Raw genomic sequence first — 54925 nt, 5'->3', positions numbered from 1 at the left:
CCACACATTTACGGAGCGTTGTATGTTGTCCCTTTTTGCCTACGGGTTGACCTATGGTCAAGCGGAGGCTGTCTCAGAGATCACACGATCAGAGCCATCTAGTTCTCGTACTGCTACACGAACCCCTGAACCTATGAATCAGGAACTCAAGCAAGATCTAGAGTCGAACTCAACCTACCTCAACGAGCAGATTCTAGAACTTCAGCAAAACTACTATTTAGAGCGCCGAGAATTCCTCTAAATCGCTAATGTCCTGCAAAATCGTGTTGTCCGCACTGTAGGCAACACGATTTTTTCTATTTGTCGAACTACTGCGCATGGAAGGGCACCCCACGGCGCAGGGTCCCCTTCCATCCGTAACCCTAATTTTTGAAATCGGTGTAATATTGCTTCTCTTTAAAGCAGCACAACGTGCCATCAATAAATTCGATAACGAATCAGTTGCTTAATCGCATCACGAGGCAGATGTAATTCTTCGATGAGCAAATCTTCTACCTGAGCAAATTCGACAGCTAGGAGATCAAGCTCCAATTCTCTCAGAATCGAGTCAGTGGTTCTAACCGTTACTTCCGTCACGTCCGCTCGCCGATCAATTTCTGCATCGATCGCCACAATCTTCACGGAAAAGGAAAGCTGCACTTCAGGCTGTTCATCCGTTTGAAGCTGAGCTGTCGTTTCATAAGCACCAGAGGTGACCCGGGTTGTCACCCAATCAGTACCCACCCAAAATAGCAACCCGACCAAGATAAAAGGCAGCCAGAGCCACATCTTTGCTCTACCCCAAAGTTTTCGCCAGCGAAATTTAGACATGGCAGGCTCAAAAGTATTTACAGCAAGCTCGGTAGGGTGCAAAAGTCGGAGAACTAACCGACAATACAGCAATCTCAATTGGGTACGCTTCTCACGACCCACCCTGACAACTGATTTAGGACTGCTATATGAGAATTCTACTCGTCGAGGATGATGTCGAACAGCTAGAACCCCTTCGCACCATCCTTGCCAAATCAGGTCATATCGTCGATGGCGTGGAAGATGGCGCTGTGGCTCAGCAGCTCATTCAAGACAAGGAGTATGACCTGCTGATTTTAGATTGGCTGCTACCGAACGTCAGCGGGGTGAGCCTTTGTCAGGAATATCGGCAGGCTGGCAAAATGGCACCCGTTTTGATCCTCACCGCAAAGGACGCAGTTGCCGATAAAGTGACGGGTCTAGATGTAGGGGCAGATGATTATCTGGTTAAACCCGTAAATGCAATGGAACTGCTAGCAAGGGTTCGAGCATTAGGACGGCGATCGCCCCTGTTGCAGGGAGACACCCTGACGCTACAAGATCTCTGTTTGCATCTCACCACGCTAATCCTAGAGCGACAAGACACCAAGGTTTCTCTCTCTGGACGTGAGTTTCATCTGATGGAATATTTGATGCGCCATCCCAAGCAAGTGCTGAGTCGAGATCAGATCGAGCAATCGCTGTGGGAATGGGATGCCTTGCCCGAAAGCAAAGCCGTTGCTACGTTGGTGCATCGAGTGCGGCAGCGTCTCCAGGCAGTAGGCGCAGAGGATTGGTTGCAAACGGTCTATGGTATGGGCTATCGCCTTGCTCCACCAGAGTGACACTTTAGGGAACGATCGCCCAATTCTGTAAACTCTGTGTAACCTTTGTCCTTCAAGTTAGAGATTGATTTAGAAATTCAGTCAGACTTAGGATTGCAATTCTCGTGGGGCGATCGCGCGTCCCGATCGCTGATGCAAAGGGTGCTTTTATAACTCAACGCGCTGATGTTTAACCGTAGCCGTCAAGATCTAGCTCGTTGGTTCACCCTTTCAATGGGAAGCATTCTGGTTCTCTTTGCTGGAATCCTCTATTTCCTGGAAGCAAAAGAACAGATGCGATCGTTTGACCAGAACCTATACGACATTTGCCAGTACATGGCAGCGGCAGTTGAGGATGGCAACTTTCAAAACCGAAGACGCATCGACCTGGAGGATGTGCCAGTCCTGGGAGGAGATGTTTTACCGCTAAATACAAACCTGGTTTTTGTTCGCTGGTACAGCCCTGAAAGAGAATTGATTCAGTTCTTTGGAGATATCCCACCGAGCCAACTCCAAAGTGAATCAGGATTTCAAACTATCGTTGAAAGCAGTTCTACTGCTTCAAGCACAGCCACACCTCCAGAGGAACCGCTTCAATTCGACGGTTTCCTTTCAGAGAGCCGTTCTGCTGAAACTTTGGCTAACGCTGGAACAGTTCGACTGCGGCAGCTCACCCTTCCGGTCTATCAGGACAGTGTATTAATCGGTTATCTCCAGGTTGCTGTGCCTCTTACACCGGTTGATGAGTCACTGGGGCGACTTCGGTGGTTATTGGTATTTGGCGTGCCGATTGCGCTAGGGGCGATCGCCCAAACAGGATGGGTTTTAGGCGGGTTGGCAATGCAACCGATCCGGCAATCTTATGATCAGCTTCAGCGCTTTACCGCCAACGCTTCCCACGAATTGCGTGCGCCGTTAGCCGCAATCATCAATAACGCTCAAGCTGGGCTGATGGACCTGACCGACCCTCAAGAGCAACAGTTGCGGTTAGAAAAAATCATTAGTCGAGCAGAATCAATGGCAGCGCTGGTAAGCCAACTGCTGTTCTTAGCTCGAAATGAAGCACAACTGAAACCCGATTCTTTAAGAACGGTAGACTTAACCCGCTTACTGCGATCGCTTACTGCAGAATACACTCCCCAGGCAGCAGCAAAAGAATTGCAGCTGATTTGTGAACTGCCAGAACAACTGCTGATGTTGAGAGCAGAGTTAGCCTTACTGCGGCAAGCCATCACCAATCTGCTCACCAATGCGTTGCAATACACGCCTGCTGGGGGAACCGTAACGCTCAGCGCCATTCAACAAACTCAGCAAATTGTGATTCGAGTCCAAGATACTGGCGTAGGGATCTCAGCCGAAGATCTGCCCCAAGTTTTTGAACGCTTTTATCGGGTAGATCAGGTGCGATCGCGCCATACAGGTGGCTTTGGGTTAGGGCTGGCGATCGTGCAACAAATCATTCACGCCCATCAAGGAAAAATTACCGCTACCAGCAAAATTGGCGAAGGAACAACCTTCCAAATCGAATTACCCCTAAATCAGACCTCTTGAAAACCTCCTGTAAACTTTGCGTCGCACACTGAAAGATAGCAAGTCTGAATGGTTTCACAACTGACTCAGGGCTGCTATGGAAGCAAACGTTAACAATGGGGTCAAGTCATGAAAGTTACTACTCTTTTAGGTATTGGTTTTGCAGCGATCGCAGCATCTGCTGTTCCTACCTTGGTTTTGGCGCAAACCCAACCTGAACCTGCGCGCCGAGTCAGCAGTACCGACATTGCAGGTGAAATTGTTGCCATTGACGATGGCGATTTCTTGCTCAATACCACTGAAGGTCAAGTCCTGGTAGATGCTGACGATCGCGCAGTCCGGCGAGCTAATTTCACCGTCGGAGAACAGCTCAATGTTACGGGACGCTACGATGACGACTCCTTTGAAGCCTACTCCGTCACCCGCGAAAACGGTGAAGTCGTTTTTGTGTGGGACTAAAGCAAACTACAAAACAGTAGAGTCCAAAACCGGTAACAGCGAGTTGACAACATCTCCCCAGAAGACCTGTTCCCTGCCTAGGTAAGGCAATATATCTAGTAGCCAAAAGCGTTAATGCGTCAGTCAACCCATTAACGCTTTTGACCTCTCCTTAATACCTTGAGTAGAACGCTATGTTTGCCAAATCGTCCTCTCAAACCCGGCATCTAGATCTGAAGGGCGCTGATCTCATTTGCGCCAGCTTAAGTGGAGCTAACCTGAGCAATGCTAACTTCAAGGGCGCTGACCTGAGCGGTGCAAACCTCAATGCAGCTAATTTGAGTGCCGCAGAACTGACAAACACATCCCTGATGGAGACTCGCCTGGCTCAGGCAAACCTAAATAACGCTTCTCTCTGCAACGCCAATCTCAGATTCGCTGATTTAAGGAACGCAAACCTGAGCCACGCTGATTTAAGCAAAGCCCACCTTTGTCACACCAATCTGAAGGGCGCTAATTTGCAAAATGCAAATCTGACTGGCGCTTTTTTACGGGGAGCGAACCTGGAAGGGGTAGATTTGTCTACAGTTTGCCTCTGCAAAACGGTGATGCCCGATGGTCAGATTGAAAACCGAGACTGCACAGAAATAGAAACCCTTTAGGCTTAGAAAATTTCACCGCTTCTGAGCCGTCGCAAGAGCCAGTCAAATCGGGCTTCGGCGATCGCCACATTATCTGAAACCTTCGGTTCCAGACCATTTGCACCACCTTCTACCTGTGACTTATCTCGGTTGTAACCCAACTGCTGAACCGTCCCGCGCAGCCGGTTGGAAAGCAAAATCGCCAGTGCGCGATAAAACCGGGAACCAAACCCTACATCCTGATATAGCTTTTGCGCTAGCTCCGCCCGCGGAATCGATAAAACCAACGCTTCATCAACTGCCTGAACCGTTGCAGAAGGTGGGTTATCGTCGATGAAAGACATTTCACCCACCACATCCCCACTCGATAGCTTAGCGATTTCTTTTCCGCCCAGTGCTTCTGTTGAAACGGCTAAAGTGCCATCCAACAGCACATATAACGCATTAACAGCCTGTCCTTCACGGATGAGTACAGTGCCAGCAGAAATTTCTTCTCTATTGCCTGTTCCTACTAACCAATCAATATCGTCATCACTCAACTCACCCAGAATAAATAGGACTTTCTTCATGATCCGTCTGTATCTCCGAGATTGTGCCATGCAGGATAGGTATTGCAGTCTCCTGAAGCACCCTGATAAGGAGATCTCACTCGTCGCCTAAGCGCAATGCAGTCCTAAGTAGACCGTTTGCCTGATTAAAGAATCTATCTTTTTATACCAATAATATTGACTTACCGTCCGGCTCAAACCGCTGTAATACCAATTCTCTTTAAGGCTCCAAAAGGTGCAGCTTTATAGAGCAACGGTATGAAAACCTTTCACGCTCCCTTCTGCTTAAATCTTTCAGCGTCGATAGACTGCTTCAGAAAAAGAGAATGTGCAACTTACCCAAAGATACAAATTTTGTTTACATTCAGTTTCTATTGTCCTCTCTAAAGATAGACTACATGTTTTGCAAAACTTCGTTACATTTCTAAATAAGACGGCGTTAGAAACTTGGAGATTTAGCAATGCAAGATAATCAAAGCACTCAAAACTACTACGAAGGACAAGCTCAACGGAAGTACGGCGAATTTGCAACAAAATTTCAGTTCGGTTCTAACCCCAGCGCTGAAATCTGGAACGGACGATTGGCGATGATTGGTTTTCTAGCAGCGTTGCTCGTTGAGTTGACCACCGGTCAAAGCTTCCTTCGCTGGCTTGGGTTGATGTAATCCTAAGCTCAAACCTGAAAACGAAATAAAAACAAAATAGTTTGCAAATCTACGTTGGGGCTTGGCAATGCAAAGCCCCAACGTAGATTTGATTTGCTGCAAACTTTGCCTTACCCGTTCTCTTTAAAGAAATCTTGAAAAAGACGCTCAAAAGATTTTCTCCATGCGGCGAAAGTCTCGCTCTATTTCTGACCAGAGAGAACGATTGTGAGGATCAGTGCGCAGCGCTTTTTTTAAGTAAATCCTGGCTTTGTCTAATTCCTTCTGGTCAATCAGGTAACGACCCCAACGCTGATAGGTAATTGCCTGCCACTGACGCACTTCAGGATCTTTAGGAATCCGTTGGGCTAAGCCTTCAACTAGGGCGATCGCTCGGGGAAAGCGATGATATTTCAACAACTGCTGCAACTGCTCATAAGAACTTTGCTTCAGCAATTGCTCTGCCTCAGTCAAGGCCGGATTGCGTTGAATTCTGGGTACCTTGCGAGTAACCTTAACCTCAACGGGCGAAGCAACTGGTGGCACCTCAGTCACGCCTACCTTACCAGCAGCAGGGGCCGGTATAGGGGGTTCACTTGACTCAGTTTCTCTATCAGGTGGAACCTGACTCATCAGAAACTTATAAGCATCAGTGAGTTGAATGAACTTTTCCTTTGCCTGCTGCTGATTACCAGGATTCACATCAGGATGGTATTGTCGCGCCAAACGTCGGTAGGACGCTTTAATTTCATCACAAGATGCGCCAGTTCGCAGTCCTAATAATCGGTAGCAATCTGCAAGGTTCATTGATAAGAAATGGCAGAATTTCAGTCAATTCTGCCACTAAGAAAGGTAAATTAACGGTTTAGATGCAAAATCACGCATGGAATAGCAGGATTTTTGCCTAAGGTGCCCGATCTTCAATTACCCGATCAATTAGCCCGTATTCTTTTGCTTCGTGGGCAGACATAAAGAAGTCTCGATCCATGTCTTTTTCGATCTTCTCTAGGGTCTGTCCGGTATTGCTAGCGTAGATGTCATTCAACTGTCTGCGAATGCGAATGATTTCTCGCGCTTCGATTTCGATGTCAGTTGCTTGCCCTCGCGTTCCACCAGATGGCTGGTGAATCATGATCCGAGAGTGGGGCAATGCTAAGCGCTTGCCTTTAGTTCCAGCGGCAAGTAGGAAAGAACCCATTGAAGCAGCTAGACCCACGCAAATCGTCACGACATCTGACTTGATGTGCTGCATGGTGTCATAGATAGCCATCCCTGCTGTGACCATGCCACCAGGAGAGTTGATGTAGAGAACGATGTCCTTACCTGGGTCTTCAGAGTCCAGGTAAAGCATGACAGCGATAATTTGGTTGGCAATTTCGTCGTCAACATCTTTACCTAAAAAGATAATTCGCTCACGGTAAAGACGATTGTAAATATCGATCCATTGAGTATATTGCTCCCCCGGTAAGCGGTAAGGAACTTTAGGAACACCAATTGGCATAGAAGGCTCCGTGATGAGAAGGGGGTTAAAAGCGGACTTTGATAAAGCTACAGGGGCTCAAATTCATACTCCTGTGCTCCACTAAGAATGCGGCTATTGCTTTAAGCGCCGTCCTAGATCACACCTGCTGGTAAGGGTCTTGGCAAATCAGCAGAAGATTCTAAAACGCGATCAATCAAGCCATACTCTTTAGCGGCTTCGGGCGACAGATAGAAGAGGCGATCCATGTCTTTGCCAATTTTTTCGGCAGTTTGTCCCGTATTGCGCGACAGGATATCGAGCATTGTTGATTTGTTTGCCAAAACTTCCTTAGCCCGAATTTGAATGTCAGTTGCCTGACCTCTGGCGTAGCTCTTGGGCTGATGTAAAACAATCGTGGCATTGGGAAGACTGGCACGGCAGCCTTTTGTACCCGCAGACAGCAGCATGGCTGCCATTCCCATCGCTGAGCCGAGGCAGATGGTGTGAACAGGAGGCTTGATGTAGCTCATCGTGTCGCAAATGGCAAAGGCTTCGGTTTCAAAGCCGACCGGTTCGCCGTTGTAATGAGAAGTGCCAGTCGAGTTGATATAAATCTTAATCGGCTTCTCTGGATCTTCGTACTGCAAATAAAGCAGTTCAGCGATAATCAGCTCAGTTACAGCTGGCACCAAGGGCATCCCCAAGTAAACGATACGTTCCTTGAGCAGAAGGGATGGCAAATCTGGAGGGGGTGTCCGGTAAAAAGCGTCTCCGTAGTAAGGAGATTGGACAGCCTGAATCGGTAAGTTCATAGCCTGCGATCGCCTGAAAAGGTGGCATTGTTTCTAACATAGTAGCGTGACCTGGAAAGCAATAGGGGTAGCCAACCTGTTCAGTCGGATTAGGGATATCCGAAAATTGAATATGAATTAGGATAATGTACCCTTGCTGTTCCGAAACACCTGCCGATTGGATTGAAGTTATTTGATTGTGTTGAAGTTATTCGTTTTGCCCGTACCTAGGAGCTTCGTGTCATGAGAGTTGGTCTGCAAGCTGCGCTGAATGATGCCAATTTGGATGCTGCTCAGTCCAGCAGCCAACGGCAACTGGCGATCTCGATTTCGGCGATCGCTGAGTCGGCAGGTAGAAGTGCCCCGCTAAATCTGTGCTTGGTTCTAGACCACAGCGGTTCTATGCACGGTCGCCCCCTGGAAACGGTGAAGCAAGCCGCTCACCGAATTGTCGATAGCTTGTCACCTGGCGATCGCATTGCGGTAGTAGTGTTTGACCACAAAGCCAAAGTGCTGGTGCCCAATCAGGTAATCGACAACCCAGCCGGGATCAAGGTGGAGATCAACAAACTCAAAGCCAGCGGCGGAACGGCGATCGACGAAGGCATGAGGCTAGGCGTCGAGGAACTGGCAAAAGGTAAGAAAGACACTATCTCTCAAGCATTTTTACTGACTGACGGCGAGAACGAGCACGGCGACAACGATCGCTGCTTGAAACTAGCTCAACTGGCAGCAGGCTACAACCTCACCCTTAGCACATTAGGCTTTGGGGATCACTGGAACCAGGACGTTTTGGAACGGATCGCGGATGCAGGCGGTGGAACGCTATCTTACATTCAGCAACCCGAAGAAGCAGTCAATGAGTTTAGCCGCTTATTTAACCGAATTCAGTCTGTCGGTTTGACCAACGCTCACCTCATGCTGTCACTCACGCCAAACATTCGTTTGGCAGAGCTAAAGCCACTCGCCCAAGTCGTTCCCGACACAATCGAGCTATCGGTCATCCAGGAAGCAAATCAGGCGATCGTGCGTCTTGGCGACCTTATGGTGGATGCTCCTAGAGTCGTGCTGGCGAACCTCTATGCCAGCCAGCTTCCCGAAGGGCGACATCCGATCGCCTATCTGCAAATTCGCTATGACGATCCGGCACAGGGACAGGAAGGGCTATTGTCTGAAAAGATCCCAGTTGAGGCAAATGTTCTCAGCGCCTTCCAGCCAGACCTCAATCCTCAGGTGCAGCAGCATGTGTTAGCTCTGGCGAAATATCGGCAAACCCAAATTGCCGAATCAAAGCTGCTCCAGGGCGATCGCGTTGGAGCAGCCACAATGCTCCAATCTGCTGCCAAAACTGCCCTACAAATGGGCGACCAAAATGCCGCCACTGTTCTACAGGACAATGCAACTCGATTGCAGTCTGGAGAAGAACTGTCAGAGAGCGATCGCAAGAAGACTCGGATTGTTTCTAAGACGGTATTGCAGTAGTGGAAGGAGCTAGGGAGTAGGGGAAGGAGCTAGGGAGTAGGGGCTGGAGGCTAGGGGTGGAAGCCTCGTGCGAGGCTTTGCCTCTTGTACCTCACACAGGGCAGAGTTTCGCTAAGAGCATTTCCAAATCGAACCTGGAGATGGAGGGTGTTCCTCAAACGTAGAGATGAGGTCAAATTTCTAATCCCTAGCCCCCAATCCCCAGCTCCTAGTCCCTTTTCTTCGCTTTCCAGGTGCCACCGTAAGTGTAATAGGGATTGTTGTGGCTGACTGTGGGGAAGCAGCGATCGCAAACAAAAAGCCAGTCTCCAGACTCATCGATCTGCACTCGGTAAAGAACTGGTGCAGGTTGAGTGCAGCGATCGCACGGCTTAATCCGTTGACGCATCAAGCAACTACAGTTGCTTCAGGACGGGCAAAAATCATTCGCCCAGCAGAAGTTTGCAATGCTCCGGTGACAATCACGCAAAGCTCATCTCCTATGTAGGGATTGCCATCTTCCACAACAACCATCGTGCCATCGTTGAGATAACCTACACCTTGAGTAGGCTCCTTGCCCGATTTGACAATCTTGATATCGATCGTGTCACCAGGTAGATAAGCCGGACGAATTGCCTGCGCCAAATCGTTGATATTCAAAACAACAACTTTTTGTAAACTAGCAACCTTGTTCAAGTTGTAGTCGTTGGTCAACAGCGTTCCGTTAATTTCTTGAGCCAGTCGCACCAGCTTTGCATCAACGGTAGGTACATCTTCGTAGTCTGCTGGATGAATCAAAATCCGCTCTGGGAAGTTTTCCTGCATCCGGTTGAGAATGTCTAACCCGCGCCGTCCGCGTACCCGCTTCTGGTCGTTAGACGCATCCGCAACCTGCTGAAGCTCTTGCAGAACAAATTGCGGCACCAGGATTTGACCTTCCAGGAAACCTGTGCCCAGCAGATCTTCAATCCGCCCGTCAATGATGCAGCTTGTGTCCAGCACTTTGGTAGTAGAAGGCTTCAAGGTTCCTTCTGCTAACAGCATGGTCTCTACACTGTGTGGATTAATCAGCCGTAGCAGTGCCCGTCCATGAGTATCGGCAAGACTTATTCCTGAAAAGGCAAACATGACACTGCCCAGTACAGCCGCCAAAGGTTTGATGAAGGCAAACTCAATCGGAATGGGGAGCAAAAAGATTGGTGCCAGCAGCAGGTTTGCAACCAGTAAACCCAGTACCAAGCCGACTGAACGACTGAGCAACACGTCCACAGGCATTTCCCGAACTTGCCGCTCTAAACGGCGGTAGCCCGTTTGAGCAGTTAGCCCAACTGCAAAGCCAATTAAAGCGCCAAAGCCTGCCGTGACTAAACTCAAACCTTCCAGGCTAGTGACCTGTTCGAGTGTGTTGTTTGGCAGCAGTTCAACGCCATAAAAGCCGATCCCCGCCCCTGCTAGTATGAATGAAAAGATAATAATTGCGTCGAGCATAATTCAATCCAATTGAATGAATGGATGGATTGCAGTCTGACCAAGCTCTGATGACATCAGGTGAATCATTAGATTCTGATTACATCAAGTGAATACCAAGCTAAGTTCTAAGCTGATCAAACTTTTTCTGGCAGGGCGCAAGCAGCGCTAGAACTGAGCTTAGTAAGTACTTTTCCAGCCTTCATTATATCCTTCAGCGGGTAATGCAGTTTTTGACACTTCTACCCAGAAAACTGGCTAAATTAGGGCGGTTAAGCCGAACTATAGGCAACAAAGCGACTCAATTTCTGTCGTTTAAGGTTGATTTTGTTAAGGATTAAATTAGAGATGAAAGGCAAGGATTCACTTCAGCAATTCTTTCAATAAGCGTTGAACTTGGTGATTAATCTCGATCGAAATCATTCTTTACAAACACCAGCTTTTGAATATGGACATCCCACAGCCGCTTACGTCCATATTCCTTTTTGCCGTCGCAGATGCTTTTACTGCGACTTTCCCATCTCAGTTGTAGGCGATCGCACTCAAGGCGAAAATTCGGGGGCGATCGCCCAATATATCAACGGCTTGAATCAGGAAATTCTTACTACTCCATCCTTTGGGAAACCGCTGCAAACGGTGTTTTTTGGGGGTGGCACTCCCTCGTTATTGTCAGTTGGGCAACTTGAGCAGATTCTCAAAGTTTTAGACCAGAAATTTGGCATTGCCTCATCGGCTGAAATTTCAATTGAAATTGATCCCGGCACGTTTGATCTAGCTCAGCTCAAGGGCTACCAGGCAGCGGGGATCAATCGGGTAAGTTTAGGAGTACAGGCATTTCAGCCAGAGCTATTGCAGGCGTGTGGGCGATCGCACACTGCCGACGATGTGTACACCGCAGTCGAGCTAATTCATCAAGCAAATGTATCCAACTTCAGCCTGGATTTGATCTCTGGGTTGCCACATCAAACGCTGGAGCAATGGCAAGAATCGTTGCAGCAGGCGATCGCGCTCCATCCAACTCACCTCTCGGTCTATGACCTGATTGTTGAACCCGTCACCGCATTTGGGCGACAGTACAAACCGGGAGCAAAACCTCTACCTTCCGACGAAATGACTGCTCAGATGTATCGGATGGCAGAGCAGGTCTTGAGCACAGCCGGATATGAGCATTACGAAATCTCCAACTATGCTAAACCGGGACATCAGTGTCGTCACAATCGGGTTTATTGGGAAAATCAAGCTTACTACGGCTTTGGCATGGGTGCAGCAAGCTACGTGCAAGGGCAGCGCTTTACCCGACCCCGGACACGACGGGAGTATTTTCAGTGGGTTGAGGAATTGGTGGGAAATGGAGGGGCGATCGCTTGCCCACAAACGCCAATCTCAGAGATGCTTCTAGACACGCTGATGCTGGGGTTGCGTCTTGCCGAAGGGTTGCGCCTTGCTGATTTAGCTCAGCGGTTTGGAGCAGCAGCAGTAGATCAAATTTTGATGACCTTGAAACCTTACTTTCTTCGGGGCTGGGTTGAACTATTTGACATAGAAACCAGCCGCTTAGTCGAACCTAATTTTGGGCTGAATCAATTCTCACCCACCCTATCGCTCCGACTCAACAAGCCAGAAGGTTTTTTGTTTTCTAACACCATCCTCACTTCTCTATTTGAGCAAGACTTTATAACGTTTCTCTAAGAAGAGGCTACAGGTGGAAGGGCACCCCACGAAGCGGGGTGCCCTTCCACCTGTAGCCCTAATTTTTGGACAAGGAGACTCTTTTGTAGAGATGCGATTCATTGCATCTCTACAAAAGAGAAACAACGAACACAAGGCTACAGCTGACTTAGCCAGGGGCTAACGTCTAGGGATAGCTTTTGTCCCAGCAAGAGCAATTGACGAATCTGAGATTGATCCCAGGCTCCTGAAACTTGGGAAGTTTGACCGCCCTTTTGAGTTTCATGCTGATAAATTTGCCACAAAGAGAACTGGGGCAAGATTTCGCTGTGCAAACTCTTCAGGTAAAGCTCTTGTACTCGGTCAAGCGGCAGATTGAGATGCAGTTGATTCCCCAAATCAATCAACCGTTCCAACAGCTGCGTGTCTGTTTCGACAGTTTTGGGGTTGAAGTTGTGCAGCAAATGCCAGAGCGATCGCAGGATGAGGCGCTCCAGAATTTGGCTGATTTCAGGCAGCTTAAGCTGACAGTGTAGGTGATTGGCTTCCGTGGCGATCGCCTCCAGTTCTGACAAATGACTCAGGCAAAACTGGAGGTTACTGCTGGTCAGATCACTCGTTTCCCGCTCTAGCGCCTGCAGGGAAATGACGGCTCGGTGTCCAATGGCAATTTCGGCTGCGACCTGAAGCTCCTGTGGCACTTCCAGGTGATCCCGATGAAATGCCATTAGTACACCGTAGTTATCCCGGTAAACCTGAGTGTAAAGCTGATCCAGGCGGGTTAGGGTTTCCTGACTCAGCAGCCGCATGATCCGATGGCGCTCTTCAGCAAACAGATCTTGCAAACTGAAGGACTGATCCCCAAACAAGCGACTCATCGTCAGAATGGTCTGAGCAGCACTGGCCTGCTTGAGTGCTTCAAATAAGTTTTCCTTAAGCTGGCTGTAGCTGCGCCGCCCTGTAAAGGGTTGAATGCAGCAGTGGAAATCCCAGCCGCCCAGATGTAGAACGGCAAACACAAGATTTGTACTCTCTCGCGTAATCTCAGAGATCATCTGAATTTGCCCTACCGCTAGCGTCAGCGCTCCCATGCGCTGGAGCTGGTAATCGGCTTGATGAACGGTGTAGCAGTAGACTCGCTGATCCTGAGAGTAGGGTGTAAACAGAGAACTAATAGCGTAATGGGCAGCGACTTGAGCCGGAGTAATTTGAGCTGGGGCAACAAGTTGTCTGTAAACCTCAGCACCATTCTGAAATACGTCAACGTTGCTAGGGGCAGCGGTAAGTCGTTTGACAAAGTTCTTCTCTAGCTGAATTCCAGCAACATCTCCTGCCAACTCGATCGCCCGAGCCGCATAGCGCAAGATCTGCACTCCTTCTGGGCGAGACAGTTCTTCAAAGAACCAGCCGCAGCTTGTGTACATCAGCAGGGTATGACGTTGCATCTCTAAGAGGCGCAGCGCATCCACTTTCTCACTAGCGGTAAGTTTGTGCGATTGGTGCTGAGCCAGAAAGCGGTTGATGCTGTTGGGGCTGCGATCGCGTACCACGTCAATGTATTCATCCCGCGCCTGCCAGGGAGCTCGAAACAGCTTTGCACCTGCCTCTTCGTATACTCTGACTAACTGATCCCGCAGCCAATCGAGCGAATCACGCAGCGGTCGTCGCCACTGCTGATTCCACAAGCCACCACCCCCACAGCCGCAGTCTTCCTGCCAGCGACCAACTCCATGAGAGCAACTCCAGGCTGTAACAGGCTTCAGTTCAACTTCCCAAGTGGGCGGATTGAGGCTGAGGAAGTGAGCAAAATTGGTGACTGTCCAACCGCGTTGAGGAAACTCTTCGGTTAGCGCGTAAGCTAACGCTTTCTCAGTACCTCTCTTGTGGTGCCCAAAGGTTTCACCATCGGTTGCGACTGAAATCAACTGGGCAGAGCGATGATCCCCACGCACGGCCTGCCCGATGCGGCCGGCAAAGTGTTGGGAACTGCTCAAAACATCGTTAAAGCCCATATCGCGGGAGATCGGGCCGTCATAAAAGAAAATGTCGATGTAGTCGCGGTTGCGATCGCCATTAGGTAAGAAGCAGCGGTAAGGCTGAATCGGATCAATTTGACCACCGCCAACCTCACGCCAGGGAGAATCTGCCTGATCCCGGTTGGGTAAGGGACGGCAACGCTGCGCTTGGGAAGGAGCCAGGACAATAAAACGAATTCCTTCTGATACCAGAGCTTCTAACGTGGCGTAGTCTACGGCCGTTTCGGCTAGCCACATCCCCTCGGGATCACGCCCAAATCGAGAACGGAAGTCCACCTTGCCCCAGCGAATTTGGGTGTATTTGTCGCGCTTGTTAGCCAGCGGCAAGATCATGTGGTTATATGCCTGGGCGATCGCATTTCCATGCCCATTCAACCGCTCACAGCTTTTACGATCTGCTTCCAGGATGCGCCGGTAAGTTTCTATGTCATAACGCTCCAACCAACTCATCAGTGTTGGGCCAATATTGAAGCTGAGGTATTCGTAGTTGTTGACGATCCCGACTAGTTCACCTCGATCATTCAAAATCCGCGCAAACGCATTGGGACGATAGCATTCGTGGTGAATTCGCTCATTCCAGTCGTGGAACGGTGCCGCGCTGGATTGACGCTCGATCGCATTTAAGTAAGGATTCTCACGAGGTGGCTGATAAAAGTGTCCATGAACCGTGACGTAAACCCCTAGCGCAGTCCGTAGAGGATCATGTTCTGGGCGGGGATCGCCTGTGGGGGGCGCTTGAGTTTGGTTAACTCCGGAAGACAAACGGGGATCAACTCCCAATGTGGCATCCTCTAGAGTTAGCGATCGCGCAAAAGATTCTAAATTGCCAGAAGTCATGAAGCTTTGTCCAAATTGAATTGATTTGAAGTAGAAATATGCAAGCTTAGATTCGGAAAGCTTTATTCACCAAGTGATCCCCAAAGCCATATGTGTTCGAGGGCTACTTTGCTTCTGCAAGCGTCATAGCTTCAAATGGGGATCAAAATCTAAAAATACTGATGGGGATCACCCTGCATTAAGCAGTCGTATTAAATCCAGTAGCAAAGCAGGGTTTAGAGCTAGCCCACTAAAAATTGAACAGATTGGTCAAATGTTGCAGCTATAGGCTTGACCTGGTGCAACCTAGCTGAAATTTGAGTCTGAAAAGCTTAGCTGGAACGCAACTTAGTAGAAATCGGAATCAGTCCTCTGGCTGAATGCAATCGTCCGCTACTGTTGCCGCTCAACTTTAGAAGGCAGGGCTATTGAACACAGCAAAATTTTTCGAAGTATTTTCAAAGCTAAACTGCATAGCGCTCCCGCCTATCGAGTTTTAACAGTTCATAACAAAGTTTCACTATTTTTGAGTATTGAGCGAAAAATCGTTATCAAATTGCCACGAGAGAAGGCATCATCATTTCTAGAAACAGTCCCTACAAATTCTAATTCAGGGATCAAAAGATGTTTCAGGGTCGACTGCTATAGCAATCCTAAATGATTGAAACTATTGGGATTCACAATCTCTAATGTTCGCTGGTTGAATTTATGCTTTGCAAATCATTCTATTTGTGACGATCGATGAACACATTCATTTGTTTCATCTCGACAGATCCAAACAGATTTGCAAACGCTACATCAGCCGCATCACGCCCGATTCCAATGCGAACGACCCCGTCTAGTGGGACTAATCGAGTGGGATCAAACAAGTACCAACCACCTTCCAGGTAAGCTTCTAAGCAGGCGTGGAAGTCGGGCGGATATAGCTTATAGGCATAGCAGGTAACAAACCGAGCCGGGATTCCTAATGCTCGACAGAAGGCGATCGCCAAATGGGCAAAATCCCGACATACTCCGGCTCTTTCAGTCACGGTGTCATAAGCAGAGGTATGAGAATCACTGCTACCAGAAAGGTACGTTACGTTGTCGTAAATCCAATTGCAGATTGCTGTAACTCGTGAATAGCCAGGAACCAAATGGTCAAATTCGGTGTTTACCAAGCGGGTTAACTGATCCGACTGACAGTAGCGACTGGGATAAAGATAGGGCACTACTTCGAGTGGCAAATCAGCGATGTTGACCTCGTTCACATCGCTGGGATCAGGCTTTTCATCGGGCTTTTCGACACTTGCCTGGTAGGAGATTTTGATCTCTCCTACCGAAGCGTTAACCCGCAGAAAACGATTCTTGAGAACGGGATCGCGATACTCCTCAACGGGAGTCGAAGGAGTGATAACTAGATCCTCTTCAATGACGGTCTGATGACCATCAGGCACAGCAATATTGAAAATTAGGGTGCTGGATTCATTGATAGCGTAGCTGAGCTGACAGCCAAGGTTAAACTTCATACGGGTTGAGCAATTTCACTGCCTATCGGGAAATGAGTCCGAAACACTGGTGACATCATAAATTCCCCAGTCTTGAATACCGTGCTTGCTGAGAATAGAAGCAGCTTGGAGGGCTTCTTCGCCTGTGCCGCTCACCATGATCAAGCTGGCACCTGTGCTGAGGCGATCGCCATACACTCTCGCCTGCTCTCCTGGAATACCTAAGCGAGTTAGCGCCGAGGCAAAGTTTCCGCTTTCTGCCAGAGAAGACTTGATCGTTGGGGCAGCTTCGCCGACAACTAAAACTTCTCCCAATCCAGGAATCATAACCGTGTTCAGTCCAGCTAACAGTTCTGTGATCCCGCCTAAAGAACTGGATGCGGTGGGTCTAACCCGACCTTCAGAGTCAATTCTTGACAGCGGATTTATGGGTTGATTGCGGTGAACTGCCTCTTCCTGTCCGCCATCGCGCGACACAATCGAAATTCTGTGCATGGTGAAGTTTGAGTTTCTCAGAGCTTCTAGCGCCTGTTCTAACCCGTGCTGATCATAGAACACGCCCATTGCCCGCTTGGTGTTACCTGCTACTGTCTCATTTACAGGTGTCTCATTTACAGGCGCTGTTGCACCAATCGGGCGAGCAACTGGGCGATCGCTTGAGTAGTCTACAGGTTGCCTAACTCGTGACGGCACAACAGGGGTCTCAGTTCGATGAATGGGTTGTACCTGACCAAGATTGCGATCGCCTGGTTTAACCACCCCTAAATTTCGTGGCGCTTCTAGAGGCGTTTCAGTATAAGCAGTTCGTCCTGGAACTGCCTGCAATGCGCCTATTTTTTCTACCACATTGCTACGATGTCCCGGCGCATCATAAACTCCAAGGTCACGAATACCCTGATGCCGTAACGTATCTTCGGCACGACGAACCTCTGGCTCTGTACCTTTTACCAGAACTAAGTATTCACCCCGCGCCACCCGATCGCTATAGGTCCGCGCCCGATCCTCAGGGATACCTAACCCAATTAGGGCACCGACTAACCCTCCTGCTGCCGCTCCTGCTGCACCCCCAACCAATGTTGTAATCAGTGCGGTTGCGGCTTCTCCAACTAAAAAGATTCCAGTGAGTGCCGGAATGGTCAGAGCACCTAGACCTACCAGCAAGCCTGCGACACCACCCAAAATGCCACCCCCTAAGGCACCTGCTGTGGACCCTTTATTCGCATGGTTCCCCTTCTGATCTCTGATTTCGACCCCAGCGATCGCCTCTTGTCTAGCAGCATTTCGCGCCACAATCGTCACCTGACGCATCGAAAAGCCAGAATCCCGGAGCGCTTGAAGTGCAGATGCCGTTGTAGGGCGATCGGGGAATACCCCAACAGCACGCTTTTGCTTGCCCGAAACCATATTTTCTTCCTCGTAGATGGGATGAATGCAGTTCCCAGTAAGTTCACAGTTATCTGAAGCAGAAAACTTTGACTTAAGAAACTTACTAGCTCCCGCTAGTGGGACAATGTTGGTTTTACTTTCCTCATTCTTTGTACCGATTCTCGGCTATAGAATTCATCGCCCTAGGGATGTAATTTGTCTGTAAGAAATCAGTTAAAGGAAATACATCTTGAAGCTATAAAGCTGCCTTAAATCGGACTGATTGCTCTCAATCATGCTGTCCGACCGACAAAACTCGGTTCAAGAGAAAAGTCGTAAAAAGTTTTCAGTTCTGTAACCAATGATCCTGAATTATTCTGCAAGTTGAACAATATTTATTTAGTGAGTTAAATAAAACTAAGTTACGTCATAGCATGGTTGGCGGATTGATTCAGGATATTGGCCCATTTCGCCAAGAAGCAGTGGCAACCAGTTAAATTTCTCCTCTGTTCATGTTCGGGAACCTTTCCTCTGGTGTAATGCCAGAGGTTTTTTTTGGGGCGATCGCGTTATCCCTTTCTCACCGTTGGGCAAAATCAGCCCATGCATTTCATTGCCTAGTGAATGCCCAACTGTGAGGATTTGTTGTGCGTCTATCATCCTGGTGGATTCGGTTTTGTCTTCTGTTTGTTCTGGGGCTATTGCTGTTTTTGGGTTTTAACCACTGGCGGCAAAGTTCAGCCCTCCAGCCAGCACTGGAGCCGCTACCTCAAGACCGATTCATTCAGGTTTACTTTAACCATTCACAAGCGGCGACCTATACCGAACCCTATCGCTTGCAGGAACGGTTAGGAGACGACTTGGAACAGGTCATCGTGGAGGCGATCGCCACTGCCCAATCATCAATAGATGTAGCTAGCCACGAGTTTCGCCTGCCTCGGATTGCTCAAGCGCTTCAGGAAAAGCAGCGAGTTGGCGTACGGGTGCGCGTCATCATAGAAAACGAATATAGCCGCCCTTGGAGTAGCTTTACAGCCGAAGAAGCAGGTCAACTGGATGAGCGTCAGCAAGGGAAATACCTGGAATTCTTTCAGCTTGCAGACCAAAATCAGGACGGACAGCTTACCCCAGCCGAAATTAATCAGCGTGACGCGCTCGTGATCCTGCAACAAGCCCAGATTCCGGTCATCGACGACACGGCTGATGGCTCCAAAGGCAGTGACCTGATGCATCACAAGTTTCTGGTGATCGATCATCGACTGGTGATTGTCGCTTCGGCTAATCTGACGACCAGTGATGTACATGGGGACTTTCTTGCCCCTCAAAGCAGCGGCAATGCTAACAACCTGGTGAAAATTGACAGCCCAGAACTAGCTCAGCTCTATACCCAAGAATTTGAGTTGATGTGGGGAGATGGTCCAGGTGGTGCCTTAGACAGCAAATTTGGCTTGCAAAAACCACCCCGTCCCGCTCGAACCGTGACACTGGCACCCGGCTCGACCGTCACAGTGCAATTTTCGCCAACCTCAACCTCTTTACCCTGGCAGCAAAGCACGAACGGGCTAATTGGCAGAGCCTTGAACACTGCGACTCAAACAGTTGATACAGCCTTATTTGTATTTTCTGACCAAAATCTCAGCAACGTTTTGGAAACTCGCCATCAGCAAGGCATTCAGGTTCGCACTCTGATTGATTCTGGCTTTATCTATCGGGACTATAGTGAAGCGCTAGACATGATGGGGGTTGCGTTAAAGAATCGGCAGTGTCGCTATGAGGAGGGGAATCGTCCCTGGAGTGGGGCGATCGCCACAGTCGGCACTCCCAGCCTTGCAGAAGGCGATCTGCTGCATCATAAGTTCAGCATGGTAGACGAACATCTCGTCATCACTGGGTCACAAAATTGGAGCGCAGCCGCTAACAATAGCAACGACGAAAACTTACTGGTAATTGATAATCCCACTGTTGCAGCACACTTTCAGCGGGAATTTGCCCGGCTTTACGAAGGAGCAAGTTTGGGCGTGCCTACTTTTTTGCAGCAGCGAATCAAAGAGGAACAAACCCGTTGTCCATAGGTTGCAGTTTTAGCTAATGCGCCTATAGGTTTCATATCTGAAACCCGGATGCTTTTCCTGATTCACGAGCTTAAATTGGCTGCCGATTAAATGCTGATAGTCTGGGAAAAAAGTATCCCCTTCAAAGTTACCTTCTACTAAAGTTAATTCCAGCGTATCTGCCAGGTTTAACGCTTGCGAGTAAATGGAAGCCCCTCCCACAATAAAAGCTTTCTCTTGATTCGCAGTATTCTTTAAAGCGTCTTGAACAGAATTAACAAAAGCCAGTTCAAAAGGGTAATCATGGCAATGCTCTGAGACATCTTCTTGTTCAGGACTGGATGAAACAACAATATTAAACCGCTTTGCTAAGGGACATTTCTCGACATCGAATTCCCAGGTTTTTCGACCCATGATCACGGGATGACCCAGCGTAATGTCCTGAAACCGTTTGGAGTCTTGAGGAATCCTCCAAGGCAGCTTGCCGTTTTTACCAATTACTCGATTAGATTCAGCAACAGCGGCAATGATAATTACTTCAGGTTTTTTCATTGTTTGATAAATTTAGGTAAAAGAAACCAACCATTCTAGTTAAATACCAATCGTTTACATTTCAGATTTAACCTTTGATTGGTATTTAGAAAAGTGTCTCTAGAGAAGGAATATGCGAGCGCCCCTTGCATCTTAAAGTTGATGTCTTCAAGCTAACTTTGTTCTAATTGACTTTGCAATTCAGCAGTTCGTTCTGTGGTGACTCGCTCCAGACAGCCATAGTAAATCGTCGGTTGAATTGAGCCCCCTTCATACTGGCTGCTCTCTGCCTCGCAGGTTTGGTCGCGATACTCAATCCAGGCGAGTTCTGCGTCAATCAGCTCTTCCTGTTCCTGGCTGTTGAGGCTGGACTTAAGTTCCTGATAAACCCGATTTAGCTCTTTGTCGGCTGTTTCATAAGACGCCTGAGCGCACTGGTTGATTTCGGCTTGGGTTTGAGCATTGGCACAGTTTGCTGATGGAGCCGATGCTTGAGCCGATGTAATATCAGGAGCCGAGGAGCTAGCCGCCGGGGCTGTGGGTTCAGGTGCCGCTTGGGGAGGTACTGCTTGGGACGGTTCTGACTCTGACTCTGGTGAAGGGGTAGCAGGTTCGACCGGAGAAGCCGCGGTTGAAGTTTGGGTAGGGCTAGCTGGGCTGGCTGAACTCGCTTGAGGAGAGTCTTCACTGCGAGAAAAGCAGCCAGGAGCGATCGCCAAAAGCAGGATCGCCAGCAATCCAGGTAGGTGTTTGGCTGTAAGCATCAATTTTTCCCTTAAACGGTTTTAGATACAGTAAAAGCAAAATCAATAGACTTGAGCAACCTGCTATAGAGTCAAAAGACTCAAAATTGCAGCATATTCTCCATAAATGGCAGATTCAAGCAGTTTGCTTTAAGGGCAAAGCGGCAAAGCACCTTGTTGATGGTCTGAAAAATGAGTATTTTGACAGGAGACTTCACCGTGAGTCTGTTCTGTCCTGGATCTGTCAATGCCTGAACCCATTCTTTACGTTGCAATTACCAATCACGGCTTTGGTCACGCCACTCGCACAGCAGCAGTAGTGAGCGAAATTAAGCGGCTCTGCCCTGAAATGGTCATTGCGCTGGTGACGACGGCTCCTCGCTGGCTGCTAGATTCTTACATTCAGAGTGATTTTATTCATCGTCCGCGTGGGTTTGATGTGGGTGTGATGCAAAGTGACAGTATCACAATGGACAAACCCGCTACGTTGGAAAAGCTGAAGCAGATTCGGGCACAGGCAAATTCACTGATTGCCTCGGAAGTGACCTTTATTAAGCAGAATCGGGTTGGTCTGGTGCTGGCAGATATTCCACCGTTAGCAACGGCGATCGCCCACGCTGCCCACGTTCCCTGCTGGATGATCAGTAATTTTGGCTGGGATTTTATCTATCGCGCCTGGGGTGGTGAGTTTGTTGAGATGGCAGACTGGATTGTTGAGCACTTTGGGGAATGCGATCGCCTCTTTCGCCTACCATTTCATGAGCCGATGTCTGCCTTTCCTCACATCACTGATGTGGGACTGACCGGCGGTTCACCCCGCTATGCGATCGAGGAATTGCGGACAAAGTTTAATCTGACTAAACCACCAGAACAAACTACCTTGCTGACCTTTGGCGGCTTAGGGCTTGACCAAATTCCCTACCAAAATTTAGAAAATTTCGCTGATTGGCAGTTTATTACCTTTGACCGTCAAGCTCCCGATTTGCCAAATTTGCTCAAGATTACCGACCGTCACTACCGACCCGTAGATTTTATGCCGCTTTGCGGTCGAGTTGTCTCAAAGCCTGGATACAGCACTTTTGCTGAAGCTTGCCGTCTAGGAGTGCCAATCGTTTCTGTTACCCGTGAGGACTTTGCTGAGTCGCCCATTTTGCTGGAAGGCATTCAGGACTACGCCCACCATCGAATTTTGCAGCCTGCTGAGTTCTTTGGCGACTGGCAGTTTTTGCGAGAACCCATGCAGCCACCTCGACAGTCACAGCCTTTAGCAGTTGATGGGAATGAGGCGATCGCTCAGTCCGTCAAAGATTATTTCTATTAACATAGCTTTATTGACATCGCTATTGACATCGCTTTGCTGAACTTCAACCCGCCCAACCCATGACAGCAGCAGTCAACTCGTTTGACCAGATTCTGGTTTCTGAGGAAGCCGAAGAGAAAACTGAAACTTTCACAAACCAACCCATCCCCGACGAATTGGGCATGACAGCTTCAGTAGAAACTCCAACAGAGAGTGTTGCCGTTTCAACGATAGAGCTGGCCGCTAAGGACGTGCGCCTTGTGCTGACCGAGCAGAGAGAGCAAAGTCAAATTCTCACGACAAAGCTCAACATTCTCTTTGTCACGAATGGGGCTTTGCTGACCAGCCTCAACATTTCCCGTTTGATGATGATCCCCAGCCCGTTTAGCATCACTGAAGTGATTGGGTTTTTAATCAGTTTCACGCTACTAGTAAGGGCATTTCTCCCTCGCCAGGTGGCAGTTAGCCCGAATTTAGAAGACCGTAAATTTTTGGAGAAATATCTGGTTTTGTCACCAGACGAATACCAGCTACAGATGCTAGTTAATTTGACCGAGACTTATAATGCAAATAAGCAGCGACTTGATGATGTTTCTCAAACTTTGAGGTACGCCGCTTATGCTACTTGGGTAATTGCTGTGGTGATGTTAATGCATATGGTGGTAGTTTATTTCCTGATATGAATCTGATCGGGGTTCGTGCTTGAGAAATGCCGCTGCAAATTGCTTGAGATAACCGCTAACTTATGGAAGCTAAACCAACTGATAGCTCTGTGCTTGAGAAGCGTATCCGTTTGCCAGAACCCGATATGTCTAACATCACGGTTCTGACGCGCCAGTTGCCAAATGAGCCGATCTTGCCCTGGCACCGTTACGACTCTCCCTGGCTTAACCCAGAATCAGAATCGCTAGATGCGTCAGAGGCTGAAGCAGATCAGGCAGCCAACCAACCGGAAGACGATTCTGCAAGCGTGGAACTGGAAGAACATCAGGCTGTTGAGAGCGAGGGTGATGCTGTACTGCCCGATAGCAGCCTCACTGACACTGCTAGCCCAACTGACACCGCTCAGGCAGAATCCGTTTCATGAGTCATTACCAGCAATTAGTCAAAGTCAAGACCAACGGCAAATCGATTCATAAGATCACATCAGAAATCGAGTCTGCTGTGTCTAAGTCGGGTATTAGCACCGGGCTATGTACGTTATTTTTACGGCACACGTCAGCCAGTTTAATTATTCAAGAGAATGCTGACCCCGATGTGCTGCGAGATCTGGCAAATTTTTTGGCAAAGCTGGTGCCTGAGGGCGATCGCTACATCCACAGCACCGAAGGTCCAGATGATATGCCTGCCCACATTCGTACCGTCTTGACGCACACCTCAGAGCAAATTCCGATCGCCCACGGTCGGCTCATGCTGGGAACCTGGCAGGGCATTTATGTCTGGGAACATCGGCAGCACAGCCACCTGCGCGAGGTGCTGGTGCACATCAGCGGCGATTAGGCTTACACAATTCCTGCACGCAATGCAACGACCGCGGCCTGCACCCGATCGTCTACCGCAAGCTTGTTCATGATTCCGCGAACATGGGTCTTGACGGTGTTGGGGCTGAGGTAAAGGGCAGCGGCAATTTCTGGGTTGCTATAGCCTTCAACCATCAGCTTGAGCACTTCTAGCTCCCGTTGTGAAAGTTGACCGACTGCGCCTACATCAGTTTGCGTCGGAGGCTTCAAATGATCTAAAACTCGGCGGGCAACGTGGGGATCAAGATAGCTGGCTCCTTCTTGAGCAGCGGCGATCGCTGCCAACAACCGATCAACGCTCGTGCCTTTGACGCAATAAGCATCCGCACCGCTAGAGAGCGCCCCAATCACCTCATTCTCCGTAGTGTGAGAGGTGAGCATGACAATGCGTACCTCTTTGAGTGATTGTTTGATTTGCTGGGTTGCAGCAATGCCGTCCAATCGAGGCAACCCAATATCCATCACAATAATGTCGGGCTTCAGCTTGAGGGCTTCTTCAACTGCTAAATAGCCGTCATCCACTCGACCCACAACTTCAATGTTGGGATAAGCTGCCAAAGACTGCTCTAACCCTAGCTGCATCATTGGGTCATCTTCGACAATCAAAACCCGCATGGGTGGCAGTTCGGAGAATGAATTCATAGGGGCACTTCTTTCGGGAAAGATCTGGCTACAGTCCAAGCCACCGACAGACTAACCTAACGAATTCTAGATTACCAGTAAGAATCGGCAAGTTAAGCCCAACTTTAGAGTTTCAACGTTTTCAACAACAGCAGAAACAGCTGGAGTGGCATCGGTGAGAAGTTTACTATGACGTCAGCCGAGCAGCGATCGCATACAGCAACGGACTCAACAGCAAAGCGGGTAAAAAGGAAGCAATTCTGACCTGAGCAACCTCCAGCAAATTTAACCCTAACCCCGTAATCATTAGCCCTCCTACGCCTGTAATCAGCATCACCTGGGGCGCAGTAGCCGGATCAGGCAGTGTTTGGGCAAGCGCCCCTGCCGCCAGAGAAATTCCGCCCTGGTAAATGAGGATAGAAAGGGCAGAAAAGCCAACACCAATGCCAAAGCTGCTGGTGAGGGCGATCGCTGCTAGTCCATCCATCGAAGCCTTTAGCGTTAGCAACGTGTTGTTGCCGACCAAGCCGTTATTTAGACTGCCAATTAACGCCAGCGGACCCACGCAGAACAATAGACTAGCGGCGACAAATCCTTCCGTAAAGCTGCCTTTGCCTTTAAACCGATGCTTCAACCAATTGCCTACCGCTTCTAGGAGAAGCTCTAACTTCCACCATTCACCCAGTAGCCCACCCAGGACAAGCGCCAGCAACCCTAAAATTACTCCATCGACCTGACCTGCCTGTGCCTCTCGCAAACTTCCAGCCATGCTAAAGCCAATGAACAGCGTCACCAAACCTAAGCCCTGAGTGATCACCTTCTGCATCTGTCCAGGTAGCCGCCCCCGCAGAAACAGCCCTAGCGCAGTACCTAAAACAACTGTAATGACATTAATCCAGGTGCCGCTAGTTCTTACCCAAAAATCGAGTACCATAGACGCGCTGCAAATAAGTGATGGAATTTAGCAATTCCGTCACCTATTCAACCATTACGCCTGCACGAAAAAATCCTACTGTTGCGTGAACTCGCATCTTCACTCTATAAGGGCGAAGCATTCAGCAAGCATTTTCTAGCTCACAACAAAGTTTTTTGCCCGAACGCTTCGCCTCTACAGGGATTTGTGGTTTTGCAGTTTGGAGTATGCTTCTATCTAAGCAACTTTATCGCATTGACTCACCCGGAACCCTTCCATGCGTAGATCTTCCTCATCTACATCTGCTTCTCTAGTGGTCACGGCGCTAAAACTCCTGATCCGAGTTCTAGTTCGGCTGCGGGTATTTTGGATTATTCTGATTGCGGCTCTGTTTCTCTCTGGCTGCGTTAAGTATGACGTGGGTGTTCACTACGACAGCCAGAATCATGGAACCCTTGTACAGCATGTGCGGTTGAGCGATCGCCTCACCAGCTTTAGTGATGCTGCCCAGGAATGGCTTCGTAGCGTTGAGCAACGGACTAAGCAGTTGGGCGGGCGGGTCAAGCGCGTCTCGGATCAAGAGTTGCGGGTGACGATTCCGTTTAACAATGGGGCAGATCTGGAGGAGAAGTTTAATCAGTTCTTTCAAAGCCAGGCAGAAGCTTCTGTTGATGATTCCACTGCTGAATTAGGCTTGCCCGAACTCACCTCGCATCTGACGTTAACCGAAAGCAATCTGCTGCTGCTAGAGCGCAATCGCCTTAGCTTTGATCTGGATTTGCGATCGCTTGGTGTTCTCTCCAGCAAGGGCAATTTGTTGGTCAGTCCTGGATCTCTGATCGATCTAGAATTTAGCCTGGATAGTCCCTGGGGTGCCCGTAGCGTCAATTCCTCTAGCGAAGCCGTGCGCCAGGGCAAGCAGCTTGTCTGGATGCTCAAACCGGGAGAAATCAATCACCTCGAAGCTATCTTTTGGATTCCCAGTCCGCTTGGAATCGGCAGTGTGGCGATCGCCCTATTCGTCATTAGCGGCAGTTTCGTAAAATCTCTCCTGGAACCTCAACCCGAAATATCAGCGGTCGAATCAGCACCAGAAATATAGCTCCCTTTCTCACTAACGCCAAAAAGAAAGCGGGCGACGATAGCGAATATCTAAATTATCTGCCAGATTTTCCTCTCCCCAATCCAACGGATGGCTTTCCTCTGTTGGAACAACGCTAACGCCTGGTTCTTCGGATTCAGTTCGAAGGGTAGAGGGTTTCAGGGCAGGTGCAGTAGGGCGGGATTGAGAAATCGCTCCATTTTGAGCCAAGATTCGAGGACTAACGGAGCCACGTTTTGGTTTTCGGGCATTGGGAGGCTGTCTCAAGCGCTGGGAAACCATCAAGGACGCGATCGCACAGCTAAAGGCGATCGCTCCAAATGACCAGAGCGGTAAGGAATCTTTGTCCTCAACGGAAGGGGACACGGAAGGGGACGCTGGTGTGTCAGGTGACTCAATGGCAGCTGGTTCTTGAATTTGTTCGCTCTGAGTTACAAATTCAGGGTTAAGCAAAAAGCTATTGAGCGTAACCTGAACAATAATCAGCAAGATTGTCCACAAACTGCCCCAAAGTAGAAACGGATGGCGGCAGAGTGCCCGCATCAGCAGGGCAAAGTCTGATTTGCTCTGACCAGCAGCAGGAAGAACGAGTTGTCCCACTGCTGGGTTGGCTGTCTGATTGTGAATCTGATCCTTTTCCATCTGCAACCTCAGCAGTACAGAGCCAGACTATCTCTAATACGTCACGCTTGATACTAGCTACGATCTGGTCTGCTGCGCCGAGGAGGCATGAGAGTTTAGGAACCGCGCTCCAGCGCAAGCTGAATTAGTTGATCGACCAGTTCTGGAAAGGCAACCCCACTAGCTGCCCAGAGCCTTGGATACATACTAGTTGCTGTGAATCCAGGCAAGGTATTAATTTCGTTGATGAAGACTTCACCAGTTGCCTCAACGTAGAAGAAGTCTATCCTGGCTAGCCCTGCTGCATCAACTGCGGCAAATGCTTTCAGTGACATTTCTTGGATTTGCTGAGCGATCGCTTCTGGTAAAGGGGCAGGAATCAACAGTCCTGCTAATCCCTCAGTGTATTTAGTTTCGTAATCATAAAAATCGCTCTCATAGGTGATTTCACCGATGACGGATGCTCTAGGTTGGTCATTTCCTAAGACGGCGCATTCTACTTCACGGGCGGTGACTCCGGCTTCGACAACGAGGCGGCGATCATAGCTGGCGGCATTGTCTAAGGCTGCTTCGAGTTCGGGGCGCGATCGCACTTTGGCAATTCCAACTGAGGAACCTAGGTTGGCGGGTTTGACGAAGCAGGGATAGCCCAGCGTTTGTTCGATTTCGTCACATAGTTTTGGAAAAACACAGGGGTTTGACCAGATTTGCGAACGGTTGACGGCTACGTATTTGACTTGAGGGAGCCCAGCCTGAGCAAAGACCATTTTCATGGCGATCTTGTCCATTCCTAAGGCGGAACCGAGAATGCCTGAGCCCACAAAGGGAACTTGCATGAGTTTGAGCAATCCCTGAACGCTGCCATCTTCGCCGTTTGGTCCGTGCAAAATCGGAAACCATACGTCTACATCGGCGACTTGGGCGGGAGACTGCCAGCGCAATTTTTGAGAATCGGTAGCTTGAAGGGTACCTGTAGAATTTTCGGCGGCTTGCTTTTCGTCAGGTAAAGCGGGGTCGGATGCAGAAATTTGTAGGGGGGTGCCGCTTTCGAGTACCTGTTGGGCGATCGCCGCTCCTAGCCAGCGACCATCTTTTTGAATGTAGACGGGGTTGATCTGGTATTTGTCGGTGTTGGCACCGGAGCTTAGGGCTTGGGCGATCGCCTGAGCAGACCGAATTGAAACTTCATGCTCTCCTGAACAGCCGCCAAATAGTAGCCCGACTCGCAATACCATAGCCCTAAACTCCTGCCACTCGTTGTTCTATGTATCAGCAGTAACATCCTGAATGACTGCTGGTCATGAGACTAAATTTAATTACGCAGATAGCGTATCATAGGCAGTTCTGATTCCTCGTCTCAGTTGGGTCTTTTTCTGGGGACTTGCCCCCAGCCCCCCACTGGGGGACGAGGCGCGTCCCCCAGACCCCCTCTGCAATTGGATTGGGGATAGGTGGCATGGCGCGCTTCGCATTGATGGGAGGCAAGTGCTTGGTGGCTCCCTCGGTTTCGCTTTGGATCATTTCAAAATAAAATGACTCAGGGTGCCGAGTATGGATTTTGCAAGAATGCTCATGGCAGTGCTGCGTTGGAGGAGGCAAAGCAAGCTTATGCCTCGCGTTGGCTGTGCCACTACCAATATTTGGGTTGACGATGACACAAAAAATCAAGATTGCTGCTTGGCTGAGTCGGGTTTTGGTGCTAGGTTTGGCGATCGCTTCACCGCAGGTTGCTAAAGCATCGGGCGAAATTCGCGTGACGCAATCAAGTGATGATGTGGTTGCTGAACTGTCTTATAGCGGAGAAGTTTTGGGGGCTGAACCGTCTCAGTTCGCCAACTTTAAGCTGCGAGTCGTCAGAGCGGGTCAGACTTTGATCGATCAGGATCTTGCCACTGCCCGCAGCACCTATGGCAACCCGTCAAATATACAGTCGCCGGGCAATCGTCCTTTCCCAGAATCACTCAAGGTGGTAGACCTGAATCAGGATGGTGAACTCGAGATTTTGTTTGACTTCGGCGATCGCCCTGGAGGTTGCTGCACCTATACCCAAATTTATCGGTATGACCCTGAACAGCAAACTTATTCCTACACGGAGCATTTTTGGGGTTATGCAGGTTATCGGCTACGCGATTTGAATGAAGATGGAGCGCCAGAATTTCTGACAAATGATAATCTGTTCGCTTATCCCTTTGGCTTTCCGTCGGTTGAGATGTCGGAACAGCTTCAGGAAAGCAGCTATTCACCCAGCGTTTTGCCGCTGCGGGTTTTGCAATATCAGGACGGCAGAATGGCTGACGTGACGCGCCAATATCCGCAAGAGTTAGGGAGCCATGCCTACATTCTCTGGTCACACTACTGGCAGCGTCAGAGTAGTGGAGATACCAGGGTCAGAACAGATCCTACGATGAAGGTCGTTTGGGCAGCTTATCTGGCAGATAAACACTTGTTAGGGCAGGCACAGGAAGGTTGGCAGATGGTAGAGCAGGCTTACCAGGGAAGCGATCGCCAACAGTTCTTTAACAGTCTCCGCACTTTCTTGCGTGAAAATGGCTATGCTCAAGAGTCTTAATTTCTTGATTATTGCAATTAACGATTAGCTACCAGCTAACTGTTGTTTGAGATTACAAATGGCAGCGCTGGTGTTGCGTTCGTAAGCAATCTGGACGCAGCGAGCGATCGCCTTCCCCAATCTAAAATGTAAACACCCTACGCTTTTGTCTCATGCTTGCAACTTCACCTTCCCTTATTGAAGTAGTTCATTTATCGGGAATTAGCTGGCAGACCTATGAAACACTGCTGGAAGAATTGAGCGATCGCCGTCTCCGCCTCACTTACAATCGCGGCAATTTAGAAATCCTGACCCCTTCCCCTGAACATGAACTTGGCAAAGAAGTTTTAGGTCGTTTCGTAGAGACAATCGCAGAAGAGTTGGAGGTGCAAATTTATCCTCTTGGCTCAATGACATTCAAACGTCCTGAACTGAGCGGGGCAGAACCCGATAAATGTTTTTACATTCGTAATATTGCTGCGGTTCGGGGAAAAAACGACTGGATTTAGACAAAGACCCTGCTCCCGATCTTGTAGTTGAAATCGATGTCACTAGTAGCTCTAGCGATCGCCTCCAAGTCTATGCAGATTTAGGCGTAGTAGAAGTCTGGATTTACAACGGGGAATTTCTTGTAATCAAACAATTACAAAGTGATACTTACATCAATTCTCAGACCAGTCAATTCTTCTCAAACGTGCCAGTTCCAGAAATCTCCAAGTTTCTACAACAGGCTGAAACAACTGATTACCTGGAGTTGGTGAAGATTTTTCGGCAGTGGGTGAGAAACCAGATTGGGTGAGGGGCGATCGCTAAAAAGCTCGGCTTAGTACAGCGTTAGCATTAGCTGCTTCCGATAACCTTTGGTTAGCGGATGGTCGTCTCCTAGCAGATCAAAGATGGCAATCATAGCTTTTCTAGCGCCGTCGTTTTTGTATTTGCGGTCTTTCCCGACGATCGCCAAAAAGCCTTGCAGCGCCGCTTCATAGTTCTGCTCTAGCGCTAGTTTGGAGGCATTCGAGAACTGCTGGTCTAGCTCAGACTCGATCACCGGATTGTCAGTTTCTTGCTGAAACTGAATCATCGCTTTGATTGCTTGCGCTTCTGCAAAATAGCCCTTCTCATGTTCTTGAATCGTTGCCAGCATTTTCTGGGCAGGCTCCAACTGATTCAAACTGAGCAGAAATTTGGCAGCTTCTAAAATCAGCTTGCGGTCTTCAGGATATTTCTGAAATAGCTGGTCAAACTGCTGTTTTGCCTGGGCTGGGTTATTTGCGGCGATCGCCTCCCTTACAGCTTCCAACCCCAATTCCAACTCTGACTTCAGCCCAAGCTGAGCCAGCAAATCTCGAATCTCAGCTTCGGGCAACATACCTACAAAGCCGTTGCTGAGTTCACCATGGCTCACCACCCGCACATCAGGAACGCCCTCAATTCCATAAGTGCTCGCTAGCTCTGGGTTTTGGTCAATATCTACTTTCGCCAACACAAAGTCATACTCTTGGGTCAGCTTTTCCAAAACCGGCTTGAGCATCTGGCAGGGTCCACACCACTGAGCAAAAAAGTCTACCAGTACTGGCTTTTCGTAAGACTTTTGCACCACTTCAGCCGCAAAATTTGCATCACTAACAACAATAGAAGATCCCATATTCATTTCCCTCCTGTGTCTAGATTCTACTGATGTGGGTGAAGGTTGAAAGGGAGGAATAGCAAGGTTAAAGCTTTCCTTTAGGTTTCATCAGAATGCTGTTTCACATATTCGTAAATGGCGATCGCCCCTGCCGTCTGCACGTTCAAAGACTCCACTAACCCAAACTGCGGAATCATCACCATCTGATCACACAATTCCAGCACATTTGAGGGAATGCCTGTGAGTTCTTGTCCGAGAATCAGAACAGACTGACGCGGAAAGGTGAACTGGGTTAAAGGAATTGCTTCTGGGCTGGTGTGAAGAGCAATGAGATTGTAGCCTGACTGCTGTTGTTGGGTAAGCAAGGTGAGCAAGGATTCAACGGGACAAATGGTGAATGGTTGCCAGTGGTGAGTGGAAGCGGACAGATTTTTGAAGGCAGGAGTTTGGATGATCGCCCCATCTGCTAGCACCAGCGATTCCAACCGAAACGCCTCAGCTGTGCGACACAAACCACCCAGATTTGCCGGATTTTGTACCAGAGTGGCACAAACAATCAAACTGTGACGGGACAAGTTTGCGTAACCTTCGCGGCTAACCGTTCGATTCCCTACAACTCGATTTGCCACAGTTCAACTTACGCCAGTGCATTCTGCCAATAAATATACAGGACTGCTTCTGTTTGCGTATGTCCTACTCGACTCAGAAAATTAATTTTCAAACTCAAAAACCTGATTTTAGATTTAAAAACAAGGTTTCAAACTCGTAAACCTGTTTTAGAAGTTTAAAACAAGGTTTTAAACTCAAAAACCTGATTTCAAACTTAAAAACCTTGTTTTAAGCTTGTAAACCTTGTTTTGAAATTTAAAAACCTTGTTTTAAACTCTTAAACCTGTTTTTGTTTACATTTTCTAGAAAACATACTGGTAAGAGGAGCGATCGCCCTCCTCATCTCCTCAAAAACTTCGTAACTTACCACCTTGACGAGATACCGTTCACTCAGATATGCTGTCACGCTAAGGTTGTATTTTTTACTTGCGGCAACCTGATAGAACCCAAAGATCTAGCGCCGCTCAAAGCTGTTGGCCCAGCAATGAGCGACTAACCCCCAAACTGGTAGAAGCAGTCTGGCGGCTAACGGTGAATTTTAACACTCCCTTAGCCATCCCGACTTGTCATGTCAAAGAAGCGTTGCAAACCCTTTAGAGAATGAAAGTGAGTTTACTCACTTTTCGTTCTCCCACTCACTTTTGCAGCGCGTGAAATTAGTGCGGGGTGGCTAGGTTTTTGGGGTTTCTTTGCAAACCCTAACGGAGTCACAACTCATGTCTCACTGTTTCGTAGAATCTCTCAACTGGGCAACCGTTGAGGGAGAAGCTTCTCCTATCCCGCTCCCTGAACGCGAACGAGTTCGAGTCCTGATTATTAGCTCTCGTGATGGCGTAATCAGCACCATTCACGAACTCCACAGTCGCGGCTTTGCCGAAGCAGGCGCATGGAGTCCATTGTTACCCGCACCCGATACGGGTGAAGTGATGAGTATCTTAATGCGCGATCGCCAAAAAGGATAAGGATCAGAGGGAAGGGGCGATCGTTCTGGGAGGGGGCGATCGCTCTAAGCCAAGCAACATCTCGACCTAACGCTAAAACGATGCAAGGTTAACCATTAACTGAATCTCTGACCTTGTGTAAGTATGGGGAATCATTCCGTATCTCTACTTCATTAGCACATTATGCAGAATGATTCTGCATAACCATCCGTACAGGCATCTTATACGGAAGATTTTGGGCTAATAATATTGTTAGTTGACTACGCATCCAGGTAATAGGCTTTCTACTGTATTGACTCCTTTACATCTCAAAGGCGTTCGATGCCATGTTGATTGAAGTAGGAATTTTAGACTTTAGTTAGAATATATTTCAATTTAAGATCCAATGTTTTATGAATAACGAAGAAACGACTGCTCTCGAACCTATACAGTTAGAGATTGCAGAAGAGGCTACTGAACTCACCAAAGAGCAAAAAGTTGACCTTGAACGAGAATCGTTACTTAATAAATTAGCGGAATCCAATTTAGATGGAGTACGTGAAAAAGTAGCTTTTATTCTAAATCATTACCCTGAAGCACGAAATTCAGATAACGCCCTTGCATGGAGATTTTGGAGGGTTTTTGAACCTGAATATGCTGGATATGGAGTGATTGATGAAGAAAAAATGCAAAAGCTAACAAAATTGACGTCGATCACAAGAGCACGGGCAAAGATCCAAAATGAATACAAACTGTTTTTGGCAGATACAGAAGTCAGGAATCATCGAAGGGATAAAGAGGAAGATGAGAAGAATAAGCAATTAGCTGACAAGCCACCTGATATTCCAGAAATAAGTTTCTATGTAGATGAGAGTAGCAAAAATGGAAAATATTCAATTGTAGGAGGGCTATGTAGTCCAGGTGATGTGCAGTCTTATACATTGCTGGTCAATTTAACCCAATGGAAAGTAAAGAAAGGTATTTCATATGAGTTCCATTTTACAAAGTTGAGTAGACAAAGGTTGGAAGAATATAAAGAGTTCTTCACCACAGCTCTTAGTCATTTTGACACTTTTAGCTTTAAGGCTGTAGCTCTTGAGCAGGCTGGAACTCGCAAGAGTTCTAATGAGATCATTCGAGAACTACACTATCAACTTGTTCACATAGGAATTAAACATGAAGTTCAGACTAAGCGGTTAACTTTACCTCGGTATGTCAACATTTACAAAGATAAAGAAGACGGAACAGATAAACTAGAAATGGCAAGGTTGGAACAAGATCTACATGCCTCCTTCACTAAACACTTTGAAAATGAAGCTACCCTCAAGCGATTAGTTGCTATTGAGTCGGCAGAAAATTTTTACATCCAATTGTCAGACCTGTTTATTGGAAGTGTGGCACGTATTTTGAATAGGGAGGAGAACAATCCTCAACTCAACCATAAAGATGCTTTGGCAGACTACATTATTTCCTTGCTACGGCTAGATTTATCGGGTAAGTCAACTTATCAAGATTCAGCTTTTGTTCATTTTTTATGAATTTAATTTCTTACCTTGCTAACTCTTTAAATTAAAAGGTGAAGGTAAACGCCAGCTAACAACCCTGGTGCGGCGGATTGACCCAAGCCGCTTGTGGTGTTGCAAAGGTATCTGCAACCGCTGACCAGGAACGTTATGCTGTCTGCACGCATCGCCTTGAAGGTAGCAGTAAGGCGATCGCACAAACAGGAACTACAGCATAATCTCATGCAACAGATATGCTAAAAACGCTTTGGGCTACGGTTCGGCAAGGAAAAATTGAGCTATTGGAGTTAGCAGAACTACCGGAAGGGGGAAGGGTGCTGGTGACAGTTTTACCTGACGATGAGGTTGAATTTTGGTTGAAAGCAAGCCAAACCTCACTTGATGCAGTTTGGGACAATGGTGAGGATGATGTGTATGCCCAGCTACTCCAAGCATGACATTATTCTGGTGCTTTACGACTGTACAAAAGCTTGCCAGTTAGTTGCGAATGTTAGACTCTACTCAAAACCATGAGGAGAGCGATCGCTGTGGTTTCTATCACCATTGATCTCTCAGATAGCCAATTTCAAAAGCTACAAGACTTGGCAGCAGCGCATGGAATTGCGTTCGAAGTTTTGTTGAAGGCAAGCTTAGAGGATTGGCTCAATTCTCAAAAGAGCGAGTTTCTTGATGCAGCTAATTATGTGCTGACAAAAAATGCTGAACTGTACCGGCGTTTAGCATAGTGCGTTTTCTAACATTGATCGAGGTGTTAGAACAACTACATCGCAGTGCGATCGCCACCTTGTAGGGTGCGTTGCGTGACAAGCAAACGCACCGTTTTATTTAGCACAACAACAGGGTGGATGGGACAATCCACCCTGCAACTTCCTTAATTCTCGATCGCCAGCTACTTTAGCGCCCACCTACAACAACGTTCTTAATCCGAACATGAGGACCACCAACGCTGACGGGTAGAGGAGATTGACCACCCTTACCGCAACCGCCATTCGTGTAAACAGAATCGCTGCCGATCGCCTCAATGTCCTTCAACGTCTGGAAGACATTGCCGCTGAGGGTGACATCGCTAACCGGTTCAGCAATTTTGCCATCCCGAATCATGAAGCCTTCAGCCGCTGCAAAAGTGAACATCTCACCATTGGTTTGTCCGCCTAACATGCGAACGGCGTAGACTCCTTCCTCAATGTCGCCAATCATTTCTTCAAAGGTGCGATCGCCTGGTTCGATTCCGGTATTCGTCATTCGCACGATTGGCGGATGGGTTGCATTCATTGCTCTCGCATTGCCCGTTGGCTGCTCGTGCATCTTGCCTGCGGTTTCCCGGTTGTGTAAGCGCTGGGTCAACACGCCATCCTTAATCAAAAACTTGCGCTGCGCCGGAACGCCCTCATCGTCATACTTCAAGGAACCGGGGAGGTCAGGCATTGTGGCATCGTCTACCACATTCAGTTGAGGAATCCCAAGAGGTTTGCCCACGACCAGCAGTTCCTGCATTCTGGGATTCTCATAAACAAAATCTGCCTCTGAGAGATGCCCAAACGCCTCGTGAATGAACACGCCTGCCAGATATGGGTCAAGCAGAACGGTGTACTGTCCGCCCTTAACCGACGTTGCGTCAAGCTGACCGATCGCTCGCTTTGCCGCACTGTGGACCCGATCCTCAGCGCCCAGCAGCACGTTGTAGTCAGAGCGAGAGTGAATCGACTCAAACCCCTGACGCACCACGCCGCCTTCACCTCTAGCAATCACGCCAAATCTACCAGAGACATCCAGCCGTTCTTGAGCAATGCAGGTGCCTAAAGAATTGACAAAATAGGTGGTGTTAAAGCGATCGCTATACCCTGACATCGTCGTTTGAATGCGCGGATCGGTATCCAGCAACAGTTGATTGTAGCGCTCAACGAGTTGCCGCTTTTCCTCTAAGGAAATGCCTCTGGGATCTCTGCCAAACTTTACCGACACGTAATCTTGAATGGGTTCCACATCGGCTAGCTGTGTAGTTTCGCTGCCGACCAGGTGAGCCTGGGCGATCGCCTCTTCAATCCGTCCCTTTAGCTCAGACAACCCGTTGAATGTGACAAAACTCCAGCCACCTTTGTGACAGGCGCGAATTCCACCCGACAGAGAAAAGCTGCGGTCTACCGCATCCAACTGCGCCCCGCGATAGGAAATGACGCTAGCCTCACCCTGCTCTAGTCGAATTTCTAAGTAATCGACGCGATCGCGGTAAGGCGTAATCGCATCTAGCAGACGATCTTGCATGGAAGCAATAGAAATAACCACGCGCTTTTCTCTCCGACTCAATTCGTTCAGACTGACTTCCTTCAGTCTAAAACCTGTCCGAAGATTCTGGTGACTCTGTTAGATCCATATCAATTCTCAATCAAGTAGGATTTGAGCAAGCTTGAGAAATGCTATGCCTTCAACTCAACCTCGCCGCAAACTTCTAACAATCCTTACGCCTCTGCGGGAATACCTTCAGCAGGAATACCAGGAACGCCTCGATCGCATTATCTTATTTGGCTCTCATGCTAGAGACGAAGCAACGGACACCTCTGACATTGATGTCTTAATTGTTTTAGAAGATCCGGTCAATGCTAGCGAAGAACTGCGTCGCACCAGTCAATTCATTGCTCAACTATGCCTGGATCACAACCTTTTGATTTCTCGACTATTTATGGGGCGATCGCGGTTTGAAACTGAGAACTCACCGCTGCTACGAAACATTCAGTCTGACGGAATTGTCCTATGACCCCAGAACAACAAGCCCTGCTTCACAAAGCACAACGTAGCCTGGAAGCGTCTCAAAATTTGATTGAACAAGGATTTTATGAGTTTGCAGTATCTCGTGCTTACTATGCCATGCTCGTGCAGACTATGATCCTGTTCCTGAATTATCTCAGCGAGATGCCAAAACGCTAGTTGAGCAAGCTCAAGCTTTTCTAACTGTTGCTTTACAAAACTTAGACTCTAGCAGCAGGTAAACGACTAGCAGGTCAAATTTGACTGAAAGGCTACTTGTCATTCCCAATGACCAAGCAGGAGCATACAAGTCTCTCCTGAGAGTGGCAGCATTTCCAGGTTTTTTGGTTTATGCTAAAAATGGTTTGCATTAGTACTTCTTTGTGGTAAACCAAACGTAGTTTAAGAAATTGGAATAACAGCGTGGAGCGATCGCCAACCGACCAGACTTTAATTGACCAGCCCCCTGACCAACCGCTTGATGCCAAAAGGGCTGCCAAACAGCCGTTTGTACCCGTGATGCGAGAGTTAGTGAGAGCCTATCAGGCGTTTGAAAGTTATACCGATGAAAATATCCGCCAACTGGGGCTGACTTCCCCTCAATTTGATGTGATTGCCACCCTGGGAAATACTACGGGCATGACGATGAATACGCTAGCTGAGAAAACCCTGGTGACTAAGGGAACGCTCACTGGCATTGTCGATCGCCTGGAAAAAAAGGGATTTGTCCGACGTGAAGTGCCAGAGGGCGATCGCCGCTGTTTTGTCATCGTGCTAACCCCCGAAGGGGAGCAACTGTTTGAGCAAGTTTTTCCGGCTCAGATTGCCTACATCAAACAGCGATTTGACAAGCTCGATTCGTCCGATCTGGAAGAAATTTTGGCAGCGCTAAAGAAACTGCGGAGTATTTTCTAACTTTTCCTAGTACACCAAAAAACCTCTGTGCGATAGGGATGCTCAATGATGGGGCGATCGCGTGTTTGAGGATGATGTTCAAGTAATTCACGCACTTGCCGAAGAACGGTTTGCTGTGTTTGAGCATTGAGTGCGGCAATGAAACTAATAGAAGCAACTCGATCAATAGCTGCGTCCAGATCATACTGATGTGCATAGGAAAAAATTTGAGTTTCGAGCGGTGTGAATAAGTCCGTTTGCTCAAACGCTGTTCGCCACTGTCCGGTTCGATAACGGGGTGCATCTCCCTCGTGGGGCGTAATGATTGCTGAGATTTGCGCTACCCAATCTACTGACTCATCGCGAACATTCCAAATCAACCCAAGGTAGCCACCCGGCTTTAGCACCCGATGAATTTCTGCTAACGCCGCTTCTCCCTGAAACCAGTGAAATGCTTGAGCGACGGTAACTACATCAGTCGAAGCAGCGTCTAAGGGAATGGATTCAGCGGTTCCGTTAAGAACAGGTATATTCGGCAAAAGCGCTTCAAATTTTTGCCGCATCCCTTCAACTGGCTCGATCGCCACGACTTGACAGCCCAAATCTTGTAACTGCCGGGTAAATTTACCTGTTCCTGCTGCCAGATCTACGACCGTTGTGGCAGATGAAAGGTTGAGCGTTTGCTGCAAAAACTCAATCGCTGCGGCAGGATAGCCAGGTCTGCCTCGTTCATAGGCATCAGCCCCAATCTGAAAACCTTGACGTGCAGCAGCGTGAACAGAATTGGCAGTAGTCATTTCCTTGAAACAAGCTCTAGGGTCTACTTCATCTTCGGTGCAATTGGCGATTCGCTCAAATTATCTTCGAGGCAAACAGGATTTTCCACTTTTAATTGTTTGCATTCAAACAATAACCGTGATAGAACATGAAAGTACTGGTTCAAACAGTGCAGAAGCAGATTGTATCGGTTCAAATATATTTGGAACTTTGATTAGGAGCGATCGCCATGACTCAACCTTCAACTAGCCGCGAACCCTTTGTATTACCTCTGGATGCAGGCACTTACTGGATCTGTAGCTGTGGGCAAAGCAAAAATGCGCCTTACTGCGATGGTTCTCACAAGGGCACCCCATTCCAGCCGATCGCATTAGAACTTGAAGCACCACAGACCGTTGTAATTTCTGACTGGGCAAAGCAATAGAGCGGTAGGGCAATAGGTACGCAAGGCAGTAGAGACAGACACACCCAGGAAATGCGAGGAAAACACCGTGAAAATTAAAATTTTGGCTCCTGATTCGGCTTCTTATCCCAATTCACAACCCACTAGCACTACTCAAGCAAGTAATGACAGGGACATCGTTCCCCTGATTGCCCGAATTTTGTTGTCTTCGATTTATCTGGTGTCCGGCGTAAACAAAATTCTGAATCCGGTAGGCACCCAGGAATACATGGCAGCTAACGGTATGTTTTGGACGGGATTGTTTTTAGTATTGGCGATCGCCATTGAACTAGCTGGCGGACTTTCCCTGCTGCTGGGCTACAAAACTCGCCTCGGAGCGATCGCGCTGGTGATTTTCCTGATTCCCGCCACGCTGATCTTTCACACCAACTTTGCCGATCCGATTCAGCAAATCATGTTTCTCAAAAACCTGGGATTGCTCGGCGGTCTGCTCCTGGTTATGCAATACGGACCTGGACGCATCAGTCTCGATCGCACCCGCTAAACCTCTTCTCGTTCCAAGGCTCTGCCTTGTAATGCCTCTGGTGAGGCTCTGCCTCGTAGAAATTGCAAGAGACAGAGCCCCAACTGGGGCATCCCCAGGTAGAACCTGGAGACGAGGCTTTAAACGAGTTTCTGTGTAAGAGATCTGAATACCAAAACTACTGGAGCAAACCGATGGCACTGGGAATGTTGGTTGATGGCAAGTGGGTTAAAGACTGGACAGAGCGAGACGAGAAGGGCAGATTTAACCGAATGCCGACTCACTTTCACAACACAGTGACAGCAGATGGCTCCAGCGGCTTTAAAGCTGAACCAGGACGCTATCACCTCTACGTGTCGCTAGGTTGTCCTTGGGCACATCGCACCGTGATCATGCGAAAGCTGAAAGGCTTGGAGGATGTAATCAGCCTGTCAATTGTTGATCCGGTAATTAGTGAGGAAGGCTGGACGTTCTCTGATGCGCCAGAATGTATTCCCGACGTGGTGAACGGCACTCACTATTTGCGCGAAGTTTACACACTGGCAGATCTTAATTACTCAGGACGAGTCACCGTTCCCGTGCTGTGGGACAAGCAGACAGGCGCAATTGTCAATAATGAATCACGCCAAATCATTCGGATGTTTGACACCGAGTTTGCGGCTTTTTCTACGACCGGGGCTGACCTCTATCCCAAAGATTTTCAGCAACAGATTGATCAGACCATCGACGAGATCTATCAGCCCATCAACAACGGGGTATATCGGTCTGGATTTGCCAATTCACAGGAGGCTTACGAGGAAGCGGTGACAGAGCTATTCGCCGCTTTGGATCGGTGGGAAGAGGTGTTGGAAAATCAAAGATATTTGTGTGGCGATCGCTTCACCGAAGCTGACATCTGCATGTTCACCACGCTGTTTCGGTTTGACCTGGCTTATCACGGTCTATTTAAGTGCAACCTGCGGCGACTGGTCGATTACCCCAACCTGTGGGGCTATCTGCGCGATCTTTACCAGCATCCAGGTGTGGCAGAAGTATGCAGCATTGAACACGTTAAACGGCTCTATTACGCCGGAATTCCTCAACTGAATCCTAATCGCATCGTTCCGCTGGGTCCAGCGATAGATTTTAGCGCCCCACACAATCGCGCTAGGCTGGGCAATAGAGAGATGGCGATTCGGTAGATTTCAAGCAGTCAGGGAGAAGATTATGGGACTCGGCATGTTGATGGATGGGAAGTGGGTCACAGAACGGGAACAAGAAGACAAAAAAGGTAAGTTTGTCCGCCCCTCGACCACGTTTCGTAACTGGATCACGGCAGATGGTTCTAGTGGGTTTAAGGCTGAGCGCGATCGCTATCATCTCTACGTCTCTCTGGCTTGCCCCTGGGCGCATCGCACGCTGATCATACGTCAGCTCAAAGGACTGAGCGATGCAATCTCCGTATCAATTGTCGATCCTGAACTAGGTGACAACAGTTGGGAATTCTCCGATGGCGAAGGCTGCATTCCCGACACCGTGAACCACACCCGTTACCTGTGGGAGCTTTACACGAAGGTTGAATCAGACTACACCGGACGCGTCACTGTTCCAGTACTGTGGGATAAGCAAAAAGGCACCATCGTCAACAACGAATCTCGCGAGATCATTCGCATGTTAGACACTGAGTTTGGTGGAATTGCCAAACCCGATGCAGACCTCTATCCCGAAGCGCTCCAGCAACAAATTGATGAAACCATCGACGCAATCTATCGACCGATCAACAACGGAGTTTATCGCGCCGGATTTGCCACCACTCAGGAAGCCTACGAAGAAGCCGTCACCGAGCTATTCGAGAATTTAGATCATTGGGAAACGGTGCTAGGCAAGCAACGATATTTGTGTGGCGATCGCCACACCGAAGCCGACATCTGCATGTTCACCACGCTGCTACGCTTCGACGCAGTCTACTACGTTCACTTCAAGTGCAACCTGCGCCGCATTGTGGATTACCCCAACCTCTGGGGCTACTTGCGCGATTTATATCAGCACCCCGGTGTTAAAGAAACCTGTAACCTCGACCACATCAAGCGCCACTACTACAAGAGCCACCCCAAGGTAAACCCAACCCGCATTGTTCCTAAAGGGCCCATTATCGACTTTGAAACTCCTCACAACCGTGATACTAAATTCAGCTAATCCCTAATACCCAAACCCTTACAAACTGCTTTGCATCACTAAAGGGCCTTCTGGAATTGGAGGCGCTGTAGACGACTCCAGTGTGATCAGCAGTTGAATTTCCTCAGTTGGAATAGCATCTCTAGGAATCGAAAGCTGAGCTAGCGTTTCTCCCTGAGCAGTTGTGCCAAATTGACCATAATAAATGGGTTCTGTGCTGCCAGGAGTCAGTCCCCAGAGCCGATAAGCTTGTCCTGCCGAAGGTTCCGGCAAATTCTGCACAGTGACTAAAATTTGATCTTGATTAGGATTTACGACCAACCGACCGGAAGCAGCTGTTGTTTCCCCGGTTCCTTCCAGGGCATAGACTTCGGTTTCAGGCTGACGTAGCGCTTGAATGACCGCATCTGCACTTTCCAGATCTTGGCGGAGACGGTAATTGTCCAGTCCCAGGGCGATCGCCAGAAACGCAGCAACAGCTCCACCCATTTCCAGCCAAATTCGACGACGGGCACGTCTGTGGGGTCTAGCGGGGCGATCGCCCTCTTGCACGGCATCTAAAATCGCTGCACGCAAATGAGCTGGAGGTTCCTGCTGCGGCAGACCATAGGGCAATAAGTCCAAAACTTCCTGAAGCTGCTTAACTTCTCCCCTCAGCTCAGGATTTTCATTAAGCAATCGTTCAACAATCTCAGCCTCTTCAGGGTCGAGATCATCAAGGGTATAACCCGCTATCAATTCTTCCCAGTTTTCATGAAGGGAGGGTCTGATCATGGTGTGTCACTACTGAATAAAATCCCGCAAATGTTGTTTGAGTTTCAAAAGTCCCTGACGAGTTCGGGTTTTGACGGTACCTAACGGAATGCCCAACCGCTGGGACATTTCTGACTGACTCAATCCCTCGAAATAGGCAATTTCTAGAACCTGTCGTTCTGAGTCCGGTAGCCGAGCTAACGCCTCTCGGATCAGTTGCGATCGCTCGTTGATTGAAACTTGCTCTAGCGGGTTAGCTGAAATTTCTTCAGCCGTTGAAATTCGCTTCCAGCGCTGAAGAAATCTCAGCTTTGTGTTGCGCGATCGCAAGCGGTCAATCGATCGAGAGCGAGTCATGGTTACCAAAAAGCTGCTCAGCGAGCCGCGAGTTGGGTTGTAATTGTCCTTGTGCCAGAGTGCCAAAAAAATCTCTTGCGTGACATCTTCAGCTTCCTCAGAATTAGACAAAACCCTCAGTGCTAGCCCGTAGACCAAATTTGAGTAGCGGTCATATAAAGCACTCAGCGCTTCAATACGACCCGCTTTTAGCGCCAAAAATAGGTCTGCGTCAGTTTGGTCTGACGCAGATGGCTCAGGCTTGGGAGAATCAGGATGCATTGCGTCTGATCAACGACTCCAAGATTAATAAAGGAAGGAGCAATTTCATCCCTGGCCACGCACCTCTATGCAGGTCTATATGCAATACGAGTAACAAGTGGCGATCGGATTTCAAATCTGTGTAAGTTCAGATTAAGGGAGGATACTCCAAAAAAATAGATCCAAGGGCGAATCAAGCGCCGAAAGAGCAGACATCCTAATCGACTTTCCCTTAACTCAGCCGAAGTAATTTTTCTCACAAGGTACTGATGCCCATCTAAGTTAAAGTCCAGCCTAGATAAACGTCCGCTCGCTTCCAGGATTCAGTACAGGAATCAATCCACGACTCTCTAACCTAAACAATTCACTATTGATCCAATAACAGGTTCGTATAGACAGGAGCAGATTTCCGATTTCTTATAATGTAAAAAGCAAGTAACATTGTTACTGAGTCAATCCTACAAAAGCAGAAATTGTGTTTGTCCTCAACGGCTACGAATATTTTTTGGGCTTCCTGCTCATCTGTAGTCTGGTTCCTGTCCTGGCCTTTGTGACCGCCAGGCTTGTTCGACCCCACCCTGAAGGCGTAGAGCGAAGAATCACCTATGAGTCTGGGATGGAGCCAATTGGTGGAGCCTGGATTCAGTTCAACATTCGCTATTACATGTTTGCGCTAGTCTTCGTCATTTTCGACGTTGAGACAGTGTTTCTTTACCCCTGGGCTGTTGCATTCAACCAACTTGGGCTACTGGCCTTTGTGGAAGCCCTGATATTTATTGCAATTCTTGTCGTTGGTCTCGTTTACGCATGGAGGAAAGGCGCACTGGAATGGTCATGAATCCTAGTACTTCAACCCCCGAAAATACAGCTATTATTAGCCCAGCCGAGTATCCCCAAGTCACCCAGGACTTATCAGAAAACGTAATTCTGACCACGCTGGATGACCTGCATAACTGGGCAAGACTTTCGAGTCTGTGGCCCCTCTTGTATGGCACTGCCTGCTGCTTTATTGAGTTTGCAGCGCTGATTGGCTCTCGATTTGACTTCGACCGCTTTGGTCTGGTTCCCCGTTCTAGCCCGCGTCAAGCTGACCTGATCATCACCGCCGGAACCATTACGATGAAAATGGCTCCCGCGCTGGTGCGGCTGTATGAGCAAATGCCTGAACCCAAGTATGTGATTGCAATGGGTGCTTGCACGATCACAGGCGGCATGTTCAGCACTGATTCTCCTACCGCGGTTCGAGGTGTGGATAAGCTAATTCCAGTAGATGTTTACATTCCTGGATGTCCTCCCCGTCCTGAAGCAATTATTGATGCAATTATCAAGCTGCGGAAAAAGATCTCGAATGAATCTTTGCAGGAACGTGGAATAGGCGCGCAGACCCACCGCTACCGCACTGTTTCTCATAATCTAAACATCGTGCCCGACATTCTGACGGGTAAGTATCTGCAGGCAGAGGCTCGACAAGCACCGCCTAAAGAACTGATGGAAGCAATGGGTATGCCCATCACACCAGCCCTCCAGGAAGTTGAGAAAGAGGAGAGCGATCGTGGCTGAAGAAGCTAAGCAGGAAGGCACTCAGGCTGAAGAGCAGGGTGATGCCAAAATTGTCGAAGCTGGCAAAGTGTCTAGCTGGCTGACTGAGAATGGATTTGAGCATGAGTCGCTAGAAAAAGACCACAGCGGTGTTGAAGTGCTCAAAGTTGATCGAGAGTTTTTGCTGCCCTTTGCGACTGCCCTTTACGCTTACGGTTTCAATTACTTAGCGTGTCAGGCTGCCTACGACACTGGTCCAGGAGGCGATCTGGTCAGCACCTACCACCTGCTCAAGCTGAGCGATAATGCAGACCGTCCTGATGAAGTTCGCCTAAAAGTGTTCTTGCCTAGAGAAGATCCGAAGGTGCCTTCGGTCTATTGGATCTGGAAGGCAGCAGACTGGCAGGAGCGAGAAAGCTATGACATGTATGGGATTGTCTATGAAGGACACCCCAACCTGAAGCGCCTCCTGATGAATGAAGACTGGGTTGGCTGGCCGTTGCGGAAAGATTATATTTCTCCAGACTTCTACGAACTTCAGGACGCCTATTAGAGGAATGAAGGATGAGGGGTGAAAGCCCTTGATTTCTGTTTTAGGCTTTAGCTTGAGAATGAGTCATCCACCAAGTCGTCATACTGATTACTTGAATTAGAACAAAAGAGGGTGAAGGTTAAGCCTTCACCCTCTTTTTTATTGCCGCAGTTCTACGCTGCTACGAGTATCAACGTGTTCAAGTTAGAAGTATCAAAGCTGCCTAACTCAGCGGTTTGACGAAAGACAGACTGGCGTGAACTTTGCGGAATCCTGTGGACTCGTACAAAGTTTGGGCACAGTTAGGGTTTTCGGTGTCTACACCGAGTTTTGCAGTGTCTACTCCAGCGGCTTTGAGTTGTTGTAGACCTGCTAGCAGCATGGCTCTTCCCAACCCCAAGCGACGAAATCCGCGACGCGTGCCCACCATGCCGACCCAACTATCGCTGCGTCCCGTTTGGCGATTTTCCTCAATGGGAATGTGGCAATAGCAGAAGGCGGCAAAGGTGCCGTCTGGGGCGATCGCCACCAGATCCAACTCCGGTCGATAGTTAGGGTCGCTCAGCCAGTGCCGATGGACCTCAGCCGCCAATGGATGATAGTTCCAGTGGTCAATAAATGACTGGTTGTGCATTTCGACCCAGGCTTCAATGTCTGCTTCTCCCTGGCTGTGCCGGATGGTGAAGCCTTCCGGTAGTTGGGGTGCGGGAATGGGTTGAGTCAGCGATCGCTCCATTCTCAGGAATCGCCGCACAAAGGTAAAGCCATGCTCTTCCAACAGTGCGATCAACTCGGTTTGCTTATCGCGAGCGTGACCGTAGAGCTTTACAGGAATGCCTCGCTCCAGCCAGATTTCGTGCATCCGGGCTTCACCCCAGGCAATGATTTCGGACTCAAGCCTGTCGCCACGAGCGTCAGGATCAACTCGGAACCAGAGGTGTCCGTCTACTTCAGGGCTGTCTGAGTGGAGTGGAATCCACATTTGCCCAAAGCCGATTAGCTTACCGTCGCCATCGTGCCACAGCCGCAAGTTACGAGCTGCGTCAAAGCTCGGTTCGCTAAACTCCAGCCGCAAATCTTGCACAGAATGATAGTTATCAAGCTGGTCTACGGCTTCGCAGGTGTTGAGCAGATGGGCGATCGCCTCCAAATCGGTTTCACCCGCGTAGGGGCGCATTCTTAAAGTCATCATGGCGTATTGCACCTGTTTATAGGAATAAACGTCGCTCCAGATGATGCGTTGATCTGGCGTGACGAACTTGCTGGGTTGTATGAGTTTGAGTTTGAAAATGAGTTTGAGAGTTTGAGCTAGCACGGTTGGGTCTAGAAACCTCTTCTGGTGGAGGTTTGTGCCGCTCAAATGAACGAACGTAGAGTAATAACATGGCTGTCCGGGAAGAAGTAGGTTGGAAGAATTGCGTTATACTACAATATACTACTTAAACACTACAAACTCCTGAGTGGTTCACAAATTCGTCAAGATTTAGGCAATTAGGCTCGAAATGGGCGATCGCCATAGGAAATTCAGATCTTCAGCTTCTTTGATAGGCTGAAGATCTCGGTGCTGCATTCCTAGTGATCTGATGAGCTAGAATCTTTACCGCCGCAGCGGGGAGGCGCGGTTCTGGGTTTCACGCCAGAGTTTGAAGATCAGCCATTCCGTGCGATCGCCCAAACTTGCCACAAACACACCATTAACCTCTTCTGAGCTAGAGCAAACCCAGGTACCGTGCAGGCTCACCTCAACGTACTCAGCGTCACTTTTGGTCAGGGTGACTGTGCCATAGGTTTCTTGTTGAATGGCAGACTCAAGCGATCGCAGTCCGACCAGGTTGGTGGGCAACAAGAAAGCAGCCGTCCCGCGCTCAACAATCAAACGCTGTCCGGTTCGCAGTGACAAAATCACCCGTAGCGTCATCCAATCTTCAACTGATTGGGGTAAATGTTCTAGATGTAGACCCGTTTCCGTGTAGGTAAATTTCAGCATCACCGGGGACTCCCTTCGGATTTCTTCAGGCTTCTGGGTTTTCAGAACTGTCCATCGGACGAAAGTGGGGCACGAACTTGGTTCTAGCTAGGTAGCTGTTCTAATGGGTTAATGCGAGTGCGTGAGCAACGAGTGACTTAGCAATTTCAATAACTTCACAGACAAGAACCCCCGCTTCCGTAACTTAGAAGCGGGGGCTGGAAAAACTGGTTCAGGTTTTTCTAGTCCTCTCCGGGTACAGCAGTTCTTGACCTGTACCGCCCGCCTCGTGAGTCTGGTTCATCTACTGGCAAATCGGATAGATCGATTCCCCGATTTTTTCCATCTAGTCTGGTGACTATGCCAAAGCCAAAGCCTCGCATCTCTTCGCCTGCGACCAGATTGCCAGCACCATCGCCACCCGCAGCAATCGCCGCCAGCAACGCAAAAGCCAAGCTTTGAGGCTCGGCAGCGTGGCATGAAGTGCAAAGGGTGGATGGGTAACTCACAGGTTTATTTGCTGAAACATATTGCTTGATTCTGACATTCAATATACTACACTCGTGTTACGAAGGTGTCTACACATCTTCAAAAAAACTCAACTAGACCTTATCTATTTCAGGAGGACTGAAATGTACACGATGAATCGCACGGCAACAACAGAAATGGAAGTAACCAGCATCCGGCTGGAGCGAGATCTCAAAGACCGACTCAAAGATTTGGCAGGCAACCAGGGCTATCAAGCTTTGATTCGGGATGTGCTGTGGAATTATGTGCAGCAAAAGTCTGGAGACTATCAGCCACAATTGTCGCCAGAGGAAATACGAGCCAGCGTAGAGGCTACAGCTCAAGCAGAAGAACGGTGTGTGTTAACGGGCAAGTTAATCAGACCCCAGGAACGGATGCTATTGGGGTTAACCAAGAGCGGCGAGATGGTGCCTCTCAGTGTGGAGAGCTTAGCCAGGTAAGTTCAAGCTGGTTACTTCAAGTTTTTAGTGAGTGGCAGATGGTCGTTACAGGTCTGCCAACGGAGCAGGGAGAGGCGATCGCTCACCCAGGTCATAGCCCTTAGCGATCGCCCGCTCCAGCCGCTGCACTCGTTTGTTTGAGTTAGGATGGGTTGCCAAAAAGTCGATATTTGCCCCTTCTTGCTGACTCAGCCGCTCAAAAAAGTCTGTGGCTCCAGCAACATGTCCATAGGTTTGCTGCAAAAGATTTAAGCCAAATTCATCCGCCTGCAATTCCTGCCCTTGGGAGAATTGAGCATTACTGATGCTGGACAGTCCAGAAATCGCTACATCCTGGAGTCCACCTGTATCCCCAAAGAAAACGGCAATGAGTAACTGCAAGACTAATCCTCTACTCAGCCGCCGCAGATGGTCACGGTTAGCAAAATGCCCCAATTCGTGCCCCAGCACCATCATTAGCTCATTCTCTGATTCTGTCTGAGCCAGTAGTCCCCGGTAGATGATGACGCGATCGCCCGGAATCGCGATCGCATTCACCGTCGCATCAGGAATGTATAGCACCTGGTAGTCGTGATCTTGCTGTTGCTCAGGGGGAAGATTTGCCTCCAGGCGATCAAGCAATTGATTGAGCGAGTCTTGAGCCGCCGATGGTTCTGCCATTTGCTCAAACACAGGCACGGTGAATGTACCCAATTGCCGCTCGACGCTAGGCGGAATTAGCCAGACCAACCCATTCACCAGCGCCCCAAATAGCCAGAAGGCAAAAAACACAACCGCGATGATTAATCCAACGACGAGTAAAATTTGCCGCTTTTTAGGTTCTGGGTTGCGATCGCTGCGGTAGCTTGCCGTTCCAGGCGGTAATTCAATAGGCATGAATCGAAAGAATGAGGAATGAAGGATTTGTTGATTTCCAAGCTCTAATGTCGAAGACTGAATTGTTTAACTATCGCTTTCCAAGCAAGGTTGAAAATGAATTTTAGCTTTTTCCTTCAGCAGCAAAAGCAACTGTTGAAGACCTTCAGCATCACGGCGAATCATCTCAGGGTCATGAGTATTCCATAAAAAACCTGCTTCATCGGTATGCTCTAATTGCCAAATAATATGATGAATATGATTAAATCTTCCCCACGCTACTAGTCCTAGAGTAATAGTTCCATCCCGTTTAATGCTGATAGCAAAGGGAAATACTGAGGGAATATCAATGACCTCAGCCCAGATTGGATCTTCTGGATTACCAAATGCTGATCCGCGACATATTTGAGCATGAGGACGCTCAATTTGATAGAACTCCTGTAGCGTTTGTTCAAAAATATCAACAAACTCCAACGTCTCTGGAGTTACATGAGATGAGAGAACAACTGGAATATCTGTTCGATAGGGAGGTTCTTCATACGAAGGATTGAGAGAAAGAGTTTCAGGAGGATTAAACCCTAGCTCTGCTCTTAAAATTTGAGGCTCAGGGAATTCGGCTGTTGGAATGAATGTAAGTCGGATCAGCTCAGGGGCAGATTGAGGACTGTCACTTATTTCAGATGTGTACTCATCAAATCCATTCAGTCTACTCGCCTCATCAACAGTTAAATAACGAGTTTCAAACAACAACTGATAATGGCCCTTTCCGCTAATATCAAGCGTTGGATATCCATTTCCCGCATCACACACGATAATTGGTTCAAATTCTGGTCTTATTGTGAAGGGTACGGCGATCGCTCTAACAGTTTCAGGCTGAAGTTCTAGCATGTCTGAAGCGTAAATTTCGGTCCAATGGTTTCCTAAATGTCCAAAATGTCCAAGTTGAAAGAAGATGATAAAGTCAGGGTACCAGATGAACTTCTGAGCAGTTCCAGTAGCGAAAACTTCCCCAGAAACTTCCCTGACGTATTCCGAAGGACGGGAAATACAGATTAGACTACTAGCAGTCCTCAGAGCCATCATTAACTTTGCCATCTCTGTCACCCTTCAGCTATTTTTCCCTTGGCTTCCAACCTCCCGCTTCTCGGATTTAGTAGGAAGCTAGCATTATCAAACTCTAATGCTGGTAGTACCATCGATAGATTTGGGGACGAGGATTTTCCGAAACGCCCCTTAACATTCAGGATAAATTTTTAGCCCAACACCCTGTAGGGGCGTAGCATTCGGGCAAAGATTCTCGGTCTGTTCCACGGTCTACTTGCCGAATGCTACGCCCCTACGGAAGCTTTATCTTTTAGGCTAACTGCTCTTAACAGGACGGAAAGGATGGATGAAGTTGACGAAGGGGTAAAGCTGACGTGACTGAATCCACAATCTGCCTGTGCCGCTAAATCGGCAGACAAAGCCTTCTCCGCCAAAGATACCAGTTCTCAAACCTTTGAACGACAAGCCGCCCAACATCTCAACGTTGTAGTTAAGCGTGTCTTCAAAAGCAACGATGTAGCCCGTATCTACGACATAATCTCCGGTCACGGGAATCTCGATGATTGCGCCAAACGAGCTAAACCAGAAGTCACCATAGCCCGTCACCTTCAGCAAGAACAAAGACTCGCCGCTAAAGAAGCCTTTGAAGCCCTGAAACTTACTGTCAATGGTGACGGTAGGGCTAGCTGCGATAAAGCCTGAAGATTGCACCATCAAACCGCTATTGCCGTCAAAACAATAATGCCGAATGTCTCCCGGTACTCCTGGTGAAATCAGCAGTTCTCCGGGCTTGCCCTCAGCGGTAAATTCGCTGACAAACAGCGACTCGCCACCCAACATGCGCCCCAGTCCTTTCATCAAGCCGCCTTGCACTTTAGACTTCATCTTGATGTGAGAGTCCATTGCTGCCATTGCACCCGATTCGACCAGGACGGTCTGGTTTGCTTGAAGTTTGAGCGTTAAAGCGGCGTAGGCAGGAGAATGCTGAATCTCATAAGCAGTTTCAGTAGTCATATTAATTGCTTAAGAATGAGTAGTTTACTAATTTGTGGAGCAGGCAAGATACCTGCTTGAGATGGACGGGCAGGATGCCCATCCCCACAAGTGGGTTTACCGGGGTGGCAATTTGCTGCCAATCAATCTGCCAAATGCGCCAGGGTTGTGAGTTTGGCAGAACAGCCGCCCCTGCCCCTGGAACCGACAAATCAGGCCTTCTCCACCCAAAAATGCGCCGACCCAGCTTGAGCCTGCCTTTGTAATTGAGAAATTCAACGTTTTTTCAAAGGCGACGATGTGCCCTGTATCAACGATGTATTCGCCATCTACCTTAATTTCGTAAATGCCGCCAAAGGCGCTGAGCAGCACCAGTCCACTACCGCTTGCAGTCAGCCAAAAAACTGATTCCCCTGAAAAGACGGACTTTAGCCCTTGAAATCCTAAGTCGAGGTCAACTCCGGGCGTGCTAGCCAAATATCCGGTGGATTGAACTACGAGGTCATGGGCACCCATCTGGTAGGGCAGAATGTCGCCCATCAGCTTTGGAGCCAGGTAAATTTCGGCGGATGCTGAGCCAGAGCGGAAGACGCTGAGAAACATCGATTCCCCGGCCAGCATTCGCTTCAATCCGCCAAAAACGCCTCCTCCTTTGCCCTTTCGCAGCGTCGTGTTGACGTTCATGTGACCGCTCATGGAAACCATCGCGCCTGCTTCGGCAACGAGTTCTTCTTGGGGTTCCATGTCAATTTTGGCGATCGCACTATCGGGCTGATGTAAAATATCAACTTTCATTGAGAAGCCTTCTTATGTAAGAACTAGCGCAGCTTAGAGCGCAAAAACCTGACCAATCCATCACTGCTGCGAGACTGGAGATAAATGGTTCCCTGCCCGGTCAGGCGATTTACCAAGCCCTCACCTGATGTGACAGAGCCAACCAACCCACTGGCTAAGCGAATATTCATTTGGATGCTGGGTTCATAGGCAACTAGATGTCCGGTGTCTACCGTGAAATCGCCATTTACACGACGCTGGCTCAAGCCGCCATACGCGCCAAAAAACACCAGCCCACGACCGCTTAGCTTCAGCTTAAACAGCCCCTCTCCGGCAAACAAGCTCGAAAAGCCAGCCCACTGCACCCCCATCTGAACTCCGGGTGTGTGAGCAATGTAAGCACCAGGCTGAAAGCAAATCTCATTTCCCTGAAGCTCCATCAAACCGACATCGCCCACAGTAGACTGAGTTAAGACCAGCTCCAGCGGTTGCTGAGTTTCATTCGTAAATACATTGACAAAGAGCGACTCCCCACCCAGAAACTTTTTCAACAGCCCAGGAACTAGACCGCCGGAAAACTCAGTTTTCATTGAGAGCTTTGCCGCCATGCTGGCCATTGCCCCAGCTTCAGCTGTGATGCGATCGCCCGGATTTAACGTCAAAAAAACAGTTGCAAAAGCAGGTTTATAACGGATCTCGTATTTCACCCACGTACCTCATCCCAAAGACATAAATACTCTACAAATCTGGCAGGCGAAATTTCGTTCTGTGGATCTTTTAAGAAAATGTAATTATGCCTCAAGCTCGTAAACAATTTGGACAACACTGGCTGCGTAGTGAAAAGGCGTTGCAGAAAATTGTGGCAGCAGCGGGGTTAGTGGAGGGCGATCGCGTCTTAGAAATTGGACCTGGTCGAGGAGCCTTAACCCGACCGCTTTTAGAAAAGGCAGCAGCGGTAGTTGCCGTTGAGATTGACCGAGATTTATGCAAGCTGCTAGTAGAAAAGTTAGGCAAAATTGATCATTTCTTGCTGCTCCAGGGAGATGTCCTTTCCCTTGATTTAGAAGCTGCACTAGCAGCATTCCCAGACTTTCAGCAGCCCAACAAAGTGGTTGCAAACATTCCGTATAACATTACTGGTCCGATTTTAGAAAAGCTGTTGGGAGCGATCGCCACCCCAAACCCCCACCCCTTTGACGTGATCGTGCTGCTGTTGCAAAAAGAAGTAGCCCTGCGGCTGTGTGCCCGTCCCGGCTCCAGAAACTACGGGGCGCTATCGGTGCGAGTGCAGTATTTAGCTGAGTGCGAATGGATTTGTGATGTCACGGCTAAAGCCTTTCAGCCGCCACCCAAAGTTGATTCTGCTGTCGTGCGATTGCGTCCACGCCAGTTTCATCTGCCTGTAACCAATGTTCGTAAGCTGGAAACTTTGGTGAAGCTGGGGTTTGCGACAAAGCGTAAGATGTTGCGAAATAACTTGATGAGTGTGGTGGAGCGCGATCGCCTCAACCAGCTCCTAGAGCAACTCGAAATCAACTCCCAAGCCCGCGCCGAAGATTTAAGCGTCGAAAATTGGGTGGCATTGAGTAATCAGTTAGCAGAAGAGGTTAAGGACTGAGGCAAATATGTGGAAAGATTCTAGCTATTTAGCTCAAGCCGCATATTAGGCAGATTGTTTCTGCGTAAGTAGCAAATTCGGGGTGTTATGCAGAATCATTCTGCCTATTCACCAACTGTTAGGGTATTATACGGAAAATTTCAGTCTATTAATAGTTAGACCGCTAGACCTCGGTCGAGGCGGTACAGTAGAGTTATCTGTGGGCGTATAAACTTCTACTGATTTCTCACATCTGTATCATGATCTCCTAACGATAATTCCTAATGTCTGTTAGGTGACAGAAACAAGGAAGTGTATTTCGATCAGTAACTAGAGTTACCTATCAGAGTGAAATCGGAAATCTATCGGTGAGGTGCAATTTCTCAAGCGAATTTGTGCTGTTGTCCGATGCGCGATCGTTAATGACTGGCATCACCCATCTGGCTTTTCTCCGACTTTTTTCTGACTTTCTCCGACTGCCAACGTATGCAGGTAGGGCTTAGCCTGAATTCAGAAAAATTGACATTTTGTGAAAGGACAATTGCATGAGATTATCTGCTAAATTTTGCCTGGTTTACTTCTCGCACTCTCTAGCCTCACGGTTTCCCTCCTTCTAATCAAACAACCAAGTGAAGCACAAGGGGTTGATGGAAGATTTCTCAACAACTTTCTATCTGGCAAATGTATTGATGTAGCTGGTGCACCTGGGCGTAGTAATGGTGCGCCTTTGCAACTATGGGATTGTGAGCTAACAGGGGGCAATTCTGACGACAATTCAACTACTGATCAAAGGTGGGTATTTGTCAACGGCGGGTACATTAGGAATACATTGTCGGGTAAATGTATTGATGTAGCTGGTGCGCCTGGACGTAATAATGGTGCGCTGTTACAACTTTGGGATTGTGAATTGTCTGGTCGTAACCGCGATAATGGGTCAATTACAGACCAACGTTGGACAATAACAAGTAATGGTTTCATCAGAAATACATTATCCGGTAAGTGCATTGATGTGGCTGGTGCGCCCGGTCAAAGCAATGGGGCAAGGTTACAACTTTGGGACTGTGAGTTGTCTGGGCGCAATCCTAATAACGGTTCAGATACAGACCAACAATGGAGTTTTGCAGACTAAGGGGTTTGCGGAAAAATAAAGTACCCATTACTGTGGAACAATAGTGATGTCCCATTTGGGCAATGTTTCAGAACGTTGCCAGAAGGGTAAGTAGTCTTCTAACTCGTGTT

Annotated in this window: 64 protein-coding genes and 1 pseudogene; 35 read left to right on the top strand and 30 right to left on the bottom strand. The window is 48.5% G+C overall.

The window, feature by feature from the left end:
• Positions 1–22: 22 nt before the first annotated feature.
• Positions 23–241 carry a hypothetical protein gene (locus tag H6G00_RS33065; protein WP_190799979.1) on the top strand — a complete coding sequence of 73 codons (219 nt, stop codon included), beginning with the start codon at positions 23–25 and terminating at the stop codon, positions 239–241.
• A gap of 176 nt (positions 242–417) precedes the next feature.
• Here H6G00_RS33065 and H6G00_RS33060 read toward each other — a convergent pair whose 3' ends face one another.
• Positions 418–810, bottom strand: coding sequence for a hypothetical protein (locus tag H6G00_RS33060; protein WP_190799978.1), 393 nt, complete (start codon positions 808–810; stop codon positions 418–420).
• 128 nt (positions 811–938) lie between these two features.
• Between H6G00_RS33060 and rppA the strand changes: the two genes are divergently transcribed.
• The 4 genes from rppA to H6G00_RS33040 all read left to right on the top strand — a co-directional run bounded on the left by rppA (position 939) and on the right by H6G00_RS33040 (position 4222).
• Complete coding sequence (gene rppA, locus H6G00_RS33055; RefSeq protein WP_190799977.1) at positions 939–1613, top strand: two-component system response regulator RppA; 675 nt, start codon at positions 939–941, stop codon at positions 1611–1613.
• 165 nt (positions 1614–1778) lie between these two features.
• Positions 1779–3143 (top strand): ATP-binding protein, encoded by a 1365-nt coding sequence (locus H6G00_RS33050; RefSeq protein ID WP_190799976.1) that lies wholly within the window; start codon positions 1779–1781, stop codon positions 3141–3143.
• A gap of 108 nt (positions 3144–3251) precedes the next feature.
• The gene (locus H6G00_RS33045; protein WP_190799975.1) at positions 3252–3581 is read left to right on the top strand and encodes a hypothetical protein; all 330 of its coding nucleotides are present in this window, start codon (positions 3252–3254) and stop codon (positions 3579–3581) included.
• A 173-nt stretch (positions 3582–3754) separates the two neighbouring features.
• Positions 3755–4222, top strand: coding sequence for a pentapeptide repeat-containing protein (locus tag H6G00_RS33040; protein ID WP_190679573.1), 468 nt, complete (start codon positions 3755–3757; stop codon positions 4220–4222).
• A gap of 2 nt (positions 4223–4224) precedes the next feature.
• Here H6G00_RS33040 and H6G00_RS33035 read toward each other — a convergent pair whose 3' ends face one another.
• Positions 4225–4770, bottom strand: a complete 546-nt coding sequence (locus tag H6G00_RS33035; RefSeq protein ID WP_190645034.1) for a cyclic nucleotide-binding domain-containing protein — start codon at positions 4768–4770, stop codon at positions 4225–4227.
• Positions 4771–5210: 440 nt separating this feature from the next.
• On the opposite strand from H6G00_RS33035, the gene H6G00_RS33030 reads away from it, so the two are divergent.
• Positions 5211–5414: a chlorophyll a/b-binding protein gene (locus H6G00_RS33030; RefSeq protein WP_190645035.1), complete on the top strand. Its 204-nt coding sequence runs from the start codon at positions 5211–5213 to the stop codon at positions 5412–5414.
• A gap of 147 nt (positions 5415–5561) precedes the next feature.
• Here H6G00_RS33030 and H6G00_RS33025 read toward each other — a convergent pair whose 3' ends face one another.
• From H6G00_RS33025 to H6G00_RS33015, 3 genes are all read right to left on the bottom strand, one after another.
• Positions 5562–6200, bottom strand: a complete 639-nt coding sequence (locus H6G00_RS33025; RefSeq protein ID WP_190799974.1) for a J domain-containing protein — start codon at positions 6198–6200, stop codon at positions 5562–5564.
• A 97-nt stretch (positions 6201–6297) separates the two neighbouring features.
• On the bottom strand, positions 6298–6894 hold the full coding sequence (locus H6G00_RS33020; protein WP_199313491.1) for an ATP-dependent Clp protease proteolytic subunit: 597 nt from the start codon (positions 6892–6894) through the stop codon (positions 6298–6300).
• 113 nt (positions 6895–7007) lie between these two features.
• Positions 7008–7667 carry an ATP-dependent Clp protease proteolytic subunit gene (locus H6G00_RS33015; RefSeq protein ID WP_190645037.1) on the bottom strand — a complete coding sequence of 220 codons (660 nt, stop codon included), beginning with the start codon at positions 7665–7667 and terminating at the stop codon, positions 7008–7010.
• Positions 7668–7889: 222 nt separating this feature from the next.
• Here H6G00_RS33015 and H6G00_RS33010 point away from each other — a divergent pair, with 222 nt between their 5' ends.
• The gene (locus tag H6G00_RS33010) at positions 7890–9128 is read left to right on the top strand and encodes a VWA domain-containing protein (protein ID WP_190645038.1); all 1239 of its coding nucleotides are present in this window, start codon (positions 7890–7892) and stop codon (positions 9126–9128) included.
• Between the two features lie 208 nt (positions 9129–9336).
• On the opposite strand, the gene H6G00_RS33005 is transcribed toward H6G00_RS33010, so the two are convergent.
• Both H6G00_RS33005 and H6G00_RS33000 read right to left on the bottom strand, forming a co-directional pair.
• Complete coding sequence (locus H6G00_RS33005; RefSeq protein WP_190645039.1) at positions 9337–9516, bottom strand: hypothetical protein; 180 nt, start codon at positions 9514–9516, stop codon at positions 9337–9339.
• Entirely contained in the window at positions 9516–10595 is a 1080-nt protein-coding gene (locus H6G00_RS33000) for a PIN/TRAM domain-containing protein (RefSeq protein WP_190679570.1), read from the bottom strand. The genes H6G00_RS33005 and H6G00_RS33000 overlap by 1 nt, the downstream gene beginning before the upstream one ends.
• 378 nt (positions 10596–10973) lie before the next feature.
• Here H6G00_RS33000 and hemW point away from each other — a divergent pair, with 378 nt between their 5' ends.
• Positions 10974–12263, top strand: coding sequence for a radical SAM family heme chaperone HemW (gene hemW / locus H6G00_RS32995; protein ID WP_347278260.1), 1290 nt, complete (start codon positions 10974–10976; stop codon positions 12261–12263).
• Positions 12264–12400: 137 nt separating this feature from the next.
• On the opposite strand, the gene H6G00_RS32990 is transcribed toward hemW, so the two are convergent.
• From H6G00_RS32990 to H6G00_RS32980, 3 genes are all read right to left on the bottom strand, one after another.
• Positions 12401–15115, bottom strand: coding sequence for a DUF3536 domain-containing protein (locus tag H6G00_RS32990; protein WP_190799973.1), 2715 nt, complete (start codon positions 15113–15115; stop codon positions 12401–12403).
• A gap of 704 nt (positions 15116–15819) precedes the next feature.
• Positions 15820–16602, bottom strand: a complete 783-nt coding sequence (locus tag H6G00_RS32985) for a transglutaminase family protein (RefSeq protein ID WP_190799972.1) — start codon at positions 16600–16602, stop codon at positions 15820–15822.
• A 15-nt stretch (positions 16603–16617) separates the two neighbouring features.
• A complete protein-coding gene (locus H6G00_RS32980) occupies positions 16618–17985 on the bottom strand; it encodes a general stress protein (protein ID WP_190799971.1) in 1368 nt (455 codons plus the stop codon).
• Between the two features lie 473 nt (positions 17986–18458).
• Here H6G00_RS32980 and H6G00_RS36425 point away from each other — a divergent pair, with 473 nt between their 5' ends.
• Positions 18459–18584, top strand: a complete 126-nt coding sequence (locus H6G00_RS36425) for a hypothetical protein (protein ID WP_277882023.1) — start codon at positions 18459–18461, stop codon at positions 18582–18584.
• A gap of 63 nt (positions 18585–18647) precedes the next feature.
• On the top strand, positions 18648–20018 hold the full coding sequence (locus H6G00_RS32975; protein WP_242042647.1) for a phospholipase D-like domain-containing protein: 1371 nt from the start codon (positions 18648–18650) through the stop codon (positions 20016–20018).
• A 9-nt stretch (positions 20019–20027) separates the two neighbouring features.
• Here H6G00_RS32975 and H6G00_RS32970 read toward each other — a convergent pair whose 3' ends face one another.
• Together H6G00_RS32970 and H6G00_RS32965 are read right to left on the bottom strand one after the other, a co-directional pair.
• Positions 20028–20549, bottom strand: a complete 522-nt coding sequence (locus H6G00_RS32970; RefSeq protein ID WP_190679566.1) for a dihydrofolate reductase — start codon at positions 20547–20549, stop codon at positions 20028–20030.
• Between the two features lie 152 nt (positions 20550–20701).
• On the bottom strand, positions 20702–21292 hold the full coding sequence (locus tag H6G00_RS32965; RefSeq protein WP_190799970.1) for a lysozyme inhibitor LprI family protein: 591 nt from the start codon (positions 21290–21292) through the stop codon (positions 20702–20704).
• Positions 21293–21518: 226 nt separating this feature from the next.
• On the opposite strand from H6G00_RS32965, the gene H6G00_RS32960 reads away from it, so the two are divergent.
• The 4 genes from H6G00_RS32960 (at position 21519) to H6G00_RS32945 (ending at position 24071) form a co-directional block, all read left to right on the top strand.
• Entirely contained in the window at positions 21519–22592 is a 1074-nt protein-coding gene (locus H6G00_RS32960) for a glycosyl transferase (protein WP_190799969.1), read from the top strand.
• Positions 22593–22753: 161 nt separating this feature from the next.
• Positions 22754–23254 carry a hypothetical protein gene (locus H6G00_RS32955; RefSeq protein WP_190800044.1) on the top strand — a complete coding sequence of 167 codons (501 nt, stop codon included), beginning with the start codon at positions 22754–22756 and terminating at the stop codon, positions 23252–23254.
• A 62-nt stretch (positions 23255–23316) separates the two neighbouring features.
• Complete coding sequence (locus H6G00_RS32950; protein ID WP_190799968.1) at positions 23317–23658, top strand: hypothetical protein; 342 nt, start codon at positions 23317–23319, stop codon at positions 23656–23658.
• The gene (locus H6G00_RS32945) at positions 23655–24071 is read left to right on the top strand and encodes a secondary thiamine-phosphate synthase enzyme YjbQ (RefSeq protein ID WP_190679562.1); all 417 of its coding nucleotides are present in this window, start codon (positions 23655–23657) and stop codon (positions 24069–24071) included. Before H6G00_RS32950 ends, H6G00_RS32945 begins: the two co-directional genes overlap by 4 nt.
• A 2-nt stretch (positions 24072–24073) precedes the next feature.
• On the opposite strand, the gene H6G00_RS32940 is transcribed toward H6G00_RS32945, so the two are convergent.
• Both H6G00_RS32940 and H6G00_RS32935 read right to left on the bottom strand, forming a co-directional pair.
• On the bottom strand, positions 24074–24706 hold the full coding sequence (locus H6G00_RS32940) for a response regulator (RefSeq protein WP_190645096.1): 633 nt from the start codon (positions 24704–24706) through the stop codon (positions 24074–24076).
• A gap of 193 nt (positions 24707–24899) precedes the next feature.
• Positions 24900–25646: a DUF554 domain-containing protein gene (locus H6G00_RS32935; protein WP_190799967.1), complete on the bottom strand. Its 747-nt coding sequence runs from the start codon at positions 25644–25646 to the stop codon at positions 24900–24902.
• Positions 25647–25902: 256 nt separating this feature from the next.
• Between H6G00_RS32935 and H6G00_RS32930 the strand changes: the two genes are divergently transcribed.
• Positions 25903–26727, top strand: coding sequence for a DUF3153 domain-containing protein (locus tag H6G00_RS32930; protein WP_190799966.1), 825 nt, complete (start codon positions 25903–25905; stop codon positions 26725–26727).
• Between the two features lie 12 nt (positions 26728–26739).
• On the opposite strand, the gene H6G00_RS32925 is transcribed toward H6G00_RS32930, so the two are convergent.
• Positions 26740–27369 carry a hypothetical protein gene (locus H6G00_RS32925; RefSeq protein WP_190799965.1) on the bottom strand — a complete coding sequence of 210 codons (630 nt, stop codon included), beginning with the start codon at positions 27367–27369 and terminating at the stop codon, positions 26740–26742.
• 95 nt (positions 27370–27464) lie between these two features.
• Positions 27465–28583, bottom strand: a complete 1119-nt coding sequence (locus tag H6G00_RS32920) for a D-alanine--D-alanine ligase family protein (protein WP_190799964.1) — start codon at positions 28581–28583, stop codon at positions 27465–27467.
• Between the two features lie 416 nt (positions 28584–28999).
• Between H6G00_RS32920 and H6G00_RS32915 the strand changes: the two genes are divergently transcribed.
• Both H6G00_RS32915 and H6G00_RS36950 read left to right on the top strand, forming a co-directional pair.
• The gene (locus H6G00_RS32915) at positions 29000–29917 is read left to right on the top strand and encodes a hypothetical protein (protein ID WP_190799963.1); all 918 of its coding nucleotides are present in this window, start codon (positions 29000–29002) and stop codon (positions 29915–29917) included.
• Positions 29918–30069: 152 nt separating this feature from the next.
• Positions 30070–30695 (top strand): annotated as a pseudogene (locus tag H6G00_RS36950) (Uma2 family endonuclease).
• A 24-nt stretch (positions 30696–30719) separates the two neighbouring features.
• On the opposite strand, the gene H6G00_RS32905 reads toward H6G00_RS36950, so the two are convergent.
• Together H6G00_RS32905 and H6G00_RS32900 are read right to left on the bottom strand one after the other, a co-directional pair.
• A complete protein-coding gene (locus H6G00_RS32905) occupies positions 30720–31541 on the bottom strand; it encodes a tetratricopeptide repeat protein (protein WP_190799962.1) in 822 nt (273 codons plus the stop codon).
• 80 nt (positions 31542–31621) lie between these two features.
• On the bottom strand, positions 31622–32152 hold the full coding sequence (locus tag H6G00_RS32900) for an RNA methyltransferase (protein ID WP_190799961.1): 531 nt from the start codon (positions 32150–32152) through the stop codon (positions 31622–31624).
• A gap of 696 nt (positions 32153–32848) precedes the next feature.
• Between H6G00_RS32900 and H6G00_RS32895 the strand changes: the two genes are divergently transcribed.
• The 5 genes from H6G00_RS32895 to H6G00_RS32880 all read left to right on the top strand — a co-directional run bounded on the left by H6G00_RS32895 (position 32849) and on the right by H6G00_RS32880 (position 35300).
• Complete coding sequence (locus H6G00_RS32895) at positions 32849–33094, top strand: hypothetical protein (protein WP_190799960.1); 246 nt, start codon at positions 32849–32851, stop codon at positions 33092–33094.
• Between the two features lie 371 nt (positions 33095–33465).
• On the top strand, positions 33466–34590 hold the full coding sequence (locus tag H6G00_RS32890; protein WP_190799959.1) for a DUF3800 domain-containing protein: 1125 nt from the start codon (positions 33466–33468) through the stop codon (positions 34588–34590).
• A 77-nt stretch (positions 34591–34667) separates the two neighbouring features.
• Positions 34668–34793, top strand: coding sequence for a hypothetical protein (locus tag H6G00_RS36410; RefSeq protein ID WP_277882021.1), 126 nt, complete (start codon positions 34668–34670; stop codon positions 34791–34793).
• 15 nt (positions 34794–34808) lie between these two features.
• Positions 34809–35012, top strand: a complete 204-nt coding sequence (locus H6G00_RS32885; RefSeq protein ID WP_190799958.1) for a hypothetical protein — start codon at positions 34809–34811, stop codon at positions 35010–35012.
• Between the two features lie 90 nt (positions 35013–35102).
• Positions 35103–35300, top strand: coding sequence for a DNA-binding protein (locus tag H6G00_RS32880; RefSeq protein WP_190799957.1), 198 nt, complete (start codon positions 35103–35105; stop codon positions 35298–35300).
• 169 nt (positions 35301–35469) lie between these two features.
• Here the strand turns inward: H6G00_RS32880 and H6G00_RS32875 are convergent, their stop codons facing one another.
• Entirely contained in the window at positions 35470–36837 is a 1368-nt protein-coding gene (locus tag H6G00_RS32875; protein WP_190800043.1) for a TldD/PmbA family protein, read from the bottom strand.
• 154 nt (positions 36838–36991) lie between these two features.
• Between H6G00_RS32875 and H6G00_RS32870 the strand changes: the two genes are divergently transcribed.
• From H6G00_RS32870 to H6G00_RS32860, 3 genes are all read left to right on the top strand, one after another.
• On the top strand, positions 36992–37327 hold the full coding sequence (locus H6G00_RS32870; protein WP_190799956.1) for a nucleotidyltransferase domain-containing protein: 336 nt from the start codon (positions 36992–36994) through the stop codon (positions 37325–37327).
• Positions 37324–37497, top strand: a complete 174-nt coding sequence (locus H6G00_RS32865) for a HEPN domain-containing protein (protein ID WP_190799955.1) — start codon at positions 37324–37326, stop codon at positions 37495–37497. The genes H6G00_RS32870 and H6G00_RS32865 overlap by 4 nt, the downstream gene beginning before the upstream one ends.
• Positions 37498–37836: 339 nt before the next feature.
• The gene (locus tag H6G00_RS32860; RefSeq protein ID WP_190645099.1) at positions 37837–38232 is read left to right on the top strand and encodes a MarR family transcriptional regulator; all 396 of its coding nucleotides are present in this window, start codon (positions 37837–37839) and stop codon (positions 38230–38232) included.
• Here H6G00_RS32860 and H6G00_RS32855 read toward each other — a convergent pair.
• Positions 38229–39008: a class I SAM-dependent methyltransferase gene (locus H6G00_RS32855; RefSeq protein WP_190799954.1), complete on the bottom strand. Its 780-nt coding sequence runs from the start codon at positions 39006–39008 to the stop codon at positions 38229–38231. The genes H6G00_RS32860 and H6G00_RS32855 overlap by 4 nt on opposite strands.
• A 209-nt stretch (positions 39009–39217) precedes the next feature.
• On the opposite strand from H6G00_RS32855, the gene H6G00_RS32850 reads away from it, so the two are divergent.
• From H6G00_RS32850 to H6G00_RS32835, 4 genes are all read left to right on the top strand, one after another.
• Positions 39218–39412 (top strand): CDGSH iron-sulfur domain-containing protein, encoded by a 195-nt coding sequence (locus H6G00_RS32850; protein ID WP_190799953.1) that lies wholly within the window; start codon positions 39218–39220, stop codon positions 39410–39412.
• Positions 39413–39479: 67 nt separating this feature from the next.
• On the top strand, positions 39480–39935 hold the full coding sequence (locus H6G00_RS32845) for a DoxX family protein (protein ID WP_347278256.1): 456 nt from the start codon (positions 39480–39482) through the stop codon (positions 39933–39935).
• A 173-nt stretch (positions 39936–40108) separates the two neighbouring features.
• A complete protein-coding gene (locus H6G00_RS32840; RefSeq protein WP_277882020.1) occupies positions 40109–41095 on the top strand; it encodes a glutathione S-transferase family protein in 987 nt (328 codons plus the stop codon).
• Positions 41096–41120: 25 nt separating this feature from the next.
• Entirely contained in the window at positions 41121–42089 is a 969-nt protein-coding gene (locus H6G00_RS32835; RefSeq protein WP_190799952.1) for a glutathione S-transferase family protein, read from the top strand.
• A gap of 18 nt (positions 42090–42107) precedes the next feature.
• Here the strand turns inward: H6G00_RS32835 and H6G00_RS32830 are convergent, their stop codons facing one another.
• The gene (locus H6G00_RS32830) at positions 42108–42842 is read right to left on the bottom strand and encodes an anti-sigma factor (RefSeq protein ID WP_190799951.1); all 735 of its coding nucleotides are present in this window, start codon (positions 42840–42842) and stop codon (positions 42108–42110) included.
• Positions 42843–42851: 9 nt separating this feature from the next.
• A complete protein-coding gene (locus H6G00_RS32825) occupies positions 42852–43439 on the bottom strand; it encodes a sigma-70 family RNA polymerase sigma factor (RefSeq protein WP_190799950.1) in 588 nt (195 codons plus the stop codon).
• Between the two features lie 454 nt (positions 43440–43893).
• On the opposite strand from H6G00_RS32825, the gene ndhC reads away from it, so the two are divergent.
• From ndhC to H6G00_RS32810, 3 genes are read left to right on the top strand one after another with little or no spacing between them, the layout of a single operon-like run.
• Complete coding sequence (ndhC, locus tag H6G00_RS32820) at positions 43894–44256, top strand: photosynthetic/respiratory NAD(P)H-quinone oxidoreductase subunit C (protein ID WP_190645069.1); 363 nt, start codon at positions 43894–43896, stop codon at positions 44254–44256.
• On the top strand, positions 44247–44978 hold the full coding sequence (locus H6G00_RS32815) for an NADH dehydrogenase subunit K (protein WP_190799949.1): 732 nt from the start codon (positions 44247–44249) through the stop codon (positions 44976–44978). Before ndhC ends, H6G00_RS32815 begins: the two co-directional genes overlap by 10 nt.
• Complete coding sequence (locus H6G00_RS32810; protein ID WP_190678930.1) at positions 44971–45510, top strand: NAD(P)H-quinone oxidoreductase subunit J; 540 nt, start codon at positions 44971–44973, stop codon at positions 45508–45510. The genes H6G00_RS32815 and H6G00_RS32810 overlap by 8 nt, the downstream gene beginning before the upstream one ends.
• Positions 45511–45712: 202 nt before the next feature.
• On the opposite strand, the gene H6G00_RS36945 is transcribed toward H6G00_RS32810, so the two are convergent.
• The 3 genes from H6G00_RS36945 to H6G00_RS32795 form a co-directional block, all read right to left on the bottom strand.
• A complete protein-coding gene (locus H6G00_RS36945; RefSeq protein WP_199318857.1) occupies positions 45713–46804 on the bottom strand; it encodes a GNAT family N-acetyltransferase in 1092 nt (363 codons plus the stop codon).
• 282 nt (positions 46805–47086) lie between these two features.
• The gene (locus H6G00_RS32800; protein ID WP_190799948.1) at positions 47087–47476 is read right to left on the bottom strand and encodes an alr0857 family protein; all 390 of its coding nucleotides are present in this window, start codon (positions 47474–47476) and stop codon (positions 47087–47089) included.
• A gap of 221 nt (positions 47477–47697) precedes the next feature.
• Complete coding sequence (locus H6G00_RS32795) at positions 47698–47964, bottom strand: hypothetical protein (RefSeq protein ID WP_190799947.1); 267 nt, start codon at positions 47962–47964, stop codon at positions 47698–47700.
• Positions 47965–48087: 123 nt separating this feature from the next.
• Between H6G00_RS32795 and H6G00_RS32790 the strand changes: the two genes are divergently transcribed.
• Positions 48088–48423, top strand: a complete 336-nt coding sequence (locus H6G00_RS32790; protein WP_190799946.1) for a hypothetical protein — start codon at positions 48088–48090, stop codon at positions 48421–48423.
• A gap of 45 nt (positions 48424–48468) precedes the next feature.
• On the opposite strand, the gene H6G00_RS32785 is transcribed toward H6G00_RS32790, so the two are convergent.
• The 5 genes from H6G00_RS32785 to H6G00_RS32765 all read right to left on the bottom strand — a co-directional run bounded on the left by H6G00_RS32785 (position 48469) and on the right by H6G00_RS32765 (position 52796).
• Positions 48469–49299 carry a M48 family metallopeptidase gene (locus tag H6G00_RS32785; RefSeq protein ID WP_190799945.1) on the bottom strand — a complete coding sequence of 277 codons (831 nt, stop codon included), beginning with the start codon at positions 49297–49299 and terminating at the stop codon, positions 48469–48471.
• 66 nt (positions 49300–49365) lie between these two features.
• Positions 49366–50166 (bottom strand): hypothetical protein, encoded by an 801-nt coding sequence (locus tag H6G00_RS32780; protein WP_190799944.1) that lies wholly within the window; start codon positions 50164–50166, stop codon positions 49366–49368.
• Between the two features lie 471 nt (positions 50167–50637).
• Positions 50638–51336 (bottom strand): TIGR00266 family protein, encoded by a 699-nt coding sequence (locus H6G00_RS32775; protein ID WP_190799943.1) that lies wholly within the window; start codon positions 51334–51336, stop codon positions 50638–50640.
• A gap of 96 nt (positions 51337–51432) precedes the next feature.
• Positions 51433–52110 carry a TIGR00266 family protein gene (locus tag H6G00_RS32770; protein ID WP_190799942.1) on the bottom strand — a complete coding sequence of 226 codons (678 nt, stop codon included), beginning with the start codon at positions 52108–52110 and terminating at the stop codon, positions 51433–51435.
• A 23-nt stretch (positions 52111–52133) separates the two neighbouring features.
• A complete protein-coding gene (locus tag H6G00_RS32765) occupies positions 52134–52796 on the bottom strand; it encodes a TIGR00266 family protein (protein ID WP_190645079.1) in 663 nt (220 codons plus the stop codon).
• Between the two features lie 86 nt (positions 52797–52882).
• Between H6G00_RS32765 and rsmA the strand changes: the two genes are divergently transcribed.
• Complete coding sequence (gene rsmA, locus H6G00_RS32760) at positions 52883–53707, top strand: 16S rRNA (adenine(1518)-N(6)/adenine(1519)-N(6))-dimethyltransferase RsmA (RefSeq protein ID WP_190799941.1); 825 nt, start codon at positions 52883–52885, stop codon at positions 53705–53707.
• Positions 53708–54251: 544 nt separating this feature from the next.
• Positions 54252–54815 carry an RICIN domain-containing protein gene (locus H6G00_RS32755; RefSeq protein ID WP_190799940.1) on the top strand — a complete coding sequence of 188 codons (564 nt, stop codon included), beginning with the start codon at positions 54252–54254 and terminating at the stop codon, positions 54813–54815.
• The last annotated feature ends 110 nt before the right edge of the window (positions 54816–54925 follow it).

The sequence above is a fragment of the Leptolyngbya sp. FACHB-541 genome (genome assembly GCF_014695875.1).
In the GTDB taxonomy this organism is placed as follows: domain Bacteria; phylum Cyanobacteriota; class Cyanobacteriia; order Elainellales; family Elainellaceae; genus JAAUTN01.
The sequence above is the reverse complement of the archived record's forward strand: the minus strand, read 5'-3'. Positions and strand labels throughout refer to the sequence as shown.

Excerpts from the sequence above, each read along its gene's own strand:
- H6G00_RS33065 (WP_190799979.1), top strand. The coding sequence starts at position 23 with ATGTTGTCCCTTTTTGCCTACGGGTTGACCTATGGTCAAGCGGAGGCT.
- H6G00_RS33060 (WP_190799978.1), bottom strand. The coding sequence starts at position 810 with ATGTCTAAATTTCGCTGGCGAAAACTTTGGGGTAGAGCAAAGATGTGG.
- rppA (WP_190799977.1), top strand. The coding sequence starts at position 939 with ATGAGAATTCTACTCGTCGAGGATGATGTCGAACAGCTAGAACCCCTT.
- H6G00_RS33050 (WP_190799976.1), top strand. The coding sequence starts at position 1,779 with ATGTTTAACCGTAGCCGTCAAGATCTAGCTCGTTGGTTCACCCTTTCA.
- H6G00_RS33045 (WP_190799975.1), top strand. The coding sequence starts at position 3,252 with ATGAAAGTTACTACTCTTTTAGGTATTGGTTTTGCAGCGATCGCAGCA.
- H6G00_RS33040 (WP_190679573.1), top strand. The coding sequence starts at position 3,755 with ATGTTTGCCAAATCGTCCTCTCAAACCCGGCATCTAGATCTGAAGGGC.
- H6G00_RS33035 (WP_190645034.1), bottom strand. The coding sequence starts at position 4,770 with ATGAAGAAAGTCCTATTTATTCTGGGTGAGTTGAGTGATGACGATATT.
- H6G00_RS33030 (WP_190645035.1), top strand. The coding sequence starts at position 5,211 with ATGCAAGATAATCAAAGCACTCAAAACTACTACGAAGGACAAGCTCAA.
- H6G00_RS33025 (WP_190799974.1), bottom strand. The coding sequence starts at position 6,200 with ATGAACCTTGCAGATTGCTACCGATTATTAGGACTGCGAACTGGCGCA.
- H6G00_RS33020 (WP_199313491.1), bottom strand. The coding sequence starts at position 6,894 with ATGCCAATTGGTGTTCCTAAAGTTCCTTACCGCTTACCGGGGGAGCAA.
- H6G00_RS33015 (WP_190645037.1), bottom strand. The coding sequence starts at position 7,667 with ATGAACTTACCGATTCAGGCTGTCCAATCTCCTTACTACGGAGACGCT.
- H6G00_RS33010 (WP_190645038.1), top strand. The coding sequence starts at position 7,890 with ATGAGAGTTGGTCTGCAAGCTGCGCTGAATGATGCCAATTTGGATGCT.
- H6G00_RS33005 (WP_190645039.1), bottom strand. The coding sequence starts at position 9,516 with ATGCGTCAACGGATTAAGCCGTGCGATCGCTGCACTCAACCTGCACCA.
- H6G00_RS33000 (WP_190679570.1), bottom strand. The coding sequence starts at position 10,595 with ATGCTCGACGCAATTATTATCTTTTCATTCATACTAGCAGGGGCGGGG.
- H6G00_RS32990 (WP_190799973.1), bottom strand. The coding sequence starts at position 15,115 with ATGACTTCTGGCAATTTAGAATCTTTTGCGCGATCGCTAACTCTAGAG.
- H6G00_RS32985 (WP_190799972.1), bottom strand. The coding sequence starts at position 16,602 with ATGAAGTTTAACCTTGGCTGTCAGCTCAGCTACGCTATCAATGAATCC.
- H6G00_RS32980 (WP_190799971.1), bottom strand. The coding sequence starts at position 17,985 with ATGGTTTCGGGCAAGCAAAAGCGTGCTGTTGGGGTATTCCCCGATCGC.
- H6G00_RS36425 (WP_277882023.1), top strand. The coding sequence starts at position 18,459 with ATGTTCGGGAACCTTTCCTCTGGTGTAATGCCAGAGGTTTTTTTTGGG.
- H6G00_RS32970 (WP_190679566.1), bottom strand. The coding sequence starts at position 20,549 with ATGAAAAAACCTGAAGTAATTATCATTGCCGCTGTTGCTGAATCTAAT.
- H6G00_RS32965 (WP_190799970.1), bottom strand. The coding sequence starts at position 21,292 with ATGCTTACAGCCAAACACCTACCTGGATTGCTGGCGATCCTGCTTTTG.
- H6G00_RS32960 (WP_190799969.1), top strand. The coding sequence starts at position 21,519 with ATGCCTGAACCCATTCTTTACGTTGCAATTACCAATCACGGCTTTGGT.
- H6G00_RS32955 (WP_190800044.1), top strand. The coding sequence starts at position 22,754 with ATGACAGCTTCAGTAGAAACTCCAACAGAGAGTGTTGCCGTTTCAACG.
- H6G00_RS32950 (WP_190799968.1), top strand. The coding sequence starts at position 23,317 with ATGGAAGCTAAACCAACTGATAGCTCTGTGCTTGAGAAGCGTATCCGT.
- H6G00_RS32945 (WP_190679562.1), top strand. The coding sequence starts at position 23,655 with ATGAGTCATTACCAGCAATTAGTCAAAGTCAAGACCAACGGCAAATCG.
- H6G00_RS32940 (WP_190645096.1), bottom strand. The coding sequence starts at position 24,706 with ATGCGGGTTTTGATTGTCGAAGATGACCCAATGATGCAGCTAGGGTTA.
- H6G00_RS32935 (WP_190799967.1), bottom strand. The coding sequence starts at position 25,646 with ATGGTACTCGATTTTTGGGTAAGAACTAGCGGCACCTGGATTAATGTC.
- H6G00_RS32930 (WP_190799966.1), top strand. The coding sequence starts at position 25,903 with ATGCGTAGATCTTCCTCATCTACATCTGCTTCTCTAGTGGTCACGGCG.
- H6G00_RS32925 (WP_190799965.1), bottom strand. The coding sequence starts at position 27,369 with ATGGAAAAGGATCAGATTCACAATCAGACAGCCAACCCAGCAGTGGGA.
- H6G00_RS32920 (WP_190799964.1), bottom strand. The coding sequence starts at position 28,583 with ATGGTATTGCGAGTCGGGCTACTATTTGGCGGCTGTTCAGGAGAGCAT.
- H6G00_RS32915 (WP_190799963.1), top strand. The coding sequence starts at position 29,000 with ATGACACAAAAAATCAAGATTGCTGCTTGGCTGAGTCGGGTTTTGGTG.
- H6G00_RS32905 (WP_190799962.1), bottom strand. The coding sequence starts at position 31,541 with ATGGGATCTTCTATTGTTGTTAGTGATGCAAATTTTGCGGCTGAAGTG.
- H6G00_RS32895 (WP_190799960.1), top strand. The coding sequence starts at position 32,849 with ATGTCTCACTGTTTCGTAGAATCTCTCAACTGGGCAACCGTTGAGGGA.
- H6G00_RS32890 (WP_190799959.1), top strand. The coding sequence starts at position 33,466 with ATGAATAACGAAGAAACGACTGCTCTCGAACCTATACAGTTAGAGATT.
- H6G00_RS32885 (WP_190799958.1), top strand. The coding sequence starts at position 34,809 with ATGCTAAAAACGCTTTGGGCTACGGTTCGGCAAGGAAAAATTGAGCTA.
- H6G00_RS32875 (WP_190800043.1), bottom strand. The coding sequence starts at position 36,837 with ATGCAAGATCGTCTGCTAGATGCGATTACGCCTTACCGCGATCGCGTC.
- H6G00_RS32870 (WP_190799956.1), top strand. The coding sequence starts at position 36,992 with ATGCCTTCAACTCAACCTCGCCGCAAACTTCTAACAATCCTTACGCCT.
- H6G00_RS32865 (WP_190799955.1), top strand. The coding sequence starts at position 37,324 with ATGACCCCAGAACAACAAGCCCTGCTTCACAAAGCACAACGTAGCCTG.
- H6G00_RS32860 (WP_190645099.1), top strand. The coding sequence starts at position 37,837 with ATGCGAGAGTTAGTGAGAGCCTATCAGGCGTTTGAAAGTTATACCGAT.
- H6G00_RS32855 (WP_190799954.1), bottom strand. The coding sequence starts at position 39,008 with ATGACTACTGCCAATTCTGTTCACGCTGCTGCACGTCAAGGTTTTCAG.
- H6G00_RS32850 (WP_190799953.1), top strand. The coding sequence starts at position 39,218 with ATGACTCAACCTTCAACTAGCCGCGAACCCTTTGTATTACCTCTGGAT.
- H6G00_RS32840 (WP_277882020.1), top strand. The coding sequence starts at position 40,109 with ATGGCACTGGGAATGTTGGTTGATGGCAAGTGGGTTAAAGACTGGACA.
- H6G00_RS32835 (WP_190799952.1), top strand. The coding sequence starts at position 41,121 with ATGGGACTCGGCATGTTGATGGATGGGAAGTGGGTCACAGAACGGGAA.
- H6G00_RS32830 (WP_190799951.1), bottom strand. The coding sequence starts at position 42,842 with ATGATCAGACCCTCCCTTCATGAAAACTGGGAAGAATTGATAGCGGGT.
- H6G00_RS32825 (WP_190799950.1), bottom strand. The coding sequence starts at position 43,439 with ATGCATCCTGATTCTCCCAAGCCTGAGCCATCTGCGTCAGACCAAACT.
- H6G00_RS32815 (WP_190799949.1), top strand. The coding sequence starts at position 44,247 with ATGGTCATGAATCCTAGTACTTCAACCCCCGAAAATACAGCTATTATT.
- H6G00_RS32800 (WP_190799948.1), bottom strand. The coding sequence starts at position 47,476 with ATGCTGAAATTTACCTACACGGAAACGGGTCTACATCTAGAACATTTA.
- H6G00_RS32790 (WP_190799946.1), top strand. The coding sequence starts at position 48,088 with ATGTACACGATGAATCGCACGGCAACAACAGAAATGGAAGTAACCAGC.
- H6G00_RS32785 (WP_190799945.1), bottom strand. The coding sequence starts at position 49,299 with ATGCCTATTGAATTACCGCCTGGAACGGCAAGCTACCGCAGCGATCGC.
- H6G00_RS32780 (WP_190799944.1), bottom strand. The coding sequence starts at position 50,166 with ATGCTAGAACTTCAGCCTGAAACTGTTAGAGCGATCGCCGTACCCTTC.
- H6G00_RS32775 (WP_190799943.1), bottom strand. The coding sequence starts at position 51,336 with ATGACTACTGAAACTGCTTATGAGATTCAGCATTCTCCTGCCTACGCC.
- H6G00_RS32770 (WP_190799942.1), bottom strand. The coding sequence starts at position 52,110 with ATGAAAGTTGATATTTTACATCAGCCCGATAGTGCGATCGCCAAAATT.
- rsmA (WP_190799941.1), top strand. The coding sequence starts at position 52,883 with ATGCCTCAAGCTCGTAAACAATTTGGACAACACTGGCTGCGTAGTGAA.